General features: G+C 34.6%; 57 protein-coding genes (1 of these 57 running past the window's edge). 45 read left to right on the top strand and 12 right to left on the bottom strand.

Annotation, left to right across the window (positions count from 1 at the left end):
- Positions 1-139: 139 nt before the first annotated feature.
- The 7 genes from EDD63_RS01970 to EDD63_RS01940 all read left to right on the top strand — a co-directional run bounded on the left by EDD63_RS01970 (position 140) and on the right by EDD63_RS01940 (position 5,413).
- Positions 140-442 carry a PTS sugar transporter subunit IIB gene (locus EDD63_RS01970; RefSeq protein ID WP_134167940.1) on the top strand — a complete coding sequence of 101 codons (303 nt, stop codon included), beginning with the start codon at positions 140-142 and terminating at the stop codon, positions 440-442.
- Positions 443-494: 52 nt separating this feature from the next.
- Positions 495-1,526 (top strand): hypothetical protein, encoded by a 1,032-nt coding sequence (locus EDD63_RS01965; RefSeq protein WP_134167938.1) that lies wholly within the window; start codon positions 495-497, stop codon positions 1,524-1,526.
- A gap of 1 nt (position 1,527) precedes the next feature.
- A complete protein-coding gene (locus tag EDD63_RS01960) occupies positions 1,528-2,226 on the top strand; it encodes an L-ribulose-5-phosphate 4-epimerase (protein ID WP_134167936.1) in 699 nt (232 codons plus the stop codon).
- Positions 2,213-3,085 (top strand): L-ribulose-5-phosphate 3-epimerase, encoded by an 873-nt coding sequence (locus tag EDD63_RS01955; RefSeq protein ID WP_243833719.1) that lies wholly within the window; start codon positions 2,213-2,215, stop codon positions 3,083-3,085. The genes EDD63_RS01960 and EDD63_RS01955 overlap by 14 nt, the downstream gene beginning before the upstream one ends.
- Before the next feature lies 1 nt (position 3,086).
- Positions 3,087-3,884, top strand: a complete 798-nt coding sequence (locus EDD63_RS01950) for an HAD family hydrolase (protein ID WP_166667511.1) — start codon at positions 3,087-3,089, stop codon at positions 3,882-3,884.
- A 127-nt stretch (positions 3,885-4,011) separates the two neighbouring features.
- The gene (locus EDD63_RS01945; protein WP_134167930.1) at positions 4,012-4,938 is read left to right on the top strand and encodes an AraC family transcriptional regulator; all 927 of its coding nucleotides are present in this window, start codon (positions 4,012-4,014) and stop codon (positions 4,936-4,938) included.
- 1 nt (position 4,939) lies between these two features.
- Positions 4,940-5,413 (top strand): GyrI-like domain-containing protein, encoded by a 474-nt coding sequence (locus EDD63_RS01940; protein WP_134167928.1) that lies wholly within the window; start codon positions 4,940-4,942, stop codon positions 5,411-5,413.
- Positions 5,414-5,468: 55 nt separating this feature from the next.
- On the opposite strand, the gene EDD63_RS01935 is transcribed toward EDD63_RS01940, so the two are convergent.
- The 7 genes from EDD63_RS01935 to EDD63_RS01905 form a co-directional block, all read right to left on the bottom strand.
- Positions 5,469-6,317 carry a histidine phosphatase family protein gene (locus tag EDD63_RS01935; RefSeq protein ID WP_134167926.1) on the bottom strand — a complete coding sequence of 283 codons (849 nt, stop codon included), beginning with the start codon at positions 6,315-6,317 and terminating at the stop codon, positions 5,469-5,471.
- 242 nt (positions 6,318-6,559) lie between these two features.
- Positions 6,560-7,477: a transketolase family protein gene (locus tag EDD63_RS01930; protein WP_134167924.1), complete on the bottom strand. Its 918-nt coding sequence runs from the start codon at positions 7,475-7,477 to the stop codon at positions 6,560-6,562.
- The gene (locus EDD63_RS01925; RefSeq protein WP_134167921.1) at positions 7,477-8,289 is read right to left on the bottom strand and encodes a transketolase; all 813 of its coding nucleotides are present in this window, start codon (positions 8,287-8,289) and stop codon (positions 7,477-7,479) included. The genes EDD63_RS01930 and EDD63_RS01925 overlap by 1 nt, the downstream gene beginning before the upstream one ends.
- Positions 8,290-8,539: 250 nt before the next feature.
- Positions 8,540-10,222: a DNA/RNA helicase domain-containing protein gene (locus EDD63_RS01920; RefSeq protein WP_166667510.1), complete on the bottom strand. Its 1,683-nt coding sequence runs from the start codon at positions 10,220-10,222 to the stop codon at positions 8,540-8,542.
- On the bottom strand, positions 10,212-10,529 hold the full coding sequence (locus EDD63_RS01915) for a nucleotide pyrophosphohydrolase (RefSeq protein WP_134167917.1): 318 nt from the start codon (positions 10,527-10,529) through the stop codon (positions 10,212-10,214). The genes EDD63_RS01920 and EDD63_RS01915 overlap by 11 nt, the downstream gene beginning before the upstream one ends.
- A complete protein-coding gene (locus tag EDD63_RS01910; RefSeq protein WP_166667509.1) occupies positions 10,526-11,347 on the bottom strand; it encodes a phosphatase PAP2 family protein in 822 nt (273 codons plus the stop codon). The genes EDD63_RS01915 and EDD63_RS01910 overlap by 4 nt, the downstream gene beginning before the upstream one ends.
- A gap of 68 nt (positions 11,348-11,415) precedes the next feature.
- The gene (locus EDD63_RS01905; RefSeq protein WP_134167913.1) at positions 11,416-11,964 is read right to left on the bottom strand and encodes a hypothetical protein; all 549 of its coding nucleotides are present in this window, start codon (positions 11,962-11,964) and stop codon (positions 11,416-11,418) included.
- Positions 11,965-12,136: 172 nt separating this feature from the next.
- On the opposite strand from EDD63_RS01905, the gene EDD63_RS01900 reads away from it, so the two are divergent.
- From EDD63_RS01900 to EDD63_RS01875, 6 genes are all read left to right on the top strand, one after another.
- Positions 12,137-12,895 (top strand): tyrosine-protein phosphatase, encoded by a 759-nt coding sequence (locus tag EDD63_RS01900; protein ID WP_134167911.1) that lies wholly within the window; start codon positions 12,137-12,139, stop codon positions 12,893-12,895.
- 102 nt (positions 12,896-12,997) lie between these two features.
- Positions 12,998-13,225, top strand: a complete 228-nt coding sequence (locus EDD63_RS01895; RefSeq protein ID WP_134167909.1) for a YtxH domain-containing protein — start codon at positions 12,998-13,000, stop codon at positions 13,223-13,225.
- A gap of 192 nt (positions 13,226-13,417) precedes the next feature.
- Positions 13,418-13,846 (top strand): helix-turn-helix domain-containing protein, encoded by a 429-nt coding sequence (locus tag EDD63_RS01890; protein WP_134167907.1) that lies wholly within the window; start codon positions 13,418-13,420, stop codon positions 13,844-13,846.
- 586 nt (positions 13,847-14,432) lie between these two features.
- On the top strand, positions 14,433-15,620 hold the full coding sequence (gene trpB / locus EDD63_RS01885) for a tryptophan synthase subunit beta (protein ID WP_134167905.1): 1,188 nt from the start codon (positions 14,433-14,435) through the stop codon (positions 15,618-15,620).
- Positions 15,613-16,332, top strand: coding sequence for a tryptophan synthase subunit alpha (gene trpA, locus EDD63_RS01880; protein ID WP_166667508.1), 720 nt, complete (start codon positions 15,613-15,615; stop codon positions 16,330-16,332). Before trpB ends, trpA begins: the two co-directional genes overlap by 8 nt.
- Before the next feature lie 167 nt (positions 16,333-16,499).
- Entirely contained in the window at positions 16,500-18,116 is a 1,617-nt protein-coding gene (locus tag EDD63_RS01875; RefSeq protein ID WP_134167901.1) for a SulP family inorganic anion transporter, read from the top strand.
- Between the two features lie 64 nt (positions 18,117-18,180).
- Here the strand turns inward: EDD63_RS01875 and EDD63_RS01870 are convergent, their stop codons facing one another.
- Entirely contained in the window at positions 18,181-20,082 is a 1,902-nt protein-coding gene (locus EDD63_RS01870) for a BglG family transcription antiterminator (RefSeq protein ID WP_134167899.1), read from the bottom strand.
- Between the two features lie 202 nt (positions 20,083-20,284).
- On the opposite strand from EDD63_RS01870, the gene EDD63_RS01865 reads away from it, so the two are divergent.
- From EDD63_RS01865 to EDD63_RS01785, 17 genes are all read left to right on the top strand, one after another.
- Positions 20,285-20,581: a PTS sugar transporter subunit IIB gene (locus EDD63_RS01865; RefSeq protein WP_134167897.1), complete on the top strand. Its 297-nt coding sequence runs from the start codon at positions 20,285-20,287 to the stop codon at positions 20,579-20,581.
- A 22-nt stretch (positions 20,582-20,603) separates the two neighbouring features.
- Positions 20,604-21,917, top strand: a complete 1,314-nt coding sequence (locus tag EDD63_RS01860; RefSeq protein ID WP_134167895.1) for a PTS sugar transporter subunit IIC — start codon at positions 20,604-20,606, stop codon at positions 21,915-21,917.
- Positions 21,901-22,239, top strand: a complete 339-nt coding sequence (locus EDD63_RS01855; protein ID WP_243833718.1) for a PTS lactose/cellobiose transporter subunit IIA — start codon at positions 21,901-21,903, stop codon at positions 22,237-22,239. The genes EDD63_RS01860 and EDD63_RS01855 overlap by 17 nt, the downstream gene beginning before the upstream one ends.
- Positions 22,239-23,693, top strand: coding sequence for a glycoside hydrolase family 1 protein (locus EDD63_RS01850; RefSeq protein WP_134167893.1), 1,455 nt, complete (start codon positions 22,239-22,241; stop codon positions 23,691-23,693). The genes EDD63_RS01855 and EDD63_RS01850 overlap by 1 nt, the downstream gene beginning before the upstream one ends.
- A gap of 235 nt (positions 23,694-23,928) precedes the next feature.
- Positions 23,929-24,747 carry a PRD domain-containing protein gene (locus EDD63_RS01845; RefSeq protein ID WP_134167891.1) on the top strand — a complete coding sequence of 273 codons (819 nt, stop codon included), beginning with the start codon at positions 23,929-23,931 and terminating at the stop codon, positions 24,745-24,747.
- A 133-nt stretch (positions 24,748-24,880) separates the two neighbouring features.
- Positions 24,881-26,473, top strand: coding sequence for a PTS transporter subunit EIIC (locus tag EDD63_RS01840; RefSeq protein ID WP_134167889.1), 1,593 nt, complete (start codon positions 24,881-24,883; stop codon positions 26,471-26,473).
- 38 nt (positions 26,474-26,511) lie between these two features.
- Entirely contained in the window at positions 26,512-27,999 is a 1,488-nt protein-coding gene (locus EDD63_RS01835; RefSeq protein ID WP_134167952.1) for a family 1 glycosylhydrolase, read from the top strand.
- Entirely contained in the window at positions 27,999-28,493 is a 495-nt protein-coding gene (locus tag EDD63_RS01830; RefSeq protein WP_134167887.1) for a PTS sugar transporter subunit IIA, read from the top strand. Before EDD63_RS01835 ends, EDD63_RS01830 begins: the two co-directional genes overlap by 1 nt.
- A 296-nt stretch (positions 28,494-28,789) precedes the next feature.
- Positions 28,790-29,389: a YczE/YyaS/YitT family protein gene (locus tag EDD63_RS01825; RefSeq protein WP_134167885.1), complete on the top strand. Its 600-nt coding sequence runs from the start codon at positions 28,790-28,792 to the stop codon at positions 29,387-29,389.
- Positions 29,390-29,452: 63 nt separating this feature from the next.
- Complete coding sequence (locus EDD63_RS01820; RefSeq protein ID WP_134167883.1) at positions 29,453-29,875, top strand: hypothetical protein; 423 nt, start codon at positions 29,453-29,455, stop codon at positions 29,873-29,875.
- Positions 29,876-29,919: 44 nt separating this feature from the next.
- Positions 29,920-31,419: an NAD(P)H-hydrate dehydratase gene (locus EDD63_RS01815; protein ID WP_134167881.1), complete on the top strand. Its 1,500-nt coding sequence runs from the start codon at positions 29,920-29,922 to the stop codon at positions 31,417-31,419.
- Complete coding sequence (locus EDD63_RS01810; protein WP_134167879.1) at positions 31,416-32,315, top strand: hypothetical protein; 900 nt, start codon at positions 31,416-31,418, stop codon at positions 32,313-32,315. Before EDD63_RS01815 ends, EDD63_RS01810 begins: the two co-directional genes overlap by 4 nt.
- Before the next feature lie 267 nt (positions 32,316-32,582).
- Entirely contained in the window at positions 32,583-33,104 is a 522-nt protein-coding gene (locus tag EDD63_RS01805; RefSeq protein ID WP_208318284.1) for a hypothetical protein, read from the top strand.
- Between the two features lie 95 nt (positions 33,105-33,199).
- Positions 33,200-33,601 (top strand): hypothetical protein, encoded by a 402-nt coding sequence (locus tag EDD63_RS01800; RefSeq protein ID WP_134167877.1) that lies wholly within the window; start codon positions 33,200-33,202, stop codon positions 33,599-33,601.
- 268 nt (positions 33,602-33,869) lie between these two features.
- Entirely contained in the window at positions 33,870-37,382 is a 3,513-nt protein-coding gene (nifJ, locus tag EDD63_RS01795; protein WP_134167875.1) for a pyruvate:ferredoxin (flavodoxin) oxidoreductase, read from the top strand.
- 126 nt (positions 37,383-37,508) lie between these two features.
- On the top strand, positions 37,509-38,291 hold the full coding sequence (locus EDD63_RS01790) for an HAD family hydrolase (RefSeq protein ID WP_166667507.1): 783 nt from the start codon (positions 37,509-37,511) through the stop codon (positions 38,289-38,291).
- Positions 38,292-38,300: 9 nt separating this feature from the next.
- Positions 38,301-39,113 carry an HAD family hydrolase gene (locus tag EDD63_RS01785; RefSeq protein WP_134167871.1) on the top strand — a complete coding sequence of 271 codons (813 nt, stop codon included), beginning with the start codon at positions 38,301-38,303 and terminating at the stop codon, positions 39,111-39,113.
- A 16-nt stretch (positions 39,114-39,129) separates the two neighbouring features.
- Here EDD63_RS01785 and EDD63_RS01780 read toward each other — a convergent pair whose 3' ends face one another.
- The gene (locus EDD63_RS01780) at positions 39,130-39,750 is read right to left on the bottom strand and encodes a YigZ family protein (RefSeq protein ID WP_134167869.1); all 621 of its coding nucleotides are present in this window, start codon (positions 39,748-39,750) and stop codon (positions 39,130-39,132) included.
- Positions 39,751-39,851: 101 nt separating this feature from the next.
- On the opposite strand from EDD63_RS01780, the gene EDD63_RS01775 reads away from it, so the two are divergent.
- The 6 genes from EDD63_RS01775 to rbr all read left to right on the top strand — a co-directional run bounded on the left by EDD63_RS01775 (position 39,852) and on the right by rbr (position 43,922).
- Complete coding sequence (locus EDD63_RS01775) at positions 39,852-40,709, top strand: DegV family protein (RefSeq protein ID WP_134167867.1); 858 nt, start codon at positions 39,852-39,854, stop codon at positions 40,707-40,709.
- A gap of 15 nt (positions 40,710-40,724) precedes the next feature.
- Entirely contained in the window at positions 40,725-41,573 is an 849-nt protein-coding gene (locus tag EDD63_RS01770; protein ID WP_134167865.1) for a DegV family protein, read from the top strand.
- A gap of 11 nt (positions 41,574-41,584) precedes the next feature.
- Positions 41,585-42,439, top strand: a complete 855-nt coding sequence (locus EDD63_RS01765) for a DegV family protein (RefSeq protein WP_134167863.1) — start codon at positions 41,585-41,587, stop codon at positions 42,437-42,439.
- A gap of 32 nt (positions 42,440-42,471) precedes the next feature.
- Positions 42,472-42,708 (top strand): autonomous glycyl radical cofactor GrcA3, encoded by a 237-nt coding sequence (grcA3, locus tag EDD63_RS01760; RefSeq protein ID WP_134167861.1) that lies wholly within the window; start codon positions 42,472-42,474, stop codon positions 42,706-42,708.
- A gap of 246 nt (positions 42,709-42,954) precedes the next feature.
- Positions 42,955-43,341, top strand: a complete 387-nt coding sequence (locus tag EDD63_RS01755; protein WP_134167859.1) for a Fur family transcriptional regulator — start codon at positions 42,955-42,957, stop codon at positions 43,339-43,341.
- A gap of 14 nt (positions 43,342-43,355) precedes the next feature.
- Entirely contained in the window at positions 43,356-43,922 is a 567-nt protein-coding gene (gene rbr / locus EDD63_RS01750; RefSeq protein WP_134167857.1) for a rubrerythrin, read from the top strand.
- Between the two features lie 141 nt (positions 43,923-44,063).
- Here the strand turns inward: rbr and EDD63_RS01745 are convergent, their stop codons facing one another.
- The gene (locus EDD63_RS01745; protein ID WP_134167854.1) at positions 44,064-44,336 is read right to left on the bottom strand and encodes a metal-sensing transcriptional repressor; all 273 of its coding nucleotides are present in this window, start codon (positions 44,334-44,336) and stop codon (positions 44,064-44,066) included.
- A gap of 2 nt (positions 44,337-44,338) precedes the next feature.
- Complete coding sequence (locus EDD63_RS01740) at positions 44,339-46,864, bottom strand: heavy metal translocating P-type ATPase (RefSeq protein WP_134167852.1); 2,526 nt, start codon at positions 46,862-46,864, stop codon at positions 44,339-44,341.
- A 128-nt stretch (positions 46,865-46,992) separates the two neighbouring features.
- On the opposite strand from EDD63_RS01740, the gene EDD63_RS01735 reads away from it, so the two are divergent.
- Positions 46,993-47,664, top strand: coding sequence for a LytTR family DNA-binding domain-containing protein (locus EDD63_RS01735; RefSeq protein ID WP_134167850.1), 672 nt, complete (start codon positions 46,993-46,995; stop codon positions 47,662-47,664).
- A 423-nt stretch (positions 47,665-48,087) separates the two neighbouring features.
- Positions 48,088-48,474, top strand: coding sequence for a hypothetical protein (locus EDD63_RS01730; RefSeq protein ID WP_134167849.1), 387 nt, complete (start codon positions 48,088-48,090; stop codon positions 48,472-48,474).
- Between the two features lie 44 nt (positions 48,475-48,518).
- Here the strand turns inward: EDD63_RS01730 and EDD63_RS01725 are convergent, their stop codons facing one another.
- Complete coding sequence (locus EDD63_RS01725; RefSeq protein ID WP_134167847.1) at positions 48,519-49,256, bottom strand: Crp/Fnr family transcriptional regulator; 738 nt, start codon at positions 49,254-49,256, stop codon at positions 48,519-48,521.
- 116 nt (positions 49,257-49,372) lie between these two features.
- On the opposite strand from EDD63_RS01725, the gene deoD reads away from it, so the two are divergent.
- The 7 genes from deoD to EDD63_RS01690 all read left to right on the top strand — a co-directional run.
- Positions 49,373-50,089, top strand: a complete 717-nt coding sequence (gene deoD / locus EDD63_RS01720; protein ID WP_134167845.1) for a purine-nucleoside phosphorylase — start codon at positions 49,373-49,375, stop codon at positions 50,087-50,089.
- An 11-nt stretch (positions 50,090-50,100) separates the two neighbouring features.
- A complete protein-coding gene (locus EDD63_RS01715; protein WP_134167843.1) occupies positions 50,101-51,300 on the top strand; it encodes a phosphopentomutase in 1,200 nt (399 codons plus the stop codon).
- Between the two features lie 11 nt (positions 51,301-51,311).
- Positions 51,312-52,811 (top strand): YjjI family glycine radical enzyme, encoded by a 1,500-nt coding sequence (locus tag EDD63_RS01710; protein WP_134167841.1) that lies wholly within the window; start codon positions 51,312-51,314, stop codon positions 52,809-52,811.
- A complete protein-coding gene (locus EDD63_RS01705; protein WP_208318283.1) occupies positions 52,804-53,646 on the top strand; it encodes a YjjW family glycine radical enzyme activase in 843 nt (280 codons plus the stop codon). Before EDD63_RS01710 ends, EDD63_RS01705 begins: the two co-directional genes overlap by 8 nt.
- 46 nt (positions 53,647-53,692) lie before the next feature.
- Positions 53,693-54,757 carry a BMP family lipoprotein gene (locus EDD63_RS01700; protein WP_134167839.1) on the top strand — a complete coding sequence of 355 codons (1,065 nt, stop codon included), beginning with the start codon at positions 53,693-53,695 and terminating at the stop codon, positions 54,755-54,757.
- Positions 54,758-54,848: 91 nt separating this feature from the next.
- Complete coding sequence (locus tag EDD63_RS01695; RefSeq protein WP_134167836.1) at positions 54,849-56,387, top strand: ABC transporter ATP-binding protein; 1,539 nt, start codon at positions 54,849-54,851, stop codon at positions 56,385-56,387.
- A protein-coding gene (locus EDD63_RS01690) for an ABC transporter permease (RefSeq protein WP_134167834.1) crosses the window boundary here: on the top strand, positions 56,380-56,614 show its start. The gene runs 875 nt beyond the window's last position; only the first 235 of its 1,110 coding nucleotides appear in the window; its start codon is at positions 56,380-56,382; its stop codon lies off the right edge, out of view. The genes EDD63_RS01695 and EDD63_RS01690 overlap by 8 nt, the downstream gene beginning before the upstream one ends.

Below are 56,614 nucleotides of genomic sequence, written 5' to 3'. Positions count from 1 at the left end.
TTACCATCACAAGAAATGCTTTAAAGACACATAAATTATTCAGTACTTATCAGTGATTTATCGAGACTTGGTATGCACTGGTTGAATTAAGCCAAAGTAAATCAACAATAAAATTACATAAAGGAGAAAGGACACAATTATGAGAGTTTTAATTTCATGTGCAAATGGATCAGGCACAAGTTTGATGCTTCAAAAAAGTGCAAACAAAGGATTAACAGATATGGGATTTGAAATTACAAAAATTCACCACTGTTCAATCGCAGAAGGAAAATCATCAGCATCACAATACGATGTAGTATTTACGCCAATGAACTTCCTAAATATGTTTGACGATGCAAAAAAGAAAGGGATTACAGTTATTGGAATTCGTAACGTAATGTCTGCAAAAGAAGTTCAAGAAAAAGTTGCTGAAACTGACTTAGAACAACGTTTCAAGAAGTAAAACATGAAAGGCTGTCACGTTGGTGATAGCCTTTCTTCAAATAGGAGGGTGTATGAAAATAACAAAAAAACATTTGGATGAGATGTATCGATGCTACTGTGCAAGCTCAACAAACATTGATAATGACTTGCATATCTTTTTAGCAAGTGAGGAACAAGGATATCCTTGTTATGACTATAGTGGAGAAAGCTTTGAGACAAAAAAAGTAGTATGGCAAGAAGGTGGAGGGACAATGTCAATCATACCTTTACCAAATAAAAGCAATGAGTTTTTAGCAGTCATGGATTTTTATTTAAAAGTTTCACCAAGTAAAGCCAAAATCGTTTGGGGAAAATATGAAAATGGAGAATGGAAAGTAAAAGATCTATTCTATTTACCATACTTACACCGCTTTGATATTTATCGAGTGGATGGTGTGAACTACTTTATTGGTGCAACAATTGCTGAAACAAAGGAAAACAAAGAAGACTGGAGTAAACCAGGGAAAATTTATACAGCCATTCTTCCAGATGATTTAGAGCAACCCATTGAACTAACCGAACTAGTTGGTGGATTGTTTAGAAATCATGGATATACAAGACACTATGAAAATGATATGCCTGTAGGTTACTTTGGAAGTGATCAAGGAATCTTAAAAGTTACACCTCCTAAAAAACAAGGAGAAGCTTGGAAAACTGAAAAGATCATGGATGGCACAATTAGTGAAATCGCAATTATTGATATCGATAACGATGGTGAAGATGAAATTATGACAATTGAACCATTCCATGGAAATGCAATTAAAATCTATAAAAAAGTAGATGGAAACTATAAAGAAGTATATAGCTATCAAAATGAAATTGATTTTGCACATACACTTGTTGGTTGTACACTTCGAGGTGTAAATACCTTCTTAGCAGGGGTACGTCGTAAAGATGCAGAAATCTTCTATGTGCAATATAAAGATGGGGCATTTGTGACTGAAGTTCTTGAAAAAGGATGTGGACCAGCAAACTTAGCAGTCGTGAACGAAGAAAATCGAGATATTATTATTGCGGCAAACCATACATGTAATGAAGCTGCTGTCTACATCGTGGAGGATTAGTATGTTTGAACAGATGAAACAAAGAGTTTTAGAAGCAAACTTATTGCTTCCAAAATATGGCTTGATTACCTTTACTTGGGGAAATGTATCCGAAATTGATCGTGAACGTAAAGTCATTGCGATTAAACCAAGTGGTGTAGAGTATGGTGCGATGCGTGCTGAAGATATCGTTATTTGTGATTTAGATGGAAATGTAATTGAAGGAACCTTAAACCCTTCAAGTGATTTGATGACACATGTTCAGTTTTATAAAAACTTTCCAAATATTGGAGGAGTTGTACATACACATTCACGTTGGGCGACTTCTTGGGCACAGGCAGGTAAAGATATTCCAGCATTAGGTACAACACAAGCGGATTACTTCTATGGAGATATTCCATGTACAAGAAAAATGACAAATGATGAAATTCAAGGTGCATATGAAGAAGAAACAGGAAAAGTAATCGTTGAATGTTTCCATGAAAGAAATATAAATGCAGATGAGATGCCTGGAGTACTTGTTCATAGTCATGGTCCATTTACATGGGGAAAAGATGGTTTTGATGCTGTCCATAATGCAGTTGTAATGGAAGAGTGTGCGATGATGGCATTTACAGCAACCCAACTTTGTAATCATGAAATAGAACCAATGCAACCAGAACTTCTTGATAAGCATTACTTACGTAAACATGGAGCAGGTGCATATTATGGTCAAAAATAGAAGATATCAACTTGGATTATATGAGAAAGCTATACCAAATGATCAAAGTATTATTGAAAAGCTTAAACTTGCCAAAGAAAGTGGTTTTGATTATTTAGAATTGAGTATCGATGAGACAGATGAAAAATTACGTCGCATTGATATGCCACAAAGTGAAAGAGAAGCATTACTTGATGCAATGATTCACTTAGATATGCGTATTAATTCAATTTGTTTAAGTGGTCATCGTAAATATCCACTTGGTCATAAAGATACAGAAATGCAAGCAAAGTCATTAGAGATCATGTTAAAAGCGATTAAACTTGCTAGTGATTTAGGTGTCCGTGTTATTCAACTTGCAGGGTATGATGTATATTACGAACAAGGCGATGCAAAAACAAAAGAGATCTTCATACAGAATTTAAAAGAAGCTGCACAGATGGCAAGTTATTATGGAGTATTACTTGGTTTTGAAACGATGGAAACTTCATTTATGGACACCGTTGAAAAAAGTATGGAATATGTCCGTTTAGTTGATAATCCATATTTAGGTGTTTATCCAGATATTGGAAATTTAAAAAATGCGAGTTTGCTTTACCATGGAGATGTGAATACAGATTTACTAACTGGAAAAGGCCATATAGTAGCAGCACATTTAAAGGAAACCATTCCTGGACATTATCGAGAAATTCCGTTTGGAACAGGTCATACAGAATTTAAACACAATATTGAATTACTAAAGGATATGGGTGTCCGTTTATTTGTAGGTGAATTTTGGTACACGGGCAGTCATACATGGAAAGAAGATTTAAAAGAAGCAAATACATTCCTTCGCGAAAAGTTAGACCATGTCTTTTATGGACAAGGCGATCGAATGTAATATGAAGGATATAGCTCTTGTTGTATGTGATATGGATGGAACACTGCTAAATGATAAGCAAGAATTAGATGCAAATATACGTTCTATGATTGAGTGGTTAAATCAAAAACAGATACATTTTACGCTAGCGACTGGTCGCAATATTCATATTGTTCGTCCATATCTTGAACAATTGAAACTTTCGCTACCTATCATCTGCAATAATGGTGCAAATGTATATGATAGTGAAGGAAAATGTATCATGCAATATTCAATTGATCCAAAAGATGTACAATATGCATTGAAACAGTGTGAATTATTTCATGCAGCTTGTATTGTATACACAACAGATGCAATCTATTATGATGAAAATCCAAAGTTAGATGCAATTGCTAGACGTTTAAAAGGAAAAGTTCATGCATATCCATTAGCACAGTTTTCTTTGCAGTCTACAGATGTGATGAAGATGGTTGTGATTCATAGCTATGAAGAGGGAATGGATGACTTAATGAAAACCATCAACCATGGTTGTACGTATGCACAACTTGTACGCTCAGAAGGAGATGTACATACGTTTTCTAGCAAAGATGCAACCAAGGGGAAGGCACTATCCTATGTATGTGAGAAGTTATCAATACCAATGGAACAGACACTTGTTTTTGGTGATAATTACAATGACATTAGTATGTTTAAGCAAGCAGGATATAGTGTGGCTATGCTAAATGCGGATGCACTAGTAAAGAAATATGCAACTTTCATTAGTGATGAAGATAACAATCATCAAGGAGTATCAAAATTTATCCTAGACAGAATAAAGTAAAAGAAGTTAGATTTCTCAAGACGAGAAACTAACTTTTTTTGTAATGGTAACTATCTTAGATGAAAAAAGCACTGTATGATTAGTAACTATAAAATCACTATGTTATGCTTTTGATGGAGGAAGAACTATGTATGCATGGGAATCAATTCAGTTTGTTTTAGATTATATTGAAGATCATTTACGTGATGAGATAACAATTGAGCAATTGGCTAATGTTGCCTATTTATCACCATTTTACTTTCAACGACTATTTCATAAACTGGTAAAAGTACCCGTGTATGAATATATACGGCTTAGACGTTTGGCAGCAACTTGTAAACTATTACAAACAACAAAACAAAGTATTATTGATATAGCGTGTACGTATCAGTTTTCGAATCAAAGTAATTTCACGCGTGCTTTTAAAAAAGCATATGGAATCACACCAAGTAAAATGAGGTCGACACAAACGATTGTAAATCAATATGAAAAACCAGATTTATTATTACACTATGTTATGGTAGACGAAGGTGTACCACTTATCAGTGATGGGATTGTATTGGAAGTGAATCGCAAGAAAGTAGATGAAACGAATTATATACTAGGGTTTGTAAAAGAGATCCCTATTACTGATATCATGGGAGGACAGGACACAGGAGTATCTATCACTGGGGAACTGTGGGATACATTTCATAAGTTAAAACATACAATACCTGGATTAACTGTAAATGGTAAAGAGTGTGGTGTAGTGTTTGCACAAGGTGCAAAAGAAGGACATTGCTTTTATTTGGCAGGAGCAGAAGCAATGACAAATCAAACGATAGATAATCTTTATTGTTTTGAAATGCCAGCACAAAACTATATTGTGTATAACTTTGAAGCAGAAACTTTTTATGAACTTGTGACATCTGCTGAATATAAAGCACAAGTGTTTATGTCACATTGGATGAAAAAACATGAACTTGAAAGAGGATTGTTTGCTGTAGAAAAATACAGTGATACTTCAAAATCACCTGCAAATATAGAAACATGGTTAGATTACCGAAAGATTTATAAAACAGAAAGGAATAAATAACATGGCACAAGTTGCAAATATAACAATTCAACAGCAACCTGAACGATACTTTGTATCGATTCGAAAAAACATTCATTTTTTTAATGAGTATGCTGATTTTCTAGGAAAATCAATTCATACATTATTACCAATGATTGAGCAAAATAATACATATCCAAGTAGTGGATTAACCGTATGTTTCCATAATATGGAGTTAGAGAATTTGGATGTAGAAGTGGGCTATGTAGTAGCCAGTCAGTTAGAAATAAATGGGGATGTTTTACTCACAAAACAACCATCACGAAGTATTGTTCTTGCTATTGATAGAGGTCCATATGAAAAACAAGATCCCACTTTAGAAGCACTGATGCAGTGGATAAATAATCATGGATATGAAATGGATGGTGGGATTTATTACCATTATTTAAATGGTGAAGAGCAAGATGTAGAAGAATATCTAACACAGATGTACATTCCCATAGTAAAAAGTATATAGACATAAAGAAAAGAAGTTAGTTCAAATCATCATCAACTAACTTCTTTTGTTTAAATTATTTAGCAGCTTGTCCTTTTTCAATTAATGTTAAGTCATTAACTGTTTCAACCGTGTATTTTCCATCTTTATATGTAATTTTTTGGATACTTGCATTTTTTGGACCACCGAAAGGAATATCAGCTTCTTTTCCATTATCAAGTTCAGCAACGATTGTAGTAATTGTCATACCGTGAGATACAACTAATACATTTTTTGAACCATTTTTCTGTGCATTTTCTGCAATTTCTTTTATTGAACCAACAGAACGATCTGCAATAGTTTGATAGTCTTCTGCTGGCCAGTTAACACCTTCTTCAACTCTTTCTTTGTCTACTTTAGAGATGTTATCTGCAAACATTTTGATTCCTTCATACCATCCAAGTTCTTGCATTTTTGCCATCCATTCTTCAGGTGTTTGACCAATTGCTTTTGCTAATTCAGATTGCATTTCTTCATTCATCATTCCTTCGAATGTACCAAAATTATATTCACGAAGTCCTTGATGTTTTGAAAGTGAAGAAATTAAATCTTCTTGTCCATTGTTTTTCAGAATTACTTCAGCTGTCTCAATTGCACGTCCTGAATCACTTGAATGCACTTCATCAAATTCGATTCCTTCTTCTTTTAACCCTTTTCCTAAGAATTCAGCTACTTCAACACCAGCAGGTGTAAGTGGAGCATCAATCCATCCTTGTGAACGGTCAATCGTATTTAACATCGTTTTCCCATGTCGTGTTAAATAGATGACTACCTCATCACTTTCTTTTTTTGCCGTTTCTTTTTCGTTGTCTGTGTTGCTAGCACATCCTGCTAGTAATGTGACTAACACGAAAAACGACAATAAAACCTTTTGCATTTTTTTCATATCTAGCCTCCTCTGATCTCTCTCTGGTAGTATGGTATTCTTTGTTATTCCAAATAAAAAAACCTACATTTATCAAAAGAGTGATGCATAGAACAACAAATTTGAAAGATGTAGGTTTAGCTTATATTTATTGTATACATATAATAACAACGAACGATAATAACTACCCTAGCTGTATGGTAGCATAGTGCTACTGGGGAGTCAACACCAAAATGTAAGCGTTATCATATGAAGCGGATATACTATAGATATGTATTTACTTTGTTTGCGATAGCTTGACTATCAAGTCCGTATTTCTTTAATAGATCTGCAGGTTTTCCTGATTCTCCAAATGTGTCATTAACTCCCATACAAACAACTGGACATAGGTTGTGTTCTGCTAAGGCTTCTACAACCGCTCCTCCTAGTCCCCCAATGATACTGTGTTCTTCAATTGTCACAATTACATCATGTGTTTTTGCTAGATCAATTAATAAGTCTGTATCAATTGGTTTGATGGTTGGCATATTGACGATTGTCGGGTTTCCTTCATATAAGTCTTTTGCACCTAGTGCTTCTTGCACCATCATTCCTGTAGCTACAATGGCAACTTTTTCTCCCTTATTAAGGATGACTCCTTTTCCAAGTTCAAATGTATAGTCTTCATAGTTCACTCTTTCGACTCCAGAACGTCCAAGTCTTACATAACATGGTCCATCAATATCATATACTGCATTGATAATTGCTGCGGTTTCAATATCATCACATGGTTGGAATACTTTCATATTTGGAATTGCACGCATCAATGCGATATCTTCAACACTTTGGTGACTTGCTCCATCTTCTCCAACGGTTAATCCTGCATGCGTCGCACATACTTTTACATTTAGGTTTGGATAACAGATAGAGTTACGAATTTGTTCGAATGCTCTTCCTGCTGCAAACATTGCAAAACTAGATGCGTATACAACTTTATTACTTGCTGCAAGTCCTGCTGCTACACTCATCATATTTCCTTCAGCAATCCCCATGTTGAAGTGATGGTCAGCTCTTGCATTTTTTGCATCAATTGTTTTTGTACTTTTCGTTAAGTCTGCATCTAGTACGATAACATTATCTTTCTCAACGATTAACTTCGCTAAGGTTTTTCCGTATGCTTCTCTTGTTGCTACTTTTGCCATTACTTACTACCTCCACATAAACATTCCATTGCTGCTTCGTATTGCTCCTTATTTGGTGCAACACCATGCCATCCATAGTCACCTTCCATGAAACTTACACATTTTCCTTTTGTGGTTTTTGCTAGAATCATTGTTGGTTTTCCTTTGCAATTTCTTGCTTCATCAAACCCACGACGAATGTCATCAAAATCATGTCCGTCAATGTGTACAACATTCCAACCGAATGCCGCAAATTTTTCATCAATTGGTGTTGGATTCATAACATCTGTAATGTTTCCATCGATTTGTAGTCCATTAAAGTCTACAACTGCACATAGATTATCAAGTTTATAGTGTGCTGCTGCCATAGCTGCTTCCCATACTTGACCTTCTTCACATTCACCATCTCCAAGCATTGCATATACTCGGTTTGGTGAGTTATCTACTTTATTTGCAATTGCCATTCCTACTGCACATGAGATCCCTTGTCCCAATGATCCAGTAGACATATCTACACCTTCTACATAATTCATGTTTGGGTGTCCTTGTAGTTTTGAATCTACTTGTCTGAATGTTGGAATTAAGTCAGTAGAGATAATACCTTTCTCCATTAAAATTCCATATAACAATGGTGAAGCGTGTCCTTTACTTAAGACAAAACGATCACGATTGTTTGATGAAGCATTATCAGTATTGATATTCATTTCATCGAAATACAAGTAAGTAATGATGTCTGCACCACTTAATGAACCACCTGGGTGTCCTGATTGTGCTGCATAGACCATGTCAATGATGTTCTTACGAACGTTTGTTGCGTGTTCTTTTAAACTCATGCTAGTCCTCCTCTATGTCCTTTTCTATTTTATCATTCATGGGTATACGATTCATCAATATACATGAACAATATGTTAGTTTTATGATTATTTGTTTTGGTTATGAATTATATAAGCAAAAATGGGTAGGAAAAGAATTTGAAGTAATCATAAAATAAGTAGTTATGATTGTTCTGCAAACAAAAATCGAGACAAAAAAACAGTCCTTATCGTACAACTTGAGAGTCATACAATGTTGGAGACTGTTTCTTTATTTGTTTATATATGTTGGAAAGAATGTAGCAAGATATTCACGTAAGTTTTTATCACACACATACAGATATGTTCCACGGATTCCACGTGTTAACATCGTTATGTAAGCATTTATAATGTATGAAGCAATTTCTTTATCAGAGGTTACACCAGCTTTTGCTTTTTTATCATAAAAGTTTTGCTTATCTGTATAGATTTTTTGAAGAACAGGATCGTATTTAATATCTTCTCCAAGAATGATCGCAGCATAGTTTAAATCATATCCTTGAATTGTATGTATACAACCAATTTCATTGATGGAGTTTTTTGAGTTCACCCAATCCTCGTTTACAGTGTTCCATATATAGGAATGGTTATCAATTGTAATATCATGTTTGGATTGATCTTTCTTACTTACCCAATCCCATGCATATCCGCTAACTGTACGACAAAGTCCAAGTTCTTCATTCTTGGATTTGATTGCTTGAATCATGATGTCAATATCATCAAATAGACAAACATCATAAGCATCAAATTCTTTTGGTTTTGGATGGTTGTTGTTGAAGATATCTTTGATGTATTTAACATAAACATCTCCACCAATAACACGCATTTGTGAGAATAAGAAGAGATCTAAATGGTCTTCTCTATTTATAATTTTCTTGAATTCATCGTGTCGAACATCTGTTGGACGAACCGATTGATTCTTATCATAAAACAGAATTTGATATTTTGAAGATTTCATAATCCAGTCAAGTTCAGTTCCATTATCATCTAAACCTAAACGTTTATTTGTTGCATCGAAGGCACCATAACCCGTTAGGTTTTTTCTTCGTTTTAAACGATGTGCTTCATCAACGATTAGAATATCAAAATTCTCTTTGGTTGCTTGTGATGGTGTAATTACCATATTTGCTTGTAATCCTTGAATGTCTTTAAATACGTTACGAATAGTTCTACGTAATGATGACATAGGTACAACAAAACCAACTTTGAGTGATCTGTTTTCTTGTTTAAGCGTTTTAAGTGCATTAACTTCTTCGCTTGCAAATCCTTCAAGTGATAAACGATCAGCAAATAAATCGGTAAGTAGTTTAACTAAATAAATGGCTAAAACCGTTTTTCCAGTTCCTGCTTCTCCTTGAATAAGGTATGTTTGAGGTTCTTGATGTTTTGTACGTTGTGCTAAGTCTTGCAATATAACATCCACAGTACCAAATTGATCTTCTGTTAATGACTTATATGGTGAAAATTTGAATAAATCTTTATTGCGAATTTGGTCAATTCGTTCATTTGCCAAGTGTTTCTTTTTTAGGATACTCCATAATTCCTCAAATTTATGAGCGTAATGATCTTTTTGAAAATACATGTGGCTTTGTCCGGTATTTCCATTGATGATCGTATCAAAATGAGTATCTGCACTCATGTATTCAATAAGCAAGGATTCTAAGTGAAGTGTTGCTGATTTATGAAATTCTTCATCTGTAATAATATTCATTTGCTTTAGATAGTTTTTATCATCACTTTTTAAGTGTGTCTGCATACGTGTAATTGCATTGGAAGTTTCACCTATATACACATTATGATCATCATTTAATACGTATACAATTGGCCAGTTTTTCATAAATGCATTATTTGTTAATGCATTTACGGAATCCATTGTAAACGCATATTGATTTACTTTGATCTTACTAGAGCTCATTGTACTTCTTCGAACTACCTTTCGCTTTTTCAATTGGATATTTAATTGCATTTTTATCTATTTTATCATTCATGATTTCTGTAATGTTCATATGTAAACTATCTGCCAATTGAAATGCATAGCATAGAACATCTGCAAGTTCTTCAGCAACATGCTGTTTATTGAAGTTATCATTGTCCCACTGAAAACACTCAAGTAATTCAGCACTTTCAATCACAATAGACTTTGCTAGATTAGCTGGTTGATGATATTGATCCCAATCCCGATCCTGATTGAATTTTCTTAGTCTTTCCATGATTTCATTCATATGGATACCTCCGTTTGTTTAAAGTGTTTCACTTTGTGTTTTGCAATTGAGTAATAGGTATAAGCAATTGCACATCCGCAAAGTACATCGCTAGGATGATGCATTCCATAAACTACTCTTGAAGTTGTTACTAGTAATATATAGATAACAGATGTTGCAATTGCCACTTTCCGATGTTTCTTAAAGTAGAATGAATAGCATAATGTTAATGTTGCCCAATTACTGTGACCTGATGGAAATGATTTTGTAGTATCACTATTTTCAAAATAGGTCTTAAAGTCGTTAAAGTTCAATTCGAACCAAGGTGTGTAATAACTTGAATTATCCAAATTTGCATATGGACGAACACGACCCCATAGCATCTTAAAGAGTTCAACTGTGAGCAAAGCAGCAAGTATCGTGAAAATAACAATCCAAGCAGTTTTGACATATGCATCTAATTGCCTCCATTTAATACAGGCAAAGATAATACACAATGATAGGATGATATGTAATACCATGCCAATACCTGCAAGTGCCTCATAGAAATAGTAACTAGTAATAAAAAAGGATACTGTACACATAAGCATGGTTAAATATTGAAATTTTTTATTGTTGGTCTTGAAGTAGTGTACATAAAGTATCGTAGTGCTTAGAAATAGTAGGTAGCAACCAGGCAAGTAAGTAAACTTCTCAAAGAAAGCACCATAGATATTTCCCGGGTGATAAAGCAGTGTACACAATTGTTGATCAAAAACTGTGAAGATACTTAGTAACACCAGAAAGACAAAGATTTGTAGTTTATATTCCTTGAACATAATTTGTAATGTTTGTTTCATAAATGTATTATACATGATTTCGAATTGTGATACATAAATAAAAAAATCCCACATATGTGGGATATGATTTACGCAATTTTTGTGCGTGCAGTTTTAGCTTGTGGAATCAGTTGATATACAGCTCTTGCAATAAAGAAATCCACCATTGAGTGAACCACTGTTCCTACACCAACTAAACCAAATACAACATAGTAGAAGTTATCGACAGGTTGTCCATTTAAGTAGAATGGAAGCACAACGATTACTTCACAAATTGCATGAATTAATGATAGTACAAAGAATGCTAGTACACATTTTGTAGGGTTGTATAAAACTTCTGGTTTTTTAGCAAAATATACAGCACCTAGTAAGGCAAAGACGATGTGTGAACCTGCTCTAGCAACAACGGTAATTGGAAATCCGCCAAGTAAGAAACCAATTGTTGTACCAATAGCGACAGCAACAGTAACTCCTGGTGAAATAAACATTCCAATCATGATGGCAACATGACTAGCTAATGTAAATGAAGCTGGTTCAATTACAACTTTAATTGGTGAAAACATAGGAATCACAATTCCTACAGCAATTAGCATTGCTGATATAACCATTTTTTGAATTGCTTTTGATGATGAATTCATAATATATTCTCCTTCTGTAAATATAAGTGTCTTGACACATTATATCGGTATTTTTACTTGAACACAATACGATTTATTAAGAAAAATGAAGTAAGCGGTTTCACTTTTAAGAAATCAAAAAATCCAAAAAATAGATTTGTGTTACAATATTTGAATAACAGAGAGGTAGATTATGTTTAGTAAATTAGTAAATTTTAGAGATTTAGGGGATATCAAAACAATTGATGGAAAACGTGTTGCAAAGCATCGCTTATTGAGAAGTGGAGTACTATATGAACTTCCAGAAAATGAACAAAAAGAATTGTTAGATACATATCAACTAAAAGCAATTGTAGATTTTCGTGGGGATGATGAAATTGCAAAAAATCCAGATGATGTATTATCTGGAGTAAGTGAATACTACATCAATATCATGGAGAAAGATGTTAAAACAACATCCCAACAAAACTTAATGGATCAAATGAATACAAATGATTCACATGGTTTGATGCAAGGATTGTATCGCCAATTAATTGTGGATACATTTGCACAAAAACAATATCGTAAGTTCATTGACGTATTACTTAAACAAGATGAAGGATCTGTATTGTTTCACTGCCAAGCAGGAAAAGATCGTACTGGAATTGGAGCAGCGATTATCCTAACAATTCTTGGTGTATCTAAGGAAGATATCTTCACAGATTATTTAAAAACCATTGAAGGACGTAGAGAGGCAAACGAACAAATGGCACAAAAACTACGTGAAGCAGGAAAATCTGATATTGAAGTAGAACGCTTTTTAACATTAATGTCAGTAAGTGCAGATTTCTTAGAGGCAGCATTTGATGAAGCAGATAAGAAGTTTGGTTCATTTGATCAATACATCACAGATGCATTACAAGTAACGAATCAAGAACGTCAATTACTAAAAGATATGTATCTAGTCGACTAGTACATTATGTATTGTTTGAGCGTCTTGGTTGAAACCATAAATATACATGTTAGACTAAATATGAGGTCGAAAGACCAGGGATAAATTTAGGAGGAAATATTTATGGCAGACTTAAAAAACAAATTAGATGAATTAAAAGACAAAGCTGAAGACTTTGGAAAAGATGTTTCTGACAAAGCAAAAGAAGCAGCTGATAAAGTAAAAGATGCTGGTGAAGATGTTGCAGATAAAGCGAAATCTTTCGGTGAAGATGTTAAAGATAAAGCTGGAGATGTTAAAGATGCAGCTGAAGACAAAATCGATGAATTGAAAGATAAATTCAAGAAATAGTTGTAAATATCATTGCCCAAAAGGAGTAGAGCTACTCCTTTTTCTTTTGAAATCAGTGGAATAAATCAATATTTTAGTAACAATAGAGTTGTATTTTTATGGATCATTTTGTTCATGTTAATTTGCGTTGCTTGTCTCATAATAGGTATCGTGGTACTTTTGATTCATCAAAACAAAGGAGTGTAACGTATTATGTTTAGTGAGAATCTAAAAAACCTTAGAAAGCAAAATGGTTTTTCGCAAGAGGAATTAGCAACCAGACTTCATGTAGTCAGACAAACAATTTCAAAATGGGAGAAAAACTTATCTGTGCCAGATGCGGATACATTAATTCGTCTTGCAGAAATATTAGATGTGTCTGTTAGTGAATTGCTTGGTGCATCAGTTGAAAATGAAAAGTCTGCGGATGATATAGCAATACAACTATCTAGAATAAATGAGCAACTTGCAATTAAAAATCGACGCTCACGACGCATATGGAAAGTTGTTGGTATTACATTAGCAGTGATCGTTTTATTATATGTTTTTATGATGGTGTTTTTTAGTGCACAATACATTAGTGATACTGATCAAAATAAACAACAAATAATAACTGAAGAAACAGTAATTATAGATGATTAATTTGCAATGTATGCTGTTATTTTGAGGGTACTTTCTAGTGATTTCAATCATGAAAGTACATCCATTTTTTAAATAGTTGAAATCATAAATTTTAATTTGTTTGATATTTTATATTGACTTCATCTTTTGATTAATGCTATTATGCATGCAATCAAACCGATGAAGTGGAGATAACGTTAACGTGTGCACTACTAGAGAGCTTGGATGGTGGAAACAAGCAGAACGCAGCCTAGCAAATGGACCACAGAGGGCAAAGTGAAAAGCAAAGATGCTTAGTAGCTTCTGACGTGAATGCTTACGTAAGTAGCAAGAGATGTGATAGCATCTTACAAAGCGCATGTTTTTTTGTGAAACATGAAACAAGGTGGCACCGCGGTATAACCGTCCTTGACAAGATTTTTTGTCAGGGACGGTTTTTTGTCGATTAAGGAGAATATTATGAATTTCAATGTATCAAGATGTAGTTGGTGAATGGTTAATAACATGCACTTTTTAAAGATGTAACGGTTTGATTAACATTCAATTAGGAGAAATATATGACACAAATACAAATAGAAATGATACGAGAAAGTAAGAGGTATACAAAATGAAAGAAGGAAGATTTGGAGAACACGGAGGACAGTATATTCCAGAAGTGCTAATGGATGAAATTCATAAACTCACAGATTTTTATGAGAAAGTAAAACATGATGATATGTTCCAACAAGAACTAACAACACTACTCAATGAGTATGCAGGTAGACCAAGTTTGTTGTATGAGGCAAAACGTATGAGTGAAGATCTTGGTGGTGCAAAAATCTATCTAAAGCGTGAAGATTTAAATCATACAGGATCGCATAAGATTAATAATGTTCTTGGACAAGTTTTACTTGCTAAAAAGATGGGAAAAACAAGAGTGATTGCTGAAACAGGAGCAGGTCAACATGGGGTTGCTACAGCAACAGCGGCTGCGCTTATGGGAATGGAATGCGAGATTTTTATGGGTGAAGAGGATACAATTCGTCAAGCACTCAATGTGTATCGTATGGAACTATTAGGAGCAAAAGTACATGCAGTAACTTCAGGTACAAAAACACTAAAAGATGCAGTAAATGAAACCATGCGTGAGTGGGCAAGTCGGATGGAAGATACACATTATGTACTTGGAAGTGTGATGGGACCTCATCCATTTCCTATGATGGTGCGTGACTTTCAAGCAATTATTTCCAAGGAAATGAAAGCACAAATTTTAGAAAAAGAAGGAAAACTACCCAAAGCAGTAATTGCATGTATTGGTGGAGGGAGTAATGCGATTGGAAGTTTCTATCATTTTATTGAAGATGAGGATGTAAAACTAATTGGTTGTGAAGGTGCAGGAAAGGGAGTTAATACGAAATTACATGCAGCAACCGTGTCATCAAATGCACCAAAAGGAATTTTCCATGGAATGAAAAGTTATTTCTGTCAGGATGAAACTGGACAAATTGCCCCAGTATACTCTATTTCGGCAGGATTGGATTATCCAGGTGTAGGGCCTGAACATGCCCATTTGCATGATATTGGACGGGCTACGTATGTACCAATTACCGATGATGAAGCAGTTGATGCATTTCATTATCTATCAAAGATTGAAGGGATTATCCCAGCAATCGAAAGTAGTCATGCGATTGCATATGCAATAAAGTATGCACAAACATTGTCAATAGAAGATTGCATAATTGTGAATGTATCCGGTCGAGGAGATAAAGATGTTGCAGCGATTGCACGTTATAGGGGGATTGATCTACATGAATAAAATTACAAATGCATTGCAAAGCAAGAATTCGATAGTTGGATATATTACAGGTGGTGATGGAGGTATCCAAGCAAGTGTGAATCACATACTTGCACTTAGTGAAGCAGGGGCTAGTATGGTGATTATCGGAGTGCCATTCTCAGATCCTGTAGCAGAAGGTCCAGTCATTCAAAAAGCAAGTATGCGTGCATTGGATAGTGGAATTACAACTAAGGATATGTTTGTGATTGTTAATGAAGTGCGCAAACAAAGTAAGATACCACTTATTTTACAAACATATGCAAATCCGGTGTATATCTATGGATATGATGCATTTTTCAAACAATGCCAGGAAAGTGGAGTTGACGGATTGATTATTCCAGATATTCCTTTTGAAGAATGTGATGAGATTTCTTTGTATTGCAAACAATATGATGTCACACAAATATTTATGGTCTCTTCTTCTAGTGATAAACGAATTACGGATATCGTTAGTAAGGCAAGCGGTTGCTTATATGTTGTAGGTCATGATATATCATCTACGATTCAACAAGTTCGTGAAGTTAGTGAGATTCCAGTGATTATTGGCTACAATGATCAAAATCAAGTATCTTCGAATCATGTGAATGGAATCGTGATTGATACACCAATTGTTGAGATATGTGAAAAACATGAGAAAGATATGGATAAACAAATATTTGCGTATATACAAAAACGAGTAGTATCTAAATAAAACAAAGCAGCTGTGTTCAACATGGCTGCTTTGTGCAAAGAATAAAAATGTTAGATATGTCATAAAATCAAAGAAAGAATAAGATAGTTCTTTTCTATAAGGAATTTACATTTATACAATTGGCGTATATAATAAGGAACGTTATTGTAAAAAGGGGAATACATTTTATGATTAAAGAGTATATAAGAGATATGCGCAATGAGTTCTCTGGCTATAATGCATCCAAACTAACAAAGGATGTATTAGCAGGGATTACCGTTGCCGCAGTTGCCTTGCCACTAGCATTAGCATTTGGGGTAGCCAGTGGAATGGATGCAGCATCCGGTCTGATTACTGCCATTATGGCATCGTTTATTATTGGAACATTATCTGGTGCATCGTATCAAATATCTGGACCAACTGGAGCTATGGCTGCAATTTTGATTCCACTTGCCTCAAAGTATGGAATTAAAACAGTGCTTGTTGCTGGTGGACTATCCGGAGTAATTTTAATTATTGCTGGACTATTAAAAGCAGGTCGTGTGATTCAGTTTTTGCCCAAACCGATTATCACAGGATTTACTTCAGGGATTGCAGTTATTATTGCGCTAGGTCAAGTGGAAAACTTTCTTGGTGTTACAAGCCATGGAGAAAACGCACTTGAAAAAGTAGTTCACATTTTTACTGATGGGTTACAAGTCAATATGTATGCAGTGATAATTGGACTAGCAGTGATTGTCTTGATGACTGTATGGCCTAAAAAATGGCAAGCAAAAGTGCCTGCATCATTAGTATCGATTATTGTGATGGTGATTTTGCAAATGATATTTCAATTTCCAGTACATATGGTTGGTGATATTCCACAAACACTTATTCACGATATGCGCTTACTTCCTAGTGATCTATTTGGAATTCCATGGGATGTTGTATTGATGCCAGCGATTTCTATTGCTGCACTAGGGATGATTGAAAGCTTACTATGTGGAGCTGTGGCTGGAAAAATGTCTGGAGAGAAGTTGCGTAATGATCGTGAACTAATCGCCCAAGGAGTAGGAAATGCCTTGTTGCCTTTCTTTGGTGGAGTTCCTGCAACTGCAGCAATCGCAAGAACAAGCGTTGCAATTAAATCTGGTGCTTGTACACGAATGACGGGTTGGATTCAAGGACTTGTACTACTTTTATCAATGTTTTTACTTAGTCCATTTATGTCACAAATTCCAATGGCAGCACTTGCTGGAGTGTTGATGATGACGGCATGGCGTATGAATGAATGGGAAAGTATTCGTTATATTTTCTCACACCGATTCAAACAAGCAATTGTAAAATTTAGTGTGACATTAATCTGTACAGTAATCTTTGATTTAACTGTTGCAATTGCGGTTGGTTGTTTTATTGCGATGTTCTTATTTATAGTACGTGCCTCAAATATTGATGTGCAAGTTAGTGAGATTGATCCACTACGTTTTACTTCAAAAGAAGATTGTCCAACGGATGCACAAGTTGTATATATTACGGGACCTATTTTCTTTGGAACTGCTGAATCATTTGCTAAACAAATCCAACAAGCTAAAGGAAAGCATCTAATTTTATCTATGCGTGGAGTAGCAAATATTGATACATCAGGTGTTCAAGAGATTTTAAACTTCTGCAAGGAAAAACAGGAAGCAGGCGGTTCTGTACTGTTTTCCGGTGTACAGGATAAAGTGCGTGTATTCTTTGATCGCGCAGAAATTACAAAGCTTGTTGGTGAAGAAAACTTTTTCTGGGATACTACACAAGCACTGCAATATCTACAAACAAAATAACGAAAAGAAAAGATTGTTTATTCATTTTACCAACAGGGTTAGAAAGAAAACAATCTTTTTTTGTTTATGCATTTTGAATTAATGTTAACAAATTCTCGTATGTAGGCTCACTCACCAACTTCTTTGGATTGTCTTCGTTCATGGTGAAGTCCACAAGGCTTTCATAAAAATCACGAAGATTTGCTTTATTGTTTGGCTGAATCGCAATTAAAAACATGATTTGTACTTTCTTTGTGTTCCAACAAATAGGACGATTCAAAATTCCAACTGCAATGAAAGTTTCATTAACAAGTGCTTTGTTTGGATGTGGTATTGCAACTAGATTATTTAATTCAGTTGATGAAAAGTGTTCTCTTTCTAGTACTTCCTCTTCAAAGTTGTCAGGCAGTTCTTTGACGTTTGATAGCTGTTTTACAAATGTTGAAATTGCTTCTTCTTTCGAATTCGCATCAATATTTGTGAAGAATAGATCACTTGTGATCAAATGAGATATCGAACTTGGTCGAGTAACATGCGTAAATGTTCCATTAATGGTTGCCAAATCCTTATCTGAAAGAATGTTATTTATATAGTGAACAGGGATAGGAAATGATCCATCAAGCGGAACTGTTGAGAAGATATAGTCATAAGAAGATACATCCATTGTTTTTACAACATACGATTCAACAATTCGAATCGTATTTATCTTTTGCTCGAAATTACGTTGCATTTGATATGCAAGCAGTTGAGAAGTTGCTTTTCCTGTATTGCATACGATAAGGATGTTGTATTTGATATTATCATTTGTGCGTTCCAAAGCTAAGATAAAGTGTAAGGCAAAATAACTGATTTCATCTTCGGAAACATGAATTTGTAATTTATCGCATACACTATGTAAACCAATAGAAGCAAGTTCATAGGCAAAACTATGGTTTTCTTTAATATCATTAATAATCGGATTTTTAATTTGCATATTATTCTCGATACGATTCACAAATGGAATGATGTGCAAGAGTAAGTTCATCTTTAAATCCAAATCATTATAGAAATCGATACGTGTTTGATCAAAAATCGCACGCAATATGGTATTTACTAGAACTTTATATTTATCATCAATTTCATTTTGGAATTCTTCAAGATTTGCATCAAAATGTTTCTTGCCTGATAAGTGTTGTGATAAATATGCAATTTCGCTTTGTGGCAAAGTTACACCAAAACGTTTTTCTACTTCCTTTTGCAATAACACAGCAGTTTGGTATTCAGACTTACTACTTTGTGATTGAATAGTTCCTTCATTGAGCTTTACTACATTGTTGGTTTTTAAACGTTCAATTGCAATTAGTAAATGAATCACTAAACTTTCTAAAGCGACATCGGACATTCGTAAATTCTCAGTAATTAAAACTTGTGAAATGACTTCATTAAGCATCGTCTTATATGAATCATTGTGAATTGAAGCAACAACAAATGTTTCATTTTGGCGTCGTTTCGTATATTGTTCTGCCATTGCTAGTCGAATGTTTCTTTCACTACCTTGTATTTTGATTCCATAATTTGGTTTAGAGATAATTTCTAAATCATTTTTTATTAGAATTTCACGTACTTTTTTAATGTCCATTGCTAGACACGATTGCGAGATAAATAAACGGTTTGCTAGATCGGATGTTTTGATATATTCATGTGAATACAGTAATTTATCAAGAATATATGTAATACGTTCTTCTGGTGTAGAAGGTAAGTAATCATGGTTCGTTTGTAATGCTAAAAATTTATTAAACTTATTTTGATCATGAATATGAAGTGTGCTTCCTACACTTGGTTTTGTTTCTAAAATTGCTCCATTGACTTGCAAGATGATTTTTAAATCTTTGGTATTTCTTTGGATTGTTTTTGCGCTAACTTGTAGTAGACTACCCAACGCTTCGTTTGTTAGTGATGTATCTGCTGACATTAGCTCGCGTAAAATCTGTTCTTGGTATTTGTTCATATAATGTCCTCTATGTTAGTAACATCATACCATTGCCATCATAAGAAATGTCCACAAGATTCGCGGAGGCTAAAAAAATGCGATAAATAAAGGATTTATAACTTGTCTAAATTTGTCCACAATATAACGGACAAAGAGAACAACGACATAGAAAATGATACATGCTATAACTGGAAGTAGAGGAAACACAAAGGAGGTTTACATGAATATTTTATTAGTTTGTGCTTGTGGAGCATCTACAAGCATACTTGTCGAAGCAATGAAAAATGCTTTGACAGAAAGTGAAGCGGATTGGTTTATTGAAGCGAAATCCATTCAAGAAGTAAAAGAGAGTGTAGGAAAGTATGATGTGATTTTAATGGCACCACAAATTCGCTACCAACGAAAAATGTTGGAAGAAATTGCAGCACCATACGACATTACTGTACTTGACATTGATTCTGTTGCATATGGGACATGCAATGGAGAAAAGATTTTGAATTCCGTTCGAAGTTTATAAATTAAAAAGAGGAGAATATAATATGACAGGGTTTTTTAATAAGCTAGAAGCAAAACTGATGCCTGTAGCAAATTTCTTTGGTCAACAAAGACATCTATTGGCAATACGAGATGGTGTTGTATCAGCAATGCCACTTACGATTATTGGAAGTATATTTCTTATATTAGCGTGTCCACCAGTGAGTCCAGAAAATATGCCGGATATTCCATTACTTGGAGATTTCTTACTTGCTTGGTACAACTGGGCAAATGCAAATATGTCAGCAATTTTAGCACCATTTAGTGCAACGATGGCTATCTTATCGTTATTCGTATGTGTGGGTTCAACATACTCATTATCATCACATTACGGAAAGAAACCATTAAACTATATAATTGCAAACGTATCGATTTACATTCTTGTTTGTGCACCGGTTACAGATGGTGCGATTCCAACTGCAGCATTTGATGGAAAAGGAATTTTACTAGCTGCATTTGTTGCATTGATTGGTACAGAAATTATGAATTTCGTGGAAAACAAAGGTTGGACATTTAAAATGCCAGCAGGAGTTCCACCAATTGTAGCAAACTCATTTGCATCATTATTTCCATTTGGAATTAACTTAATTTTATTTTATTCACTAAGTTTGATTTGTCAGGCAACAACTGGACAATTATTACCAGATGTATTCTTTAACTTATTTAGTGGAATTAAAGCAAGTGTAGATAACTTAATTTCAGTTACATTGCTTACTGGAGTTGAAAACTTACTATTTGGATTTGGAGTTCACCCAACAACGGTAGTTGGGCCTGTTCTAGATCCATTAGAAGCGATGAATATTGCAGAAAATGCAAACTTGGTTGCTAACGGATTACAAGCAACACAAATTTATACACAACCATTCTGGGCATTCTATGCTGCACTTGGTGGAGGAGGAGCTACTTTAGGATTAGCAATTCTTACACTTAAGGCAAAATCAAAACAAGTAAAAGATGTTGGTAAGGTTGCGTTTATTCCATCATTGTTTAACATTAATGAACCATTAATCTTTGGATTACCAATTTTCTTAAACCCAATCTTAATCATTCCATTTATGATTGCACCAATGGTAAATATTGTAATTGGTTGGTTGGCTACTGCATCAGGGTTAGTAAATATGGCAACGATTGCAGCTCCATGGACATCACCTGCTCCAATTGGTGCAATGATTGCAACATTAGACTGGAAAGCATTTGTGCTTGTTATTATCATGCTACTTATCAATATGGTGATTTACTACCCATTCTTACGTATGTTTGATAAAGCGAAGTATGCGGAAGAACAAGCAGAAGGAACACCAAATGCAGCAACTGAGTAAAACAACGGAAACAGCATTTGGCTTAATCGCTAAAGCAGGTGAAGCAAAAAGTTATATCTTTGAAGCGATGTTTGCGGCAAAGGAAGCACGCTTTGATGAAGCATCAAACTTAATTGAAAAGGCGGATGTTTTATTAACTGAAGCACATCAAATTCAATTTAAATTATTATCAGATGAATCAAATGGAGCAAATGATGTGGAAGTAAACTTTATTATGGTTCATGCACAAGATCATCTGATGACGACGATTTTGGCAAAAGAATTAATGATGGAGATTATCGAAAATAAAAAAGAGATATATGAGTTGAAGGAGAAAATGTAATGAGACAAGTACCAGATGGTTTTCCTAAAGATTTTCTTTGGGGTGGAGCAATTGCTGCAAATCAAGCAGAAGGTGCATATCAAGAAGGAAACAAGGGATTGTGTGTAGCAGATATCTTAAAGGTACAAGATAAAGGAGATTTGAAAAAGAAATCAAATAAAGAAACGACAATGGCGGACATTGAGTATGCTTTACAAGATACTACAGGATACTATCCAAAGCGTTATGGAATTGATTTCTATCATACATATAAAGAAGATTTAAAACTGTTAGCTGAAACAGGTATGAATTCATTTCGTACATCAATTAACTGGGCAAGAATCTTTTCAAATGGTGATGAAGATGAACCAAATGAAGCAGGTTTACAATTCTATGATGATCTGATTGATGAGATGCTAAAAAATGGAATGGAACCATTAATCACATTGTCGCACTACGAGATGCCACTTCATTTAGCAACTACATATAATGGTTGGTATAATCGCAAAACTATTGATTTTTTCGCGAAATTTTGTGAAGCATGTTTCAAACGCTATAAAGACAAAGTAAAATATTGGATTGTTGTAAATCAAATCAACTTGATTCAACATGAGTCATTCAACCATTTAGGTATTCCAGAAGATCGTGTTGAAAATTTAGTAGAAGCAAAATACCAAGGAGTACACAATGAAATGGTTGCTAGTGCATTAGCAACAAAGATTGGACATGAAATAAATCCGGATTTCCAAATTGGTTGTATGGTTTATAACGGGTTAGCAGAACCACTAACTTGTAAACCTGAAGATGTACTGGCAAATTTACAACATAACCAAATGGAGTATTTCTTCTCTGATTTATTAATGAGAGGTGTGTATCCAGGATATGCATTGCGCTATTTTAAGGAACAAAATATACACTTGGATATTCCTGAGGAAGATGAAATTTTACTGAAAGAAAATACTGCAGATTTCTTTTCGATGTCATACTATTATACGATGTGTACATCGGCAGAAAGCTGGCGTACAAAACAAAATGATTATGGATTAATAAAAAATCCTCACATTGAAGAAAGTGAATGGGGATGGGGAATTAATCCACTTGGATTGCGTACGGTATTAAACTACTTCTGGGATCGTTACAACAAACCAATTATCATTGCTGAAAATGGTTATGGAACATTTGATACAATTAATGAAGATGGAACCATCATTGATGATGCACGTATTCATTATCTTGCAACTCATGTAGAAGCAATTCGTGAAGCGATTATTGATGGAGTCGATGTTGTTGGATATTTCCCTTGGGGACCAATTGATATCATTAGCTGTTCATCAAGTGAAATGAAAAAACGTTATGGGTTTATTTATGTAGATCTTGATGATTATGGTCAAGGAAGTGGAAAACGAATCAAAAAGAAAAGCTTTGATTGGTATAAGCGCGTAATTGATACAAACGGAGAAGACCTAGGATTATAAATACACAAAAAATGTTGGAAGTGATTTACACTAAGTAATTCAAGAGAGCTCTTGCATATATGAAAATAATATGATACATTAATGTTGCTAAGAGGTCGTTACCTTCAGTGGGCGATTACTTACAGCATAAATAAAGCAAACTTAAAACATAGGTGATACTCCTTGGAGGCGCTACTTACAAGATTTTTTTGTCGGGTAGTATGCAATCAAGGATTTTTTTAAGGATGGGTAATTGATGAAAATAATAAAGAAAATTAATACTTCAGCTGCAATTGCCCTTGATTCAGCTGGGAATGAAATTGTAGTATTAGGTAAAGGAATAGGATTTCCTTCTGTTCCATATGAACTAACTGATTTATCAAGAATTGAAAAAACGTTTTATGATGTAAATTCTAGGTATTTTGGAATGATTGAAGGGTTACCTCAATCAATATTATTAGCAAGTGCTGAAATAGCTGAAATGGCAGAGTTAGAATTGGGTGCTGAGCTAAACCCGAATCTTCCATTCACTTTAGCAGATCATTTGAATTTTGCTGTTAATAGATTGAAAAAAGGGATGGATTTAACTGGTGCGATTGCTTATGATATTAAACATCTTTATCCAAAAGAAACAGAAATTGGAAAAAGAGGTTTAGAAGTCTTTAAAGATAAGACAAAAATAACACTACCGGATACTGAGGCTGTTAATATAGCTATGCATTTGATTAATGCTGAATCGAAAGTAGAAGATTTGTCACAGGTAATGAAGACAACTAAAATCTTGAATGAAGTAGAAAACATTATTGAAAGTTATCTAAATTATAAGTTAGATAAGAATAGCTATGAATATTCCAGGTTAGTAGCTCATTTAAGATATCTCATTCAAAGGCTGTCAAGCAATCAATCGGTTGAAGTAAAGAATGAAATGATGTTAAATACTCTTACAAAAGAATATCCTCTAATTTATGAATGTGCAAAGTCAATTGCAAACTATCTAGAGGGTACCTGGGGTTGGAAATGTAATGATGATGAAGTGTTATATTTAATGTTACACATTAATAGAATAAAAGGCTAAGGAGTGTTAACCTAAATAAGGTGCGATATCCAGAGCAACTTAAAAGTATTTTTAAGTTGCTCTGGATTTTATTTTTGAGAAATAGTTAAGCGCGCAGCTATTTATCAATTTTGTTTATTAAAGGAGGTTTATTATGAAAATTGAATTAATAGAGTTATTAGGTGGTAAGGAAAATATCATTAAATCAGAAAAAAAAGATGAACTGTTACACGTCTTTATTAAGGATGCTGGATTAGTAAATTCTCTTAAAATTAAAGAAATGATAACAATTGAAAGTGTTCAGATGAAAAGAAACAGAGTTATCATATCTTTCAATACCAAAAAATCGGAGGAAAAAAATATGTCTAAAAATTATAGTGAATTAGCTGACAAGATCATTACACTTGTTGGTGGAAAAGAAAATGTTAATTATTTTACACACTGTGTTACAAGGTTGCGGTTTACAATTAAAAATAAATCATTAGTAAGTGATGAAGAAATTAAAACAATAAATGAAGTTATTGGTGTCAATTGGAGTGGTAATCAACTTCAAGTAATTGTTGGGCCATTTGTTAGTGAGGTTTATGACGCAATTTGCAGAAGTTATGATTTTAAAAAAGAGGATATGATTGAAGAAGTTAATGATGCTAAAAAGAAAAGTGGGGTTAAAGAGAAATTTCTTGATTTTACTGCAACTATATCAGCTTGTTTATATCCTATGATCAATGTTTTTGTGGCTGCGGGGTTATTAAAAGTATTATTAATATTATTGCTTTATACACCTTTGATTACAGAAACAAGTTCTACATATTTAGTTTTATCATTTGCAGCGGACGCAGCATTTTACTTCATGCCAATTTATGTAGGTGCTGCAGCTGCAAAACGTTTCAATAGTAATATTTATATTGCTATGTTCTTATGTGCTATGTTAATTTCACCTACATTTATTACATATGTAACTTCAGGGACTGAATTATCTTTGTTTGGATTACCAGTATATGCAGGATCATATGCATCAACATTATTTCCTTCAATTATGGCAGTATTTGTGATGTCACATGTAGAAAGGTTTATTGAAAAGCATTCTCCTGCAATAATTAAGGATATTAGTGTACCATTTTTAACAATTCTTGTTATGATTCCACTTACATTGTGTGTGTTAGCACCGCTTGGATCAGTATTAGGAACTTACTTATCTGATTTTATTATGTGGTTATACGATAAAACAGGAATTGTTGCAATAGTATTATTTGCATTCTTGTACCCAATTATGGTTATTACTGGTATGCATGCAGCGATTGTACCAGTTGTATTTGGATTGTATGCAACATTGGGGTATGAACCGTTTTTATGGTTATGTATCGTAATTAGTAATACAAATCAAGGTGTTGCCACATTAGTCGTCTCACTAAAAAGTAAGAATCGTGAGCTAAAAACAAATGCAATGTCTAGCACAGTAACTGCAATCGTTGCAGGAGTTACTGAACCTGCACTATTTGGTGTAAATTTAAAACTGAGAACACCATTAATTGCGGCAATGATTGGAAATGCTGCTGGAGCAATTGTGCTTGCGTTAACAAAGGTTATTGCATATCAAATAGTAATGGGTGGAGTATTCTTTACTGTGACAGGATTTGTAGGAGAGAATTCTATGAATGTTATATTTATGATTGCATCAGTTGTAGTTGGAGCTGTTGTTACTGCAATAATTACATGGATTACATATAACGAGAAAAATGAAATATAAACCAAAGATAGAAGAGGTATGATATGAAAAAAAAGAAGATGGGTTTTCCTAAAAATTTTATGTGGGGTGGAGGAGTATCCGCCAATCAATTTGAAGGAGGATGGAATGAAGGCGGTAAGGGAATCAGTACTAGTGATACAATGACCGCTGGATCCCATACTTCGCCTAGAAGAATAACTTGGAAAAATATTTCTACTGGCAAGGTAGGAAGTGTGGAATTATCGTTTGGTAACAAAAAAGAGTTTTTACCTGAGGGGGCAATTCCAACTGTATTGGAGCATGAGTATTATCCAACACATATTGCTTCAGATTTCTATCATCATTATAAGGATGATATAGCACTTTTGGGTGAAATGGGATTTAAAACTTTTCGGTTGAGTATTAATTGGGCAAGAATTTTCCCAAATGGAGATGATTGTGAGCCTAATGAAGAAGGATTGAAATTCTATGATTCAGTATTTGATGAATGTAAGAAATATGGAATTGAACCGTTAGTGACTCTTTCGCATTATGAGACGCCCTTAAATTTAACAATTAAATATGGCGGTTGGAAAAATAGAGAGTGTATAAGTATCTTTGAGAAATATGCTAAAACTGTTATAGAACGATATTTAGGAAAAGTAAAATATTACTTAACATTTAACGAAATCAACGCAATGGGAATGATGCCTTATATGGCTGGGGGATTAATTGATTTTAGTGAACAGGCAAAAGCTCAAGGAGTTCATAATCAGTTTGTAGCATCTGCAAAAGTGGTTAAGCTTGCTCATGAAATTAGCCCAGAAATTAAAGTAGGTCAAATGCTAGCCTATACCCCAATTTATACTTATACTTGCGATCCATTGGATCAAATTTTGGCACTAGAAACTATGCAAAAAACTTTATTCTATTCAGATGTACAAACTGGAGGGGCATATCCAAAATATAAGTTAAAAGAATATGAAAGAAATGGAATAAAACTTGATGATTGTGATGAAGACTATGAACTAATAAAAAAGTATTCATCGGATTTTCTAGCATTTTCTTGCTATTGTTCTAGTACAATTACGACTCATAATGAGTTAAGTGAAAATATAGCAGGCAATTTTTCGATGGGAGTAAAAAATCCCTATATGAAAACAAATGAATGGGGATGGGCTACTGATCCTGCATGTTTACGAGTAGCACTTAATTCATTATATAATCTGTATCACAAACCTTTATGGATTGTAGAAAATGGAATTGGGTGGGATGATAAACTCGAGAGTGATGGTAGTATTCACGATTCGTATAGAATTGACTATTTACGCCAGAATATTCAATCTATGAATGATGCTATTAACATCGATGGTGTCGAATTGATGGGATACAGTATGTGGGGGTGTTTTGATCTAATATCTTCAGGAACTGGAGAAATGAAAAAAAGATATGGATTTGTTTATATAGATCGTGATGACAAGGGAAAAGGCTCATATAACAGATATAGAAAAGATTCATTTTATTGGTACAAAAAAGTAATTTCATCAGATGGAGTAGACTTAGAATAATGAGTTTACTTAAGAAACTAGGAAAAAAGGAATTGCAACTATTTGCTGATACAGATGTAGTATCTCCAGTGAATGGAGAGATAATTCCTGCATCTGAAATCAATGATGGAGTATTTGCACAAGAGATGATGGGACAGACGATTGGTATTATTCCTTCTGATGGAACGGTTGTTTCACCCGTAAATGGAACTATTGTTGCATTATATCCAACTGGACATGCTTTTGGAATAATGGGAAAGAATGGTAACGGATATTTAATTCACATTGGAATAAATACATCATCAATGAATGGTAAAGGATTTAAATGTTTTGTACAGCAAGGTGATGAAGTTGCGGCAGGACAGAAGATTATAGATGTAGATTTGAGCGAAGTAAAAAAAGAAGGTCATGACACAACTATTATGATAATAGTAACTGATAAAGCAAAAGATGATTACAAAATAGATTTTATTGATCCAACTATTGTAGAAAGAGCAAATAAGATTAACAAATAGTAATTATGTTTAGCAAATAGTGAGCTAAAGTTAGAAGTAGTTAATCAAAATACAAAAAACCACAAAAACAGTACATAACTTACTATTTTGTGGTTTTTTTAGTTATTTTTATAAAAATAACATATATTGATAGATGTCATTATTTTCTATTTAGTATATACACAAAAAAATGTTGGAAGTGATTTACATTTTTATAGTTCTGTGCTAAATTACTTCATGTTAAGACAAGTTAAAACCTACCCAGGATAACCTTGCAGTTATTTTTGGCGTAGGTTTTTTTTGATAGAGGAGAGAACATGAAAGATATAAAGGCATGGTTGGTATTATTTGTTGCTGTAATGCTACTTGGATTGGGTTGTACCTTATTTGTTGGTGCAGGATTAGGTAGTGATGCAATTACGGTATTTAATGAAGGATTACATAAGAGTTTACATGTATCCTTAGGTTGGGGATCACGTATTACAAGTATTATTTTTATTGCGATTGGACTTCTTGTGGCACGCGATAAGATGGGATGGATGTCGATTGTTTATAATGCATTGGCAGGATTTGCTATCGATTTTTTCTGCAGTATCATTAGCATAGAACAACTTGGACAAATGGATGTTGCAATTAAAGTCATTATCATTATTTTGGCACAATGTATTTTATGTGCATCGTATGCATTATTGATTATTTATAAGCAAGGAATGAATCCATTTGATGCAATCGCATATTATATAGAAGAGAAAACGAAAATCAGTTTTCGTATCGCGCGAATGGGTGTTGACTTCTTTTTAGTTGCAGTTGGATTTATGCTTGGTGGAGTTGTTGGTGTAGGAACAATTTTCTGTTTCTTAACAACAGGTCCATTAGTGGATCGCTATGTGCATTTGTTTAGTAAATTCCAGAAATAAATCCTAGGAAGAACTGTTGTTTTATAGTTGCATGTGACTATACTATATATAGATAAGGAGTATATGATGCAACTACCAACAGAAAAAGACATGGAAGTCTTTGCACAATCTCATGAAATAGAACCAAATCAAAATACGATGATTGCTTTTCGTACCTTTGGTAAAAAGAAAAGCCTGTTATCATTTGTGATGCAACAAGATCATCAATCTTCATATTATGAAGAAAGACCATATAAACTTGTGGTTGGACCAGATAAAATGGTTTTAGCTAGTATTGATGGAAATGAATCTTTTGTATATTACAAAGTGCAAATGGATGATTTTCAAGTAAAGAAAAAACACTATAAAATAGAAGTGAAGTTTTACTATGAAGGAGAAGTTGTACAGTTCTTTGTGATGATCGATGGAGCAAAAGAGATGCTTTATAGTAGCAAACATTTGGCTTACATGATGCAAACAAATTGGTGCAATTATATAAGTAAGTAGAACAAGAGGGGCATATTGCCTCTTTTTTGTTGTATAATAGCCATATGCAAATACTTACAGGAAAGCAAATGCATGAAGTTGACCAAATGGCTATTGATGGGGGAATTCCAAGTCTTCAATTGATGGAACAAGCAGGGAATGCACTATTTGAAGCTTTCGTGCAAAACGTTGAGAAAACGGAAAAGATTGTCATTGTGTGTGGAGGAGGGAATAATGGAGGAGATGGCTATGTGCTTAGTCGTCTACTTTATGCAGCAGACTATGACGTATTTATCTTTCCGCTAGAAACAACGAAATTAAGTTTAGAAACACGCATGAATCGCGAGTCATGTGTCGTTGCAGGTGTACCATTTATCGATATATTTGAGGAGGCAACAGTGCTTGTGGATTGTGTTTTTGGTACGGGTTTGGATCGTGACATTCAAGGTACATATAAAGATGTAATCGAGCAGATGAATGCATCAGAAAAACGCATTATTGCAGTGGATATTCCTAGTGGAGTAGATAGTGCAACAGGTAAGGTGTTGGGTGTTGCTGTACAAGCTCACGAAACCTATACCTTACAAACTGGGAAAATCGGTTTATATATTTATCCAGGGCGATTGCATGCAGGAAATGTCCATATCCTTGATATCGGAATTCCTGAGATGTATATACAATCGATTCACCCTAAAACGCATTTGATTGCCAAGAAAGAAATGGTAGATTTCCTACCAGATCGTTTTATGCATTCCAATAAAGCAGATTATGGAAAGGTATTATGTGTTGGTGGAAGTATCCACATGAGTGGAGCAATCACAATGGCTAGTTTAAGTGCATTACGTAGTGGTGCTGGAATGATGACTTGTGCTGTACCGGAAAGTGTACGTGAAGTGATTGCGACCAATGTATTTGAATCAATGATTATTCCTTTATCAGATGTAGCAGGTATTATTGCACCTAAAGCAGTCGATGAACTACAAGCACAACTAGATCCATACAGTGTAATCTTAGTTGGTTGTGGGATTGGACGAAGTGAAGCTGTGGTTGATATGGTAAAAATGCTTCTTGATAGTAAAAAACCATTAATTATTGATGCGGATGGTCTATGGGCATTCCGTCAAATTCAAGATCATTATACGGACCGTGAGCATGTAATATTGACACCACATCCAAAAGAATTCGCAGATATTATGAATATTACCACGAAAGAAGTGATTGATGATTTTCTTTATTGGGGTAAGAAATTTATGGAGAAATTTCCAAAGGCAACACTTGTTTTAAAAAGTGAAACAACACTGATTTTCCATAAAGATGAAGTATGGATTAACACCTATGGAAATAATGGCTTGGCAAAAGGTGGAAGTGGTGATGTGCTTGCTGGTTGTATTACTGGTTTGTATGCACAAAATGAAGATGCTGCAAAAGCTGCAGTACTGGGTGTATTTTTACATGCATATGCTGGAGATCGAGTGAAAAAACGAAAAAGCGTATTCTCGTTATTACCAACAGATGTATTAAAAGAAATACAACAAGTATTACGGAAATTGGAGGAACATAGATGATACAAATCTTATCCTTATATCCATACCTACAAAAAGTAGTACGTGGAAAAACAGATGAAGATGGACAGTTTTATAGTGAACATATTACCTATCAAGTGATGGGTGATGGTTTGCAATGTCAATCATACATACAGCAAGAAGGGCTTGCATGCAAACAAATGATGATGTTAGCTAGTGATGCCACCAAATTTGTAGATATTGCTAACACTGAAGTTCTAGAAATTACTGCTCACAATAAATTACAAGTATCGATGTATGAAGATGATACATTGCTGCATAGCATGACAGAACATGAAATGGAACTAGATGGTTCACAGATGCAACTGTATCGTATGCTTGCACAAAGTAAGTTACAAAAAAGTGATATCGCAATTATTTGTGATGGCCAAGATGCAAGCACAAATCAATTAGAGTATTTAAGTCAAATGTGTAAAGAGCATGTCGATATTCTTGTAGGTGTATTACCTGTAGAGAAAGTTGTACATCAAGATGTATATTACAATGTACTTGTATTTGACTTTGATGAACTTGCACATATATACGAAATTGATGCTTTGGATCAGGATAAGATTCAAGCACTTACAACTGAGCTACATAAATACGCACGAATTATCGTACTTGCAATGAAAAACAATCGCATTATCGTGAGTGTTGAAAATCAAATGTACTATGGTTCATGTGCAGTTAAAGATGAAAGTAATCAAAGTTATCTAGGTGCGATTGCATCAGGTATTGCAATATGCTACGAAAATGAAGGAGATATTACACGCTTTATTCAAGAGTGTCTTGCGCGTAATGTGGCAAGTAGCTTAAGTAGCGGAATCTTTGCAGGTAGCAAGGACACTGTAGAACAAATCAAAAGCAAAATCGTTTGTGGAAAACTTGAAAAACGATGAAACAAGATTTATGGTGCTATTTATAAAAGCTGAATAAAAATCAGGCATAGCTGGAAATGAAATGCTGAAGATAAAGATATATAGAAATTAACGTATATTATATGTTAGAGTGTGTATATTATGTGTGCGAAGTTAAGAAGCAAAACGTTTGTTATTTTACTTTGCACTTTTTTAATATGTGGAGGTAATGCTGATTTGGTTAATAATATAAATATAAGAACATTTCCAACGATAATAGAGTTATACATATGAATGAGGAGGAGTATTATGAGTAAAGAAAGTATTTTTGAATTTGTAGAAGGTTTAAACGTGAGTCCAACATATATCGCCAATAGAGATCAGGTTCTACAGTATACAAATGAAGATATGAATTTAAGACTTGATAATGATGAGCAAGTGTATATTGCAGTTTTTGACATTCCTATTGAAAGTGGTATTGTAGGATTTCAAACACAAAGTTTAGCCCTTGTTTTTGGACTGAATACACATTTATATCATGGTAGTGGTTCTGTTGTTGTGGGGTTAGAGGAAAGAAATCCTGTAATGCGCGCAATGCAATCAGTTTTGATTAGTAGTCATCAAGTTCTACCATATATGAAAAAAACAGACAAAACAGACTTTTACAATAGTGACAATGTTAGAGTTTATTTAAAAACTAAAAAGGGGATTTTCTTTAAAGAGTTATCAGATAAGGATAATAAGATTGACAAATTTCTCTTAGGTATGATGTATCATGTGCTCAACGCTATAACTGAAACGGGTGGCATTGAAGGAAGCATATCAAACTAATGGATTACTTTGACTTCGCACTTTTGTTTTCTGTAAGACTAAAAATGATTGGATTTATAGAGTAATCAAGATTGTTTAATGATTGGAGAAAGTTTATGGAAAAATGGATAAAATGGTCACCTGTGTCAATCGAAAAAGGTAGTTATGTAGTTGATGAATTGGTTCAAAATACGAAACATACAAAGATAGTTTTACGAAAAGAGGAAATGCTAGTAGAAATATTATTTAATGGAATTGTACTAGGACTTAGAAATGTAGATGAAGGACAACGTATTAATACAATTATGGCAAATCAAAAATTACAAAATGATCGATACTATTTTTCAAACTGGCCATTTTACAAAGTAGAAAATTCATCATTTGCATCTTGGTTAGAAAAAGAAAGTTGTGGAATATATACAGTCGATGAAATTATACATATAGTTATAGTTACTATTGATGATGTAATCGATATATTGACAACTTATGAACCAGATATAAAAGTCATTCATTCATAAGTGTATCTTGAAAAACGGTGAAACAAGATTTGCGTTCTAGAGATATCTTAATATAACATAAGTAAAAAGGAGCTTCTATCACGGCAGTTTTTTTGAAACCCTTTTCAAAAATGTGAAAAAATAGCATAAAGTTAGATGAATACTAACTTTGTGAAGGTTTTCGCAAATGGGTTCTACATTCAACAAAAACGTGGAAAGCCCTTTTTTTTTCGACTAATTAGTACTATAATGGTTTATGCTAAGACTGTTTAAAGGAGGACATAACAAAATGGCAAAAAATTTCGTGTCTATGGACGGAAATACAGCTGCTGCATATGGGTCATACGCTCTTACTGAAGTTGCTGGAATTTACCCAATTACGCCTTCTTCACCTATGGCTGAAGTGACTGACGCTTGGTCAACACAAGGTAAAGAAAACGTATTTGGACAAAAAGTGAAAGTAAGTGAGTTACAATCAGAAGCTGGTGCTGCTGGTGCAGTACACGGTGCGCTTCAGGGTGGAACGTTGTCAACTACATACACTGCTTCACAAGGTTTATTGTTAATGATCCCAAACATTTACAAAATGACTGGGGAATTATTACCAGGTGTAATCCACGTTGCTGCTCGTGCTTTAGCGAGTCGTGCACTTAATATTTTTGGAGATCACCAAGATGTTTACGCATGTCGTCAAATCGGATGTGCAATTCTTGCTTCACACTCTGTGCAAGAAGCAATGGACTTAAGTGGACTTGCACACTTGGCTGCAATTAAAGGATCAGTTCCATTTATCCACTTCTTTGATGGATTCAGAACATCTCATGAAATTCAAAAAATTGAAACAATGGACTATGATTTCTTAAAATCACAATTAGATACAGAAGCATTAGAACGCTTCCGTCAAAATGCATTAAACCCACACACTAACCCTGTGACTCGTGGTGGTGCAGAAAACGATGACATTTTCTTCCAAGGAAGAGAAGCACAAAACGAACACTACGCTGCAATCGCAGATATCGTAGCTGATTACATGAAAGCATTCAGTAAACAAACTGGACGTAACTACGCTCCATTTACTTACTATGGTGCTGAAGATGCAGAACGTATCATTATCGCAATGGGTTCAGTAACTGAAACAATTCAAGAAACAATTGATACAATGAACAAAAATGGAGAAAAAGTAGGACTTATGAAAGTTCACTTATACCGTCCATTCTCTGCAAAATATTTCTTAGATGCACTTCCAAGTTCAGTTAAGAGCATTGCAGTTCTTGACCGTACAAAAGAAATGGGTGCTAGAGAACCATTATACTTAGATGTATTATCTGTATTAAAAGACCGTAAAGACATCACAATTATTGGTGGACGTTACGGATTAGGTTCAAAAGACACAACTGCAGGTCAAATTAAAGCTGTATACGATGAACTAGCTAAAGATGCACCAAAAGAAGAATTTACAATTGGTATCGTTGATGATGTAACAAACTTATCATTAACTGAAGATGCAGACTTTAAAGTTGCTAGTGACTACACTTCATGTTTATTCTGGGGTCTAGGATCAGATGGAACTGTATCTGCAAACAAAAACTCAATTAAAATTATCGGTGATAACACAGACTTATATGCACAAGCTTACTTTGCATATGACTCTAAAAAAGCTGGTGGGGTTACACGTAGTCACTTACGTTTTGGATCAAGTCCAATCCGTTCAACTTACTACATTAACCAAGCTGACTTTATTTCTTGCTCACTTGATGCATACATGTTCAAGTATGACTTACTTCGTTCATTAAAAGATGGAGGAACATTCTTACTTAACACAACATTCAAGAAAGAAGATATTATTAACCAAATGCCAAACCGTATTAAAGTACAATTGGCGAAAAAACATGCGAAATTCTACATCATTGATGCTACTGAAATCGCTGCTAAGATTGGTATGGGACGTCGTACAAACACAATCTTACAATCTGCATTCTTCGCACTTAACGAAAACATTATGCCTTATGACAAAGCAATTGACTTAATGAAAGCAGCTGCTAAAAAATCATACGGTAAAAAAGGTGATGAAGTTGTAGAAATGAACTACAAAGCAATCGATGAAGGTAAAGCCGGTTTAGTTGAAGTTACTGTTGATCCAGCATGGGCAGATTTAAAATCAGATCCATTAACATCTACAACTGGAGATGAATACTTCGACAAACACGTTGCTCCAATTAACATGGCAATGGGATACGACTTACCAGTATCTGCATTTACTAAATACGATCTACTTGATGGATCAATGAGAAACAATGTTTCTTTCTGGGAAAAACGTACAATTGCAACGGAAGTACCAAAATGGCATTCTGAAAACTGTATCCAATGTGGATTCTGTTCATTCGTATGTCCACATGCTACAATCCGTCAATTCTTATTAACAGAAGAAGACATTAAAAATGCACCACAAGAATTCACAACAATTACGCCAATGGGTAAAGGTGTTGAAGAATTCCAATACCGCATTCAAGTTTCACCAGACAACTGTGTTGGTTGTGGACTTTGTGCTGTAGAATGTCCAGGTAAAGGTGGAAACAAAGCACTTGAAATGGTTGATATTCACGAAGTATTACCAGAAGCTCCTTTAGCTGACTACTTATACAAAGAAACTGAACCTAAATTAGGTTACTACGAAACAAACGCTGTAAAAGAAAGTCAATTCATGACTCCTTACTTCGAAGTAAGTGGATCATGTCCAGGTTGTGGGGAAACTCCTTACTACCGTTTGATTTCTCAACTTTACGGTAAAGACATGATGGTAGCTAACGCTACTGGATGTTCTTCAATCTACTGTGGATCTACTCCATCTACACCATTCATCGCTGACAAAAACGGTGAAGGGGTTGCATGGGCAAACTCACTATTTGAAGACAACGCTGAATACGGATATGGTATGGCGCTTGCACAAACATTCAAAGAAGGAACAATCCTTGATATCATGGAAAAAAACATCAACGATGTTGAACCTGAATTAAAAGAAGCATTCCAAGCATACATTGATGCTAACGATAACCGTGATGCACAACGTGCTTGTAAAGATGCAATCGTTGCTGGTGTAAAAGCAAGTAAAAACGATGCAGTTAAAGAATTATTAAACTACGAACGTGACCTAGTTGGCAAATCAATTTGGATCGTTGGTGGAGATGGATGGGCATATGACATCGGATACGGTGGACTTGACCACGTTATCGCTAACGCATTAAACGTTAACATCTTAGTTCTTGACACTGAGGTTTACTCAAACACTGGTGGACAATCAAGTAAAGCAAGTCAAGCTGCAAGTATTGCGAAATTCGCTGCTGGTGGTAAACAAACTGCTAAGAAAGATCTTGGACAAATCGCTATGGCATACGGACATGTATATGTTGCAAGTATCGCAATGGGAGCTAACAAGATCCAAACATTAAAAGCAATTAAAGAAGCTGAAGCTTACCAAGGACCTTCATTAATTATCGCTTACTCTCCATGTATTGAACACGGAATTAAAGGTGGATTAATGAATCACCAAAAAACACAAAAAGCTGCAGTTGAATGTGGTTACTGGCCATTATATCGTTTCGATCCACGCCTAGAAAAACCATTACAAATTGACTTCAAAAACCCAGACTTCGACAAGTTCCAAACATTTATTATGAATGAAACTCGTTACTCTGCATTATTAAAACTTACTGGTGAAGAACACGCAGAAGCTGCGTTTGCTAAAACTAGAAGTGATGCTGAAAAACGTTTCCGTCGTTTAACTGGATTAGCTGAATTTGAATAATATTCTATAACGCGTAAAGGGCTGATTACTTAGGTAGTCAGTCTTTTTTAATGAATATGATAAGGAAGTAAGAGTTCTTTTGTGTTTCATGCTATACTAGTGAAGATGATTATAGATGAGGTGTTTATGATAAAACTAGTTTTGAGCGACATGGATGGGACGCTCGTAAAATCAAATTTTGAGATTCCTAGTGAAGTAGATGGAATCTTCAAACAATTATTGGATAAGGGTGTATATTGTGGAATTGCGACAGGTAGGTCACTAGGCTCATTAAAACGAGATTTTAAAAAGATTTTTTCTGAGCTTACAATTATTGCAGAAAATGGAGCGGTTATTTGTCACAAAGGAAAAATCATTCATTTGGAAACAACAGATACATCAGTAATTCAAAGCATACGTGCATACATTGATGGACGATATTGTTTAGTTGCTTCGGGTTTAAAGATGGCATACATTGAAAAGGAATTTGCTTTTGCCTTGCCAATTTTAGAGCATCACTTTCCTGCTGTGGAAATGGTTGATGATTTATGCTTGGTTGATGATGAAATTCTTGAAATCTCTATTTATTTGCCCGATGGAAATGCAGAAAGTTTTGCAAAGGAACTTGCACCATATAAAGAAAACTATACAGTTGTTTATTCTGGATCTGACTTTATTGATGTGTTTGCTAAGGACTTAAATAAAGGAAAAGCCCTGCAAAAACTGCAAGAATTACTACATATTTCTAAAGAAGAGACAATGGCATTTGGTGATTATATGAATGATTATGAAATGCTTAAAAATGCAGGTGAAAGTTATGCAGTTGCAAATGCTGTAGAACCAGTAAAAAAAGTTGCAAAACATGTAATTGGTAGTAACGATGAACTAGCAGTTATCCAAACGATAAAAGAAGTATTTGAATTGAAGTAGGTGTCAAGAATGGTGAAGTTAATTTTAAGTGATATGGATGGAACGTTAGCACGTTCTGATAAAAGTCTGCCTGAAAAAGCAAATGAAGTATTTGAACAGTTGTTGGATCGTGGTTACTACGTTGGAATTGCGACGGGTCGATCTCTAGCAAGTGTACAACGGGATTTTCCAAAATTTAAAGATCGGTTTACTGTCATTGCGGAAAATGGAAGTGTATTGTTCCATCAAGGCAAGATGTTATATACAAGTAATATGGATAAAACGATCTTAAAAGATATCGTTGCACAAATTTTACAGTTAGAAGGAGTTGTACCACTATTTGCATGTGGTATGGTTACTTACGGATTGAATCAATTTAAGCACCTTGGACATATCTTTGATGTGTATTACCCAAACATGTTATGGGTAGATGCATTTGAAGATATCCAGGATGATATCGTAAAGATGGCAACGTACTTTGAAAACTACAATGCTAAGGATTTTACAGAAACCTTTGAACCATTTCGAAAGTACTGTGATATTACAATATCAGCGGTAGAGTGGACAGATTTTAGTAATCATGGCATCAATAAAGGTTTTGGTGTAAAAAAACTTACGGAACTTTTACATCTAGATACATCAGAAGTTATGGCATTTGGTGACTATTTAAATGATTATGAAATGTTGAAAGTAGCAAAAGAAAGCTATGCGATGGAAAATGCACATCCCGAAGTGAAAAAAGTCGCAAAATATGTTATTGGCACAAATGATGAAGAAGCAGTGATTCAAACACTTGAAACACTACTTAATACACATAAAAAAGACAGTTTGACTCAAAAATAATTGAGTAAACTGTCTTTTATGCTTCATGAGGCACCTCAATTTCCACTTCTTCATTTTTAATATGTTGAAGTAAGAACTTTCCACTGCTTAGTTCTTGGATATCTTTAGAAATATCGTGTGTACTACGTAAGGTGTATGTTACATGTTCTTCGTATTGTTTGTCTAAGACGATGATTTGGTTGGTGCTTAAATAATGATCAAGAATTCCAATGAAACTATAATCAAAGGTGATCATAGAAACAATAGTATCCATTTTCTTTGTGCGAGTTGCATGTTTAATTGCTTCACTTGTACTTTTTGAGTATGCACGAATCAAACCACCAGCACCTAATTTAATCCCACCAAAATAGCGAACTACAATAGCAAGTGTATCATTCATCTCATTTTTCGTTAGACTATCTAATATTGGTGCACCTGCAGTTCCGCTAGGTTCTCCATTATCGTTGCTACGTTGGATTTCATTATGCGCTCCAATCATAAAGCCATAACAGTGGTGTGTTGCATTTGGATGTAATTTCTTGATTTCTAGTATTCTATCTTTTGCTTCTTGTTCGCTAAATACGCGAAATAAGTAACAAATGAATCGACTTTTATCAATCACAATCTCGTGATTTGTTGCTTCTTTTATTCTATACATACACGTATCATATCATTATTTAACTATCCACAGCAACCAAGTGGGTTTTTTCTATCAAGCGGTGTATAATGTGGTAAAATAAACGTAGACGAGGTAGAAACATGAAAAACTATTTAATTGTATGTGATACGACAAGTGCAATGGATTTTGAAATGGCAGATGCACTTGGTGTAGAATTGCTGCCGCTTTCCGTCATTATAAATGAACGTGAATTTAAAGATCTTATAGATATAGATAAAGAAACGCTTTATCGTGAATTAGAAAATGGTGTTGTACCAACAACATCACAACCAAGTATTGGGTATGTTACGCAACGTATGGAAGAGTGGAAACAAAAAGATTATGAAGCAATTCTAATCTTTACATGTTCATCTTCTTTAAGTGGGGCAAACCACACATACCACATGGTAAAAGAAGATTTAGGTATGAGTAATGTATACATTATTGATACGCGTAGTGTTGCTGCACCGATTCTTGATTGTGTACGCACTGCGAAACAAATGGCAAGTGAAGATAAAAGCGTAGATGAGATTTTACAAGTAATTGATTTAAAATGTAAAAACAGTTTCTCGTATTTATATCCAGAAAGTTTAACGCAACTAAAACGCGGTGGACGTATTTCGCCAATTGCGGCAAATGTCGCATCTTTGTTGCGAATTAAAATCTTATTATATTTAAAAGAAGATGGAAGTGTTGTTGATAAGTTTGCAGTAGCACGTACGGAAACAAAGTTGGTTTCTGAAGCAGTGGATAAACTGCGTTCACTAAATGTAACAGCACTAACGCATAAAGCCTATATCTTGCATGCGAATAATTTAAAAGGAGCGCAAAAGGTTGAAAAAATTGCCAAAGCGTACTTTGACGATATTGAGTGTGAAATCATTGAACTACCAACAGTCCTAACTTGTCACGGGGGACTTGGCTGTGTGGCAGTACAAACAACTTTGAAAACAAATTAGAGGAGAAAAGAAAACATGAAAATTGCAGTATTAACCGATAGTGGGTGCGGTTTAACCAAAGAGCAGGTAGAAGCCAAAGGGTTATACTTTTTGCCATTACAAATTATTGATGGTGATAACGTATATTTAGATGGAGTCGATACAACAACTGAACAAATCTTTCAAATGTTAGAAGATGGAAAGATGTTGAAAACAAGTTTACCACCAATTGGATTGGTTGAAGAAATGCTTGAGAAAATGAAAGAAGATGGATATGAACATTTAATCTTTGTACCATTGAGTGCAGGTATTTCAGGAACGATGCAAGCAGTAAAATTAGCAGCAGATAATGTTGGATTACCAATTACTTGCTTCGAAATTTATACAACCGCTTTTATTCAAATGTATATTGCTGAAAGTGCAAAACGTTTGGTCGATGAAGGATTGGATATCGAAGAAATCAAAACACGTATACAAGCATCTATTGATGATAGTAATACATTTTTAATTGTAGAAAATCTTGATCATTTAGCAGCTGGAGGAAGACTAACACCTATGGCGGCGAAATTAGGAGGAATGCTAAAAATTAAGCCAATCCTAAAACTAAATGAATCAAGTGGTGGAAAAGTGGATCAACATGCAAAAGTTCGTACGATGTCAAAAGCGATTAAGCAAGCAGTTGATACATTTTTAGAACGAGGAATTGATGATTCATATGTGATTGCAATTTTACATGTAAATGCAGATGAAGCAGGTGTACTGATGAAAGAATTATACTTTGATACAGTACAAACAGATATGAAAGTATTTGGATTGCTTGCACCAGTTATTGCGGCGCATACCGGAACTGGAGCGATTGGATTGCAATATATTAAGAAAGTTTAGGTGATATTCATATGAAAATAGCATTTGTTACTGACAGTGGAACTGGATGGAGTGTAAAAGAAGCAGCTGCACATGGCGTGTACAGTGTGCCTTTGCAAATCTCTGAAGGAAATCACGCATATTTAGAAAATGAAGACATTAACGTTGACCAAGTTAACGAATTGATGGAACAAAAGAAAGTGATCAAAACATCACTAGCACCACTTGGTAGAATTGAAGAATTATTCACTAAGTTAAAAGATGATGGATATGAAGCCGTTTTCTGTGTTCCGATTTGTAAAGGACTTAGTGGAACGATGGATGCCATGGAAATGGTCGCAAAACAAGTAGGGCTTATATTCTATGGATTTGATAACCATGTAACTGCAGTTGTTGAAGGATATATGGTTGTTCGTGCAAAAGAACTATACGAACAAGGCAAAACAATTGATGAAATTATGGATATCTTAAATGAGATTTGTGATACGACAAATACATTAATTATCCCTGATGATTTACAACATATGCGTCGTGGTGGACGTTTAACACCACTAGCTGCAACACTTGGTGGGTTTCTAAAGATTAAACCAATCTTACAAATCAACAAGAGTACTAAAGGAAAAGTAGATGTAAAAGATAAAGTGCGTACAATGAGTAAAGCACTTGATGAAACACTAGAAATTATGAAAAAGGAAATTCCAGCTTTAGGTGAACAGTATAGTATTACAGTAACGCATGTAAAAGCTGAAGAATTAGGAAGAAAGTTTTTGGAACAGTGTAAAGAGTATTTTCCAAATGCACATTACAATTTCATTAAACTTGTAAGTGTTGTTGGAGTACACACGGGAATTGGTTCATTAGCCATTCAATATTTTAAAGAATTATAGAATGATTTGTGTGAGAGTAAAGGAGGTACATCATGAAACAAGATCGTATTGATAATTTAGTAACGATGATTGATGGATACGCCGAAAGCGGAGGGCACCATTTAAATGTAAACGTGTTTACACGCGAGACATTACTTGATGCACAAAAACATCCGGAGCGTTATCCACAACTTACGATTCGCGTATCTGGTTATGCGGTTAACTTTAATAAGTTAACGAAAGAACAACAAGATGACGTTATCAATCGTACAATGCACGAAGGAATGTAAGACAAAGAGTTGATTACTTGTGATATGGGTAATCAGCTTTTTTTATTGCTTCAACTACATATACGAAGTTACAAGAAAACTGAGTGTACCATTTGATAACTAAAAGTAGAATATGTATGATTCTAATAGATATATAGTATATACCTTTGCATAATTTAAGAATTATTTTAAGAATTATTCTTAAAGTTATTCACAAATCGAAAAATAGGTGATATAATACATTCATATTCAGGAAGGAGGAGCTTTATGTCATATAAGCACTCAAAACAAAGGGATATGATCTTAGATTATATGCAAGGTATGATTGGTCATGCCAGTGCGGAACAAATTTATGAAGGAATGAATCAAAAAGGCTTGAAGATTTCACTAGCAACGATTTATCGTAACCTAGGTATTCTTAGTGAAATGCATCAAGTAAAGAAAATTCCAATTGATGGAGACCGCTTTGTTTACGATAAAACAAGTGATCCACATTATCATTTCTTTTGTGAGAAGTGTCATAAATTATACGACTTAGAAGCACCGTTCGACCCGGAATATCATAGCAAATTTACAAACGACGATGTGGTTGGTCAAATCGACTCACATGAAGTCGTTGTTAAAGGAGTCTGTAAGGATTGTTTAGAAAAATAGGAGGTTAGACAGACATGGAATTAAGAGGTTCAAAAACTGAGAAAAATTTATTAGATGCATTCGCTGGGGAATCAATGGCAAGAAACAAGTATACATACTTTGCACAAAAAGCTAGTGAAGAAGGTATGGAACAAATTGCTGAAATTTTCTTAGAAACAGCACGTAACGAACAAGAACACGCAAAATTATGGTTCAAAGCACTTCAAGGTGGAGAAATTCACACAACTGCTGACAACTTAAAAGCTGCTGCAGAAGGTGAAAACTACGAGTGGACAGATATGTATGACCGTATGGCAAAAGAAGCTCACGAAGAAGGATTTACAAAAATTGCATTCCAAATGGAACAAGTTGCGAAAATCGAAAAAGGTCACGAAGAACGTTACTTAGATCTTCTTAAAAATGTAGAAGAAGGTAAAGTATTCAAAAAAGATGAAGCAACTACTTGGGTATGTGGAATCTGTGGATATCATGCAGAAGGTGTAGAAGCACCAAAAATTTGTCCAGTATGTGGATTTGGTCAAGCTGAATTCGCAGTGGAAGAAAAGAAATTCACAAATACAAGATTTTCAAACCACAAATAAATCGTGTAAATAACAGAGTTAGCAGAAATGTTAATTCTGTTTTTTTTGTGCAAACTCAGTTTTATAAAATTACCCATCTTTATGTATAATATAAGCTAGTGATTTCAAATAAAAAAGAGGCAATCTTTGCGGATTTACCTCTTATTTTGCGATTCGGTCTAATACTTTTGAAAGTTCAGCCATTTTTTCGGCTTGATATTCTTTATCATCGGATTCAAAGCTTTCAACGATACAGCCTTGGATATGTCCAAGTAATATTTGTTTAGCTGCTTTTGATAATAATGCTTCACTAGCCAATACTTGATTGACGATGTCGATACAGTACTTGTCTTCCTCAATCATTTTTAAAATGCCATCAATTTGGCCACGAGCAGTTTTCAAATAGCGCTCTATTTTTTTATGATCTGCTTGCATGACTAACCTTCAATGGAAGTAACTTCATATCCTGCATCAGTAACAGCTTTGGTAAGTGTTGCATCATCAACATCTTTTGAAAGTGTAACATTTGCTAGATTATTTGCTAGATCCACTTTTGCTTCAACTCCATCTAGTGCATTTAATGCGTTATTTACGTGACGTTCACAGTTGGCACACATCATGCCATTAATATGGATTACTTTGTTCATAGGTAATCCTCCTTTCTTTTTGTCTATTTCGATTGTTTCTGTATGTACTTCATGTTGTTGTGAGCTTGTGCTAGTATACGTTGGTTTAAAGAAACGTAAGCGCAATGCATTACTTACAACAAATAAACTGGATAAACTCATTGCTGCTGAACCAAACATTGGGTTTAGTTTCAATTGGAAAGTTGGATAGAACAGTCCTGCAGCTAATGGAATTCCGATGGCATTATAGAAGAATGCCCAAAATAAGTTTTGTTTGATATTGCGAATGGTTGCTTTACTTAATTGAATACTTGTTGCTACATCCATTAAGTCGCTGTGCATTAAAACAACATCAGCACTTTCCATGGCAATCTCGGTTCCTGCACCAATTGCAATTCCAACATCTGCTCTGGCAAGTGCAGGTGCATCATTGATTCCATCACCAACCATGGCAACTTGTTTTCCTTGCGCTTGTAATTTACGAACATATTCTTCTTTATCTTGTGGTAATACTTCAGCAATGACGGTATCGATATTTGCTTTTTTCGATATTGCGGCTGCAGTTTGCTTGTTATCACCAGTTAATAACACGACTTCTTTACCAAGTTGCTTAATTGCTGCAATAGCTTCGACACTGCTATCTTTTAATACATCTGCAAGTGCAATCAGTCCGATGACTTGATTGTTTTCAGCAAAGTACAAGACAGTTTTTCCTTCATTTGCAAACTGCGAGGCAACTTGTTGATAAGCATCGATTTGTATTTGGTTTACTTCCATCATTTTTGCATTTCCAGCAAAATAGGTGTTTGTCTCACTACTTGCTTTGATTCCTTGTCCAGCGATTTGTTCGAATTGTTCAATAGGAATCGCTTCGATATCTTTATCTTTAGTATAATTGATTATTGCTTTTGCTAGAGGATGTTCACTTCTATGTTCAAGTGCATAAGCAACAGCATATAAGTGCATCTCATTTTCACTTACTACATCAGTAACTTCCGGTTTTCCTTTTGTTAAGGTACCAGTTTTATCTAAAACGATAGTATCCATTTTACCAACTTGTTCTAAGCTTTCGGCATTCTTGAATAGAATTCCTAATTGCGCACCTTTTCCAGTTGCAACCATAATTGCTGTTGGGGTTGCTAAACCAAGTGCACAAGGACAACTAATAATAAGAACTGCAATACCAATGGATAATGAGAAACTAAGATCGTAACCTAGAGCTAACCATGTGATGGTCGCAATAGTTGCAATGACAATAACGATTGGTACGAATACAGCACTTACTTTATCCGCAAGTTTTGCAATTGGAGCCTTTGAGGCATTTGCATCTTCAACAAGTTGAATGATCTTAGCAATGGTTGTATCTTCACCAACACTAAGTGCTTGCATTTTTATATAACCAGAAACAAGGATGGTTCCACCAATTACTTTATCTGCTTCGTGTTTTTCAACAGGAATACTTTCTCCAGTAATTAAAGCTTCATCAAGTGTTCCACTTCCCTCGATAATTTTTCCATCCACAGGAATGCTTGCACCAGTCTTAACAATTAAGATGTCATCTTTTTGCACATCTTCAATGGAAACTTCAATTACTTGATCACCTTTTTGAACGAATGCGGTTTTTGGTGTAAGATCCATTAATTTCTGAATGGCATCATTGGTTCTACCTTTCGAACGGGTTTCTAAGTATTTACCTACCGAAATTAAAGTCACAATCATTGCTGCACTTTCAAAGTATAAGTCCATGTGATATGTGTGAACCATATGCATATCTTGATTTGCTAGACCTTGTCCCATCATGATAATTGCATAAATACCATAAAGTAAAGCAGCACTACTTCCTAAGGCAATTAAGGAATCCATTGTAGGTGCACGATGAATCAGTGCCTTAAAGCCATTTTTAAAATAATGGAAATGCATACTCAAGATAACTAGTGTTAAAAGAGATTGAACCATCGCAAAGGTGATCGCATTATGTAATCCATCTAAAAAGGATGGTAAAGGTAAGCCAACCATACTTCCCATAGAAATATACATAAGTACGATCAATAAGATTACAGAAATCCAAAGTTTTCGCTTTTCCTGTTTTGCTTGTTTAGCAAATTGATTTTCTGTATCGGCTGTTTGCACCTCTTTTTTTACGCCATATCCTGCAGCTTCAATAGCACTGCTGATATCTTGCTCACTAGTTACTTTAGGATCGTAATCAATGAGTAATTTGTTTTGCATTAAATTGACATTAGCCTCTTTTGTGCCTGGTAATTTCTTTACTGCTTTTTCTACATGTGCAGCACAAGCACTACATGTCATTCCGGTTACATCGATTTTTTGTTTCATTGTAACACCTCATTTCTAATACCCCCTAGGGGTGTGTATTCATAATAAAACGGTTTCGATATTTTGTCAACGATTATCCTTTGGGAAAAAATTAGAATAGTGTATAATACCTGTAGGAGATTTTGTGTATGTTGAAAGTTGCAATAGTTGAACAAGAAAAAATTGCTAAAGATGTTATCTTCTTATTACCGAAGATTCTAAGTGATGAATTTACGTTTAACTACTATGAGAAGATTGTGGATTTAGTCAAAGAAGATACAGGGCAATTTGATGTTGTCATTTTAAATGAGGCATACAATAATGTGCGTATTACATCTGCATTGAATTTTGATAAAAGCAATAGTGTGTATATTTACTTATGCCAAGATGGATATGAAAGTCAAAATGTTAACTATGGACGAATCTTTCGCATCAAGCGTTCGGATTTTGCCAATGAGTTTGTTCGCATCAAAGATATGATCAATATTCGTTTACGTAAACATAGTGAGTATTTATTCTCATATAATGGAGTCACATTGAAATTGAAATACCATGACATTTATTACGTGATAAAAGAAGAAAAGAACTTGGTATACTATACAAAGCGTGGTGAATTTTACGAACGTGGAAGTATGAACAAGAAAAGTGAAGAGTTTGAACCATACGATTTCGTTCGGGTAAACAGCGGAATTCTTGTCAATTATGAATATATTTTCAGAATTGAAGGTGATGAAGTAGAACTACATAACCATGTGCGTCTACCTATATCGCGCTCACGTAAACCTAAATTACTGCGTTACATACGCGCGAAAACTTTATAATATAATACAAAAAGCAGCGGTTGCTGCTTTTCTGTTGTATAAAGAGTACTCTGCATAATTTAGTAGTCTTAATAATTTTTAGTGGAGGAAAATGAAAAAAACCTCCTGTATGATGATTGAAGTGCGGCATAGCAACTGCATTCAACAATAAATACAAGGAGGAAATGTCAATGAATAACAATGACGTACTTAGTTTAGCACGTTGTGAATAGTGATGCAAATATCATCGTATAGGTTTAAAAGTACTAGAGGTAGGTGAAAAAAGAAATCTCTATGTATGAGAAATATGAATACAGTAGAAACAGAGGTATGTGTAAATCGCAAATATATAATGGATGATTTTTTCCAAAATATACTATTGCATATGTGAAGTATGGTTTTTATCGTTTTATTTTATCTCAGTAAATAAATAGGGAGGTTAATATGTACAAATTATTGAATATTAAGGAATCTGCAATGACTAGAGTATTAAATCTTCAAAATCAGGATACCTTAACTATAGATGAGTGTTTTGATGATTCAGCTTTATATAGTTTAGAAAATTTCGATTTCATGAAATTGAATGAACTATATGATTGTAAAATACTTTTATTTGGGAAAATTTTAGATTCTCCCGAAAATAATAGTGTGGTGTGCCAAATAGAAGATACGGTAACCATTGGAAAGCGTGAATTATTTAAAGTTACTGTCAATGGACTTATTTATTACACAACAAAGTTTGATTCAATAACTACAAAGAATTTCTATTTTAAATTTATAGGAAAAGATGTAATTCAAGTGAATGATGTGATTCATTCAAGTTTTCTCTAGATTAAAAACTTTCAACACTGTTGAGAGTTTTTTAATAATTACTCTTATGTCTTCGGTAAAGTGAGTCGTAAATCATTTTCTGCTTGATGAATTGCAGCTTTGATTAGAACACTCTGTTGTTTTGAAATAATGATTTTTCCATGAACACGAGAAATCATTCCCATGTCTTCAAGTTTTGATAGTGTTCGATTGAGTGTACGAATACTACTTGCGATACGTGAAGCGATTTGTTCACGACTTGCTTCAACTTTGTACGGAAAGTGTTTTGCTTTCTTTTCTACTTGTTCGAGTAAGAATAATAATAATCGAGTTTCATTGTCTAAAAATAAGAATTGACGATGGAACTGGGTCTCTTGTCCAAGTACAAGCATTAACATTCCCATACGCATAAATAACGCGTTGATATCGGTTTTCATCCAGCTTAAATAATCTTGGGCATTGATTCTTAAGCATGTTGTTTCAGTTGTTGTTCGTAAAGATACATACCGTGTGGCTACATTACTAAATAATTCATAGTCACCTAATATATCAATTGGACGTAAATCACTGAATGTATATGGAATGGTTGGTACTGACTCATCGACCCCTTCAATTCCACCTTTGACAAGAATGTAGACATCTTTGTTGGGATCTCCCGTATGCATAATAATATGATTCTTGGGAAAATGCATGATATCCATACGCATTAGTATATCTTTTGGACATTGCTTAAAAAGCGTTGCTAGAAATGCATATGTATCGGGTTGTAATAGGTGCTCAATCTGATCTAATAAAAATTTCATATTTTTTCTCCAAAAAGGGACACATGGCCTTTTTTAATATTATACACCAAGTTATGATGTGCATGTAAAGACATGCGCAGAAAAATTTAAAAAGCATGTCATAGGAGGAGAAATTTATGGCAACACCACACATTCAAGCAGAAAAGGGACAAATTGCTAAAGTTGTTCTGATGCCGGGTGATCCTTTACGTGCTAAGTTTATCGCTGATACATACTTAGAGGATGTAAAACAATTTAATAGTGTAAGAAATATGTTTGGATTTACCGGAACATATAAAGGAAAGGAAATCAGTGTTATGGGTTCAGGAATGGGAATGCCTAGCATTGGTATCTACTCATATGAATTATTTAAATTCTTTGATGTAGAAGTAATTATTCGTATTGGTAGTGCAGGAGCATATACAGATAATTTAAACCTATTTGATCTTGTGCTTGCAAAAGATGCATGGAGTGAATCAAGTTTTGCACTTGCACAATCTGGTTATGATAAAGATGTAATCGAACCAAACCGTGAATTAAATGCATTGATTGCTGACACAGCAACAAAGATTGGAAAAACCGTTCACGAGAATACAATTCACTCAAGTGATGTGTTCTATCATGAAGATAATGTAGATGGACACGTTGAGTTCTATGAAAAACATGGTTGTGTATGTGTCGAAATGGAAAGTTTTGCATTATTCCATAACGCACAAATCTTAGGTAAGAAAGCTGCATGTTTACTAACAATCTCTGATTCATTAGTAACACACGAAGTAACAACAGCTGAACAAAGACAAAATTCATTCAATGAAATGATGGAAGTTGCCTTAGAAAGTGCAATTAAACTATAAGGAGAGTTCTAATGAAAAACTATAAAAGAATCTTTACCATCGTCGTTGATTCACTTGGCGTTGGTGCAGATGATTTACCAGGTTATGATACTGGTGCAAATACATTAGCACACATTGCAGATCATATGCCTAACTTCAAAATTCCAACATTACAAAAACTTGGAATGGCAAATATTACACCACTTGCAAGTGTAGAAGCAAATGCTTCACCTAAAGCAGTTTACACAAAAATGAAAGAAGCAAGTGTTGGAAAAGATACGATGACTGGACACTGGGAAATGATGGGTCTTGAAATTAAAACACCATTTAAAACATTTACAGAAACTGGATTTCCAAAAGAATTAATTGATGAATTGGAAAAACGTACAGGTCGTAAAATTGTTGGAAATAAAAGTGCATCAGGTACTGAAATTCTTGATGAATTTGGTGAAGATGAAATCAACAATGGTGTCTTAATTGTGTATACATCTGCGGATTCCGTTCTGCAAATTTGTGGGAATGAAGAAACGATGGGTGTAGAAACTTTATATAAATACTGTGAAATTGCACGTGAATTAACGATGCGTCCAGAATGGATGGTTGGTCGTGTTATTGCACGTCCATACACAGGAAGTAAAAAAGGTGAATTTGTCCGTACGGCAAATCGTCATGATTATGCATTAAAACCATACGGTCCAACTGCACTAGATGCTTTAAAAGATGGTGGCTATGATGTCATCAGTGTTGGAAAGATTAAAGATATCTTCGATGGTGAAGGCATTAGTGAAGCATATAAAAGTAAAAGTTCAGTTCACGGGATGGAACAAACCATTGATCTACTACAAAAAGATTTTACCGGGTTATGTTTTACCAACCTAGTTGACTTCGATGCTTTATGGGGACACAGAAGAAACCCTGTAGGATATGGAGAAGAACTGGAACGATTTGATGAAAAATTAAATGTGTTTATAGAACAAATGCAAGATGATGATTTGGTAATTATTACTGCAGACCATGGAAATGATCCAACATATGAAGGTAGTGATCATACCAAAGAAACAGTACCATTCATCGCCTACAGCAAGAAGATGGTAGCGGGAAAACATATTACAGAATTTGATACATTTGCCAATATTGGTGCTACGATTTGCGATAACTTTGAAGTTGCAATGCCAGAAGGTACCATTGGTGAAAGTGTTTTAGATACGCTAGTTGAACAACTAGAAAAATAAAGGAGAACAGGATGAGCAAAGTACACGATATTATTAGCGATCCAACCTTAACGTATGAACAACAAGTTTTATCACTTGCTCGCTTAGCGGAAAACATGGATGATTCATTAGCTCGTGATCCAGAATGGATTGAAGCATTAAATGAAGAAATTTTATGTGACTTAGGTGAAGGTCTTGCACCATACCGACCACGGTATATAGTGCCTGATTACAAAGTATTAATGGAAAAAGGGTGTAAGTTTTTAAACATAGAAGCACCAACAGATATTTGGGAAGCAACTAATGCCTTATTGATTTTCTATAAGCATGTACCTAGTATTACTTCATTTCCAGTATATTTAGGAAACTTCTCAAAATTATTCGCTCCATTTGATACAGATGAAAAGCAAACAAAGAAAGCATTACGCTTATTCTTACAACATATCGATAGCACATTAACAGATAGTTTCGTGCATGCAAATATCGGTCCAGAAGATAATCGCGTAAGTCGAATTATTTTAGAACTAACAGAGGAAATGCAACTTGCGATTCCTAACATTACACTTTTATATAACCCAGAGAAAACAAGTGATGACTTTGGTGTTGCCAGTGTAAAATGTATGTTAGCAACAAGTAAACCAAGTTTTGCCAATGATGTGATGTACCAACAAGATGCAGGTTCAAAAGAATATGCAATTGTTAGTTGCTACAATTCACTACGTGTTGGTGGAGGTGGGTATACATTACCAAGAATTCGTTTGTATAATGCGTCATTGAAGGCAAAAGATGCAAATGATTTCATTACGCATGTATTACCAAATTATGTACAAATCATGCTAAAAAACATGGACCAAAGAATTCGTTACATTGTTGAAGAATCAAGTTTCTTCAAAAGTAACTTCTTAGTCAAAGAAGGGTTTGTAAAACAAGAAAACTTCACAGGTATGTTTGGAGTTGTTGGTTTAGCCGAATGTGTAAACCATCTTCTTGATAGTAAGGATCAAAATGCAGGATATGGACATAACGAAGAAGCAACCAATCTTGGTTTGCAAATATTAGATACGATTCACGACCTTGTTGTTGGACATAAGGGATTGTACTGTGAAGGGTGCAATGATACCTATGTCATGCATGCACAGGTTGGAATCGATAGTGATGGTACGGAAAACTCACCAGGTGTGAGAATTCCGATTGGTAGTGAACCAGAATTACGGGATCATATTTTATTGGAAGCAAAAATGCATAAACATTTTGTTTCTGGAGTTGGAGATATCTTCAAGTTTGATGAAACATGGACGAAAACACCAGAAGCAGTCTTACAAATTATTAAAGGTGCTCTAACTAGTGGAATGCGTTATTTCTCAGGATATAATGCAGATAACGATGTAGTCCGAGTAACTGGATATTTAGTAAAACGAAGTGAAATTGAAAAATTAAGAAATAATGAAGCAAGTCTAAACCAAGTAACGATGTTTGGAAAAGGTGCAGAAGAAAAAGGAAAAGCGTTAAGTCGCAAAATTTACAGTGAGTAAAACTGCAATTGTAAATAAGATTATTCCCTTTTCAAATGTAGATGGACCAGGAAATCGAACGGCTATCTTTTTCCAAAGTTGCCCATTTCGTTGCTTGTATTGTCACAATCCAGAAACGATTAATCTTTGTGTGGATTGTGGAGAATGTATACCAACATGCCCAACCCATGCACTTAGCAAAGTGAATGGAAAAGTTGTCTGGGATTCTAGTAAATGTGTAGACTGTGATACGTGCATAAAAGTATGTAAACACCATTCATCCCCGAAAGTGAAAACATACGATGTACAAACACTAGTCGCATATATTAAAGAACATGCATTATTCATTAGCGGAATTACGGTTAGTGGTGGTGAATGTATGAATTATGCAGACTTCATTTATGATTTATTTGTTGAAGTGAAAAAGTTGGGATTAACCTGTCTGATTGATAGTAATGGTGCATATGATTTTAAACAGTATAAACCACTACTTGAGATTAGTGATGGAGTGATGTTAGATGTAAAAGCTGTAGATGAAGCATTTCATCAAAAGCTTTGCAGATACAGCAATAAAGTTGTTCTTGAAAATCTTGAATACTTACAATCGATAGGAAAACTGGTCGAAGTGCGAACCGTATTGTTGCCTGAAGAAGATGAGCAAAATACGAAGACCGTTGACTATGTAAGTAAACATCTTGAGGCGAGCATTCCTTATAAGTTACTACGCTACCGCCCTTATGGAGTACGTCCAGAGGGGGTATCCGTGTTCGGAATGAAGACGGTAAGTGAAGCGGAAGCGAATGCTTATAAGAAAATCGCTTTAATGAATAGACAAGGACAAGTTTACGTTGTATAAATAGATTGACTAAATGTTTTTTAGGGAGTTTCCCGCGGAGGTAAAGATGAAAAAATTTAGTATTATCGCACTATGTGCAATGTTAGTATTCACACTAACAGCTTGTGGTGGGTCAGATGACAAAGACAAAGGATCAGATGACAAATCATGTAAAGTAAAAATTGGTTTCGTAACTGACATGGGTGGTATTGATGACCGTTCATTCAACCAAGGATCTTGGGAAGGAATCAAAAAATTTGCTGAAGACGAAGGTTTAGGAGATGACTGTATTACATACCTTGAATCAAAAGCTGAAGCTGACTACGTAAGTAACCTTACACAATTATCTGAAGATGGATTTGATCTAGTAGTTGCTGCTGGATACTTATTCGAAGATGCAATGAAAGATGTTTCTGCACAATTCCCAGAAACAAACTTCTTAATTATTGATTCTGTAGTAGAAGCTGACAATGTACAATCTGCAGTATTTGCTGCTCACGAAGGTTCATACTTAGCTGGTGTTGCTGCTGCATTAGAAGCAAAAGCATTAGGATCTGACAGTGTTGGATTTATCGGTGGTATGGAAGGACCAGTTATTGGAGCATTCCAAGCTGGATTCGAACAAGGAGCATTAGCTGCTAACCCTAAAGCAAAAATTTATGTAGACTACGCTGGATCATTTGATGATGCAGGTAAAGCAAAAACATTAGCTGCAAAACAATATGACGCTGGAGTAAAAGTTATTTACGCTGCTGCTGGTAACGCAGGAAACGGTGTAATCCAAGAAGCTCAAGAACGTACGGAAAAAGGTGAAGAACTATACACAGTAGGTGTTGACCGTGACCAATATGAAGATGGTAAAATGGCAAGTGGAGATTCAGTAATCTTAACATCTGCTTTAAAACGTGTTGACGTTGCAACTTACGACGCATGTAAACAAATCTTAGATGGAAACTTCAAAGCTGAAACAATTACATACAACTTTGACCTTGATGGTGTAGGATTCCCAGAAGAAAATCCAAACTTATCAGAAGATATTACGAAAGCATTAAACGATGCAATCGCTGGTATTAAAGATGGATCAATCAAAGTTTCTGAAGAAGCTAAAATCACTAATGGTGGTACGAACTAATCGTTCTTAAACAATAGAAGAATAAGGGGGATGTCCATCCCCTTTTTCTTATGATAAAATTAATATAGAACATATATAATAGGAGGAAGATATGGCATACGCTGTTGAAATGCTAAATATCACCAAGGAATTCCCGGGAATTAAGGCAAATGATAATATTACATTACGTTTGAAAGAAGGCTCAATCCATGCTTTACTTGGTGAAAACGGAGCAGGAAAATCTACATTAATGTCCATTCTTTTCGGTCTTTACCAGCCAACCTCAGGTGTAATAAAGGTTCATGGTGAAACGATTAAGGAAATGGATCCAAACTTGGCTACAGAGTTAAAAATAGGGATGGTGCATCAACACTTTAAACTTATTGAATCATTTACAGTAGCAGAAAATATCATTTTAGGTGATGAACCAGTCAAAAACAAAATGAATGTTATTGACATTAAAACGGCAAATCGCAAAATCAAAGAGTTGTCAGAACAATATGGATTCAACGTGGATCCAAATGCAAAGATTTCTGATATTTCCGTTGGGATGCAACAAAAAGTTGAAATTCTTAAGATGTTGTATCGTGATGCAAATATTCTTATTTTTGATGAACCAACAGCGGTATTAACACCGCAAGAAATTGATGATTTAATTGAGATTATGAAACGTTTGGTAAAAGAAGGAAAAAGTATTCTTCTTATTACCCACAAACTGATTGAAATTAAATCAGTAGCAGATGAGTGTACGATTTTACGTCGTGGAAAATACATCGATACAGTTGATGTAAAAACAACAAGTATTCCAGAAATGGCAGAAATGATGGTTGGTCGTAACGTAAACTTTACGATTGATAAAAAACCAGCAAATCCAAAAGAAGTAATTCTTGATGTAAAAAACTTATGTGTGGAAAATGAAAGTAAGAAACAAATCGTTAAAGATTTCTCATTTGATGTACGTGCAGGTGAAATTGTTGGACTTGCTGGAGTTGATGGGAATGGACAAAGTGAATTGATTTATGCACTTGCTGGATTGATGAAAGCAAGCAAAGGTGAAATTTTACTTTGTGGGGAAGATATCCGCAACTGCTCAGTCAAAGAACGTTTTGATAAAGGGATGGGACACATTCCTGAAGACCGCCATAAATATGGATTGGTACTTGATTTCTTATTAAAAGAAAACTTAATCTTACAATCTTATGCAGATGCACCATATGCAAAACATGGAATTCTGCAAATGGATATTATTGATGAACATGCAAATAAACTAATTGATGAATTTGATGTACGTAGTGGGGAAGGAAAAGAATCCTTAACTCGTAGTATGTCAGGGGGAAACCAACAAAAAGCCATTATTGCTAGAGAACTTGATCGCTCACCAAAATTACTACTTGTTGTACAACCAACTCGTGGACTTGACGTTGGTGCGATTGAATACATCCATGGAAGAATCGTGGAAGAGCGTGATAATGGAAAAGCAGTCTTGTTAATGTCATTAGATTTAGATGAAATTCTAGATTTATCAGATCGTATCGTAGTTATCCATGATGGAGAACGTACGGCATTTATCGATCGTGATAAAACAGACTTCAAAGACATTGGATTGTATATGGCAGGAGAAAAACACAAGGAGGATACAACTCATGAATAACAAAACCTCAGCATTAAAAGTTTCGTTAGTTTCGGTTGGACTTGGGTTACTTCTTGGTCTAATTATCTTAGTTGTTTCTGGATATAGTCCAATGGTATTATTCAATGCGATTTTACGTGGACTGACTGGTATGACAACACAACGCCCAGTTTTTAACTTACGTAATACTGGAGAATTTATCGTATTCTCTTTACCGCTAATTTTAACGGGATTGTCTGTAGCCTTTG

It is taken from the genome of Breznakia blatticola, from assembly GCF_004365815.1.
GTDB lineage: Bacteria > Bacillota_I > Bacilli_A > Erysipelotrichales > Erysipelotrichaceae > Breznakia > Breznakia blatticola.
Note: the sequence above shows the minus strand (reverse complement) of the source record. Positions and strands in the feature narration are given on the sequence as shown.

Bases quoted from the DNA above. Each gene is read 5' to 3' on its own strand.
- EDD63_RS01870 (WP_134167899.1), bottom strand. From the start codon at position 20,082: ATGAACAAATACCAAGAACAGATTTTACGCGAGCTAATGTCAGCAGAT.
- EDD63_RS01960 (WP_134167936.1), top strand. From the start codon at position 1,528: ATGTTTGAACAGATGAAACAAAGAGTTTTAGAAGCAAACTTATTGCTT.
- rbr (WP_134167857.1), top strand. From the start codon at position 43,356: ATGGAATTAAGAGGTTCAAAAACTGAGAAAAATTTATTAGATGCATTC.
- EDD63_RS01940 (WP_134167928.1), top strand. From the start codon at position 4,940: ATGGCACAAGTTGCAAATATAACAATTCAACAGCAACCTGAACGATAC.
- EDD63_RS01800 (WP_134167877.1), top strand. From the start codon at position 33,200: ATGGAAAAATGGATAAAATGGTCACCTGTGTCAATCGAAAAAGGTAGT.
- EDD63_RS01695 (WP_134167836.1), top strand. From the start codon at position 54,849: ATGGCATACGCTGTTGAAATGCTAAATATCACCAAGGAATTCCCGGGA.
- EDD63_RS01700 (WP_134167839.1), top strand. From the start codon at position 53,693: ATGAAAAAATTTAGTATTATCGCACTATGTGCAATGTTAGTATTCACA.
- EDD63_RS01715 (WP_134167843.1), top strand. From the start codon at position 50,101: ATGAAAAACTATAAAAGAATCTTTACCATCGTCGTTGATTCACTTGGC.
- EDD63_RS01950 (WP_166667511.1), top strand. From the start codon at position 3,087: ATGAAGGATATAGCTCTTGTTGTATGTGATATGGATGGAACACTGCTA.
- EDD63_RS01805 (WP_208318284.1), top strand. From the start codon at position 32,583: ATGAGTAAAGAAAGTATTTTTGAATTTGTAGAAGGTTTAAACGTGAGT.
- EDD63_RS01825 (WP_134167885.1), top strand. From the start codon at position 28,790: ATGAAAGATATAAAGGCATGGTTGGTATTATTTGTTGCTGTAATGCTA.
- EDD63_RS01900 (WP_134167911.1), top strand. From the start codon at position 12,137: ATGTTTAGTAAATTAGTAAATTTTAGAGATTTAGGGGATATCAAAACA.
- EDD63_RS01970 (WP_134167940.1), top strand. From the start codon at position 140: ATGAGAGTTTTAATTTCATGTGCAAATGGATCAGGCACAAGTTTGATG.
- EDD63_RS01710 (WP_134167841.1), top strand. From the start codon at position 51,312: ATGAGCAAAGTACACGATATTATTAGCGATCCAACCTTAACGTATGAA.
- EDD63_RS01820 (WP_134167883.1), top strand. From the start codon at position 29,453: ATGATGCAACTACCAACAGAAAAAGACATGGAAGTCTTTGCACAATCT.
- EDD63_RS01740 (WP_134167852.1), bottom strand. From the start codon at position 46,864: ATGAAACAAAAAATCGATGTAACCGGAATGACATGTAGTGCTTGTGCT.
- EDD63_RS01785 (WP_134167871.1), top strand. From the start codon at position 38,301: ATGGTGAAGTTAATTTTAAGTGATATGGATGGAACGTTAGCACGTTCT.
- EDD63_RS01925 (WP_134167921.1), bottom strand. From the start codon at position 8,289: ATGAGTTTAAAAGAACACGCAACAAACGTTCGTAAGAACATCATTGAC.
- EDD63_RS01815 (WP_134167881.1), top strand. From the start codon at position 29,920: ATGCAAATACTTACAGGAAAGCAAATGCATGAAGTTGACCAAATGGCT.
- EDD63_RS01875 (WP_134167901.1), top strand. From the start codon at position 16,500: ATGATTAAAGAGTATATAAGAGATATGCGCAATGAGTTCTCTGGCTAT.
- EDD63_RS01955 (WP_243833719.1), top strand. From the start codon at position 2,213: ATGGTCAAAAATAGAAGATATCAACTTGGATTATATGAGAAAGCTATA.
- nifJ (WP_134167875.1), top strand. From the start codon at position 33,870: ATGGCAAAAAATTTCGTGTCTATGGACGGAAATACAGCTGCTGCATAT.
- EDD63_RS01840 (WP_134167889.1), top strand. From the start codon at position 24,881: ATGAAAATTGAATTAATAGAGTTATTAGGTGGTAAGGAAAATATCATT.
- EDD63_RS01780 (WP_134167869.1), bottom strand. From the start codon at position 39,750: ATGTATAGAATAAAAGAAGCAACAAATCACGAGATTGTGATTGATAAA.
- EDD63_RS01930 (WP_134167924.1), bottom strand. From the start codon at position 7,477: ATGGCAAAAGTAGCAACAAGAGAAGCATACGGAAAAACCTTAGCGAAG.
- EDD63_RS01920 (WP_166667510.1), bottom strand. From the start codon at position 10,222: ATGAGCTCTAGTAAGATCAAAGTAAATCAATATGCGTTTACAATGGAT.
- EDD63_RS01790 (WP_166667507.1), top strand. From the start codon at position 37,509: ATGATAAAACTAGTTTTGAGCGACATGGATGGGACGCTCGTAAAATCA.
- trpA (WP_166667508.1), top strand. From the start codon at position 15,613: ATGAATAAAATTACAAATGCATTGCAAAGCAAGAATTCGATAGTTGGA.
- EDD63_RS01945 (WP_134167930.1), top strand. From the start codon at position 4,012: ATGTATGCATGGGAATCAATTCAGTTTGTTTTAGATTATATTGAAGAT.
- EDD63_RS01725 (WP_134167847.1), bottom strand. From the start codon at position 49,256: ATGAAATTTTTATTAGATCAGATTGAGCACCTATTACAACCCGATACA.
- EDD63_RS01810 (WP_134167879.1), top strand. From the start codon at position 31,416: ATGATACAAATCTTATCCTTATATCCATACCTACAAAAAGTAGTACGT.
- EDD63_RS01890 (WP_134167907.1), top strand. From the start codon at position 13,418: ATGTTTAGTGAGAATCTAAAAAACCTTAGAAAGCAAAATGGTTTTTCG.
- EDD63_RS01965 (WP_134167938.1), top strand. From the start codon at position 495: ATGAAAATAACAAAAAAACATTTGGATGAGATGTATCGATGCTACTGT.
- EDD63_RS01895 (WP_134167909.1), top strand. From the start codon at position 12,998: ATGGCAGACTTAAAAAACAAATTAGATGAATTAAAAGACAAAGCTGAA.
- EDD63_RS01915 (WP_134167917.1), bottom strand. From the start codon at position 10,529: ATGAATGAAATCATGGAAAGACTAAGAAAATTCAATCAGGATCGGGAT.
- EDD63_RS01830 (WP_134167887.1), top strand. From the start codon at position 27,999: ATGAGTTTACTTAAGAAACTAGGAAAAAAGGAATTGCAACTATTTGCT.
- EDD63_RS01865 (WP_134167897.1), top strand. From the start codon at position 20,285: ATGAATATTTTATTAGTTTGTGCTTGTGGAGCATCTACAAGCATACTT.
- EDD63_RS01850 (WP_134167893.1), top strand. From the start codon at position 22,239: ATGAGACAAGTACCAGATGGTTTTCCTAAAGATTTTCTTTGGGGTGGA.
- deoD (WP_134167845.1), top strand. From the start codon at position 49,373: ATGGCAACACCACACATTCAAGCAGAAAAGGGACAAATTGCTAAAGTT.
- EDD63_RS01835 (WP_134167952.1), top strand. From the start codon at position 26,512: ATGGGTTTTCCTAAAAATTTTATGTGGGGTGGAGGAGTATCCGCCAAT.
- EDD63_RS01910 (WP_166667509.1), bottom strand. From the start codon at position 11,347: ATGAAACAAACATTACAAATTATGTTCAAGGAATATAAACTACAAATC.
- EDD63_RS01935 (WP_134167926.1), bottom strand. From the start codon at position 6,317: ATGAAAAAAATGCAAAAGGTTTTATTGTCGTTTTTCGTGTTAGTCACA.
- EDD63_RS01905 (WP_134167913.1), bottom strand. From the start codon at position 11,964: ATGAATTCATCATCAAAAGCAATTCAAAAAATGGTTATATCAGCAATG.
- EDD63_RS01755 (WP_134167859.1), top strand. From the start codon at position 42,955: ATGTCATATAAGCACTCAAAACAAAGGGATATGATCTTAGATTATATG.
- EDD63_RS01735 (WP_134167850.1), top strand. From the start codon at position 46,993: ATGTTGAAAGTTGCAATAGTTGAACAAGAAAAAATTGCTAAAGATGTT.
- grcA3 (WP_134167861.1), top strand. From the start codon at position 42,472: ATGAAACAAGATCGTATTGATAATTTAGTAACGATGATTGATGGATAC.
- EDD63_RS01775 (WP_134167867.1), top strand. From the start codon at position 39,852: ATGAAAAACTATTTAATTGTATGTGATACGACAAGTGCAATGGATTTT.
- EDD63_RS01855 (WP_243833718.1), top strand. From the start codon at position 21,901: ATGCAGCAACTGAGTAAAACAACGGAAACAGCATTTGGCTTAATCGCT.
- trpB (WP_134167905.1), top strand. From the start codon at position 14,433: ATGAAAGAAGGAAGATTTGGAGAACACGGAGGACAGTATATTCCAGAA.
- EDD63_RS01730 (WP_134167849.1), top strand. From the start codon at position 48,088: ATGTACAAATTATTGAATATTAAGGAATCTGCAATGACTAGAGTATTA.
- EDD63_RS01765 (WP_134167863.1), top strand. From the start codon at position 41,585: ATGAAAATAGCATTTGTTACTGACAGTGGAACTGGATGGAGTGTAAAA.
- EDD63_RS01860 (WP_134167895.1), top strand. From the start codon at position 20,604: ATGACAGGGTTTTTTAATAAGCTAGAAGCAAAACTGATGCCTGTAGCA.
- EDD63_RS01845 (WP_134167891.1), top strand. From the start codon at position 23,929: ATGAAAATAATAAAGAAAATTAATACTTCAGCTGCAATTGCCCTTGAT.
- EDD63_RS01770 (WP_134167865.1), top strand. From the start codon at position 40,725: ATGAAAATTGCAGTATTAACCGATAGTGGGTGCGGTTTAACCAAAGAG.
- EDD63_RS01745 (WP_134167854.1), bottom strand. From the start codon at position 44,336: ATGCAAGCAGATCATAAAAAAATAGAGCGCTATTTGAAAACTGCTCGT.